The following is a 57,671-nucleotide window of genomic DNA, read 5'->3' as shown; positions in this document are numbered from 1 at the left end:
TCCATGGATAAATTATTGACGTTGTGGACGGGTAGTGGCCTGTTCAATCTTTCGGGCGGCCAGTTCTTTATGATCTGCGTCGGCCTGTTGCTGTTGTTCCTTGCTATTCGCAAGGGGTTTGAGCCATTGCTGCTGGTGCCGATTGGTTTTGGCGGCATTCTCGCGAATATTCCGGAAGCCGGCCTTGCGCTTTCGGCTGCTGAAAATGCGATCCACTTTGCCAAGCCCGAAGTGTTGGCAGCATTGGCCGGCATTCTGGATGTGTCGTATCAAGCGGGTCAGTCGGTTACGCCGGAAGTCCTGGACGCTTTCAAGCATGCCTACAAGCTGGGAAGCTACGATGTGGTTCAGCAAGTCAATGTGTTGGCCCAGACACTGGGTTACACCAATGGCATGCTGTACAACTTCTACAGCGTATCCATCGCCAGCGGGGTAGCGCCCCTGGTCATCTTTATGGGTGTGGGTGCGATGACCGACTTCGGACCATTGCTGTCAAATCCCAAGACTTTGCTTCTCGGCGCGGCTGCGCAGTTCGGTATCTTTGGCACCGTGATTGGTGCGGCCCTGCTCGATATGACCGGCGTGATGGATTTCACCATTATGGAAGCTGCAGCCATTGGTATTATTGGTGGTGCGGACGGTCCGACCTCAATCTATGTGTCCAGTATCCTGGCACCACACCTGCTGGGTGCGATTGCGGTGGCGGCTTATTCCTACATGGCCTTGGTGCCAATGATCCAGCCTCCGATTATGAAGGCACTGACCTCACAGAAAGAGCGGGCCATCAAGATGTCCCAGCTCCGCGCCGTCAGCAAGAAAGAGAAAATTGTCTTTCCGTTGGTGGTGTTGATGGCGGTTGTGTTGTTTCTACCCGATGCAGCGCCGCTGCTTGGTATGTTCTGCTTCGGTAATTTGATGCGTGAATGTGGTGTGGTTGAGCGTCTGAGTGATACCTCCCAGAATGCCCTGATCAACATTGTCACCATCTTCCTGGGGCTGTCCGTTGGCTCCAAGCTGGGGGCAGACAAGTTCCTGGACTTGCAAACGCTGGGTATCCTGCTCTTGGGTATGGCAGCGTTTTGTGTGGGTACGGCGTGCGGTGTTCTGATGGCGAAGTTGCTGAATGTTTTCAGCAAAGAGCAGATCAATCCATTGATTGGTTCGGCCGGTGTGTCAGCAGTGCCTATGGCAGCCCGAGTCTCCAACAAGGTCGGTCTGGACGCTAACCCCCAGAACTTCCTGCTGATGCACGCCATGGGGCCGAACGTAGCCGGTGTTATCGGCTCGGCGGTCGCCGCTGGTGTGATGATCAAACTGCTGGGTTAAGGCTGGGGCCATACCAGTAGCCCGTAGTACTGGCAGTGGTATTGATGAGTAGTGCTAACAGTACTGACGTGATTAGAAAAGCCCCCGTGGATTCGTCCACGGGGGCTTTTTTGTATATAGCGCCTGAGCGGAAAACACGGCTAGGTTCATCCGGAGTGTCGCCCTCTGCCGTCAAAGGGTTTTTTGTAGCAGCAATCTTCGGAGACAGCCCACAAAATCGATGCCTTAACACGCACCCGAGGTGCGCATTTATGGGTTAATGAAAGTCCCTTGAAGGCACTTTCAGGTTACGGATCAAGTGGCTTAAATCCGAAAGTTTGCCCGCCATCACATGGGCAATGCCGCCATCGCGTTCAAGAATGCCTTTCACATGCAGCAATTGCGCCGTTAGCAGTGGCTGTCGCTGACGGCGGGCGGTATCCAGCCAGACCACGACATTGATATTTCCGGTTTCATCTTCCAGGGTCACAAAGGTAACACCCGACGCCGACCCGGGTCGTTGTCTGCCGGTGACCAGGCCCACCACCTGAACCGGTCGGCCGGATTCGGCTTCAAGCAGATCCTGTGCGCTTACGCAGCGCTGAAAGTGGCCTTGGCTTCTCAATATGTCGACCGGGTGCCGGCCCAGCGTCAGGCCTTGGGAGGCATAATCTTCGAGGGCGCTTTGGCCTTCGGTGAGCGCCGGTAGTGGTACGCGAGGGTCAGTTTCATACTCGTGCGGGTGGTCGTTGATAAACAGAGCTGCAGGTGTCTGGTGGCCTAGCAGTTGCCAGTAGGCCTGGCGCCGGTCAAGGTCCAGGCAGTTCAGGGCGTTGGCGCCGGCTAAGATTTCAAGGTCGCGGGGGGGCAGGCCGGTGATTTGACGAAGTTCAGACAGACTGCGGTAACCTCCGCTGGGCCGCCGAGTAACAACTTGTTGGCCGGCCTGTTTTGACAAGCCTCGAAGCAGGCGAAGGCCCAGTCGCAATGCTCCACCCGGTTGCTCCAGGGTGTGATCCCAGTGACTGTGATTGATATCCGGTGCCAGCACAAAGACATGATGCCGTTTGGCGTCCTGCAGTAATTGGGAGGGCGAATAAAAACCCATGGGCTGACTGTTCAGTAGGGCGCAATAAAAAGCCGGGGCATGATGACGCTTGATCCATGCCGACACATAAACCAGTAAGGCAAAGCTGGCGGCATGGGATTCGGGAAACCCATAGCCACCGAAACCGCAGATTTGCTTGTAAAGTCGTTCCGCAAAGTCAGCATCATGACCCCTATCCAGCATGCCGTGAACCAGTTTGTCCCGAAAGGGCGACATGTCCCCATGAGCCTTCCAGGCCGCCATGGCACGGCGCAATTGGTCCGCTTCACCAGCACTGAACCCGGCCGCAACCATGGCCAGTTTGATGACCTGCTCCTGGAAAATCGGAACCCCGAGTGTCCGCTCAAGGACACCTCGGATGGCGTCGCTGGGATAGCTGACCGGCTCCAGACCATGCTTTCGGCGTAAATAGGGGTGCACCATATCGCCTTGGATCGGCCCTGGCCGCACAATAGCAACTTCAATCACCAGGTCGTAATAGGTCTCCGGTTTCAGGCGCGGCAGCATATTGATCTGAGCTCGGGATTCGACCTGAAATACCCCAACGCTGTCGCCCGCCTGCAACATTTTATAGACCAAGGGATCTTCTGTGGGTACATCCTGCATACTGAAGCGGTGGCCTTTTTCGGCACTGATCAGGTCTAGCGCTTTACGAATGGCGGACAACATGCCCAGGGCCAGCACATCCACTTTCATCAACCCCAGGCTCTCCAGGTCATCCTTGTCCCACTGGATGACGGTGCGGTCTTGCATGGCGGCGTTTTCCACCGGGACTAACTCGGCGAGCGGTCCGGCGCTGATGACGAAACCACCGACATGCTGGGACAGGTGTCTGGGAAACCCCAGTAAGGTATTGACCAGGGTAAAAAACTGATTCGCCACCCGGGCCTTGCGCGTCAGTTTTTTGTCGAGTATCTGCTGACGCCAGTCGGTCTCTCGGTCGCGCCAGTCAATGCCGTTCAATAGTTGCTCGATCAGCACAGGATCAAAGCCCAGGGCTTTACCAACGTCCCGGATAGCGCTGCGTGGACGGTAACGTATGACCGTCGCCGCCAACGCGGCACGTTCCCGGGAGTAGCGTCGATAAATGTATTGAATGACTTCTTCCCGGCGCTCATGTTCGAAATCCACGTCAATGTCGGGTGGCTCGTTCCGGTCTTTGGAGATAAACCGCTCAAACAGCAGTTCGACTTTGCGTGGGTCTACCTCGGTAATACCCAGGCAATAGCAAACCGCCGAGTTCGCGGCCGAACCGCGGCCCTGACAGAGGATGCCCTGTTGGCGTGCAAAATTGACGATGTCGTGGATCGTCAGGAAGTAATGTTCGTAATGCATCTCCGAAATCAGTGCCAGCTCTTTCTGTATGAGTGCTCGAATCGGTTTAGGGGTGCCATCGGGGAAGCGTCTTTGCTCGCCTGTTTGGGTCAGTTGTAGCAAATGGACGGCGGGACTCACGCCGTCGGGTACCAGATCCGGGGGGTATTCGTAGCGCAGTGAGCCGGGTTCAAAAGAGCAGAGGTCGGCTATGACAACAGATTCCGACAGCCAGCCCCTGGGGTATAGGCGTTCGAGTACGGGCAGGGGCCTGAGGTGCCGCTCGCCATTCTGAAACAGGTGCTTGCCTGCCATTTCCACGGAGCAGCCATGCCTGATGGCGGTCAGTACATCCTGCATGGGTTGACGGTCACGGCGATGGGTGTGGACATGACCGACCGCGGTAATCGGACAGTTGAGGCTGCTGGCCAGCGTTTGAAGCTGCTGGAGATGGTCTTCTTCGCGATCCTCCAGGGCGCGATGGGCAGCCAGCCATAACCGACCGTCAAAGTGATGTTTCAGCCACTGGCCGCAGGCATGAGCCGTTTCGCAAGCGTGTCGGTATAAACAGCGCGGAGCCCAGAGGCAGAGGCAGTGACTCAGGTCGTGAAGGCTCAGGTCTTCTGCCGTCAGCAGGTATTGCCCCTTGGGCGCGCGTCGCCTGGCAGTGGTGATCAACCGGCAAAGCTGCCCGTAACCGACGCGGTCACGGGCGAGCAGAACAATGTCGGCAGTCATGCTGTCAGGGTGCTGGCGAATCTGAAAGTGGCTGCCGGTAATCAGTTTTACTGAGCTGTCTTTCAGCGCCGCCCAGGCTCGGGGAATCCCCGCAACCGAACAGGTATCGGTGATGGCCAGAGCCCGGTAGCCTAACTCCATGGCCCGTTCAGCCAGCTCTTGCGGGTGTGAGGCGCCGGTCAGGAAGGTGAAGTTACTATGGCAATACAGTTCGGCGTAGGACATGTTGGTGCTAACCGAACCAGCCGTGGATAAACCAGCCACCGCCCGCATCTCGAAACAACCAGGCCAATTGACCCGATGGCAGTAGGGCAATGTAGTAATCGCGCTGTACCCGCTCACCATCCCACCAGCCTCCACTGATGCGCTCCGGTCCTGACAGCCAGACACGGGGAGGGCTATGAAGAGTCTGGGGCGAGCGAAGCAGCCAGAGCGGACGATGGGGCAGGTCAGAACCATTGATAACGTCAGGTTTGGCGGTTCTTTCGAGTGTCCGTGGTGCCCAGGCCTTTTCAGGGCGATGGTCTGGATAACACGTCAGGGTGCGGATGGCCTGTTCGCCGAGTCTTGCCTGGAGACGGCTGATGAGTGACTGCCAAGCCTCGTCAGGGCAGGGGCCAGAACCAAGAAGATCAACTGCTGTCGTGTGTTGGCGGGGTATAAAGCGGCTGACCGTCAGTGTCATTGCCTGAGTGGGGGCGTCCAGATTTAATTGCTCGAGCCGTATTCTGGCCAGCGCCAGAAACTCAGTGCTGCGGTGCTCAGGGCCTGCGGTGCGGAGAGCCAGGGAAGTATCCGCACGATTGCGGTGGTGGAAGGACAGGTTCAGGTGGTCGGTATCCTGTTGTCGCCATTGCAAGTCGGCTTCCAGCTCTGCCAGTGCCCGTTGAAGTGGAAATAACAGGCCAGTGCTGTGCTCTATATCGTAGGCAAAGTCTATGCGCTGATAAAAGCGATGGGGTGGCTGCCAGTAAGTTTGGAGGTCAGGGCGTGTTCCCTGTATTTGTTGCAGGCGATGAAGGGTTTCAGGTTCCAGTCGTCGGGCGATGTCATGGCTGGAGAGCTTGAAAACATCGCCGAGGGTGAGCAAGCCCAACTTGGCTAACCGGTTGGTGGCTTTTGCGGATAATCCGGCCATTTCAATGCCCAGGGCTTGCATGTTCCGGGTAAGAATGTCGGCGTCCTCCGTGCATGTGCCGGCATTGGTTTGAGCCAGGCACTGGGCCGCGCCCGGTGTAAGTCCCGTTGCGATCTGTCCCGTGAGCGCCCGGCGCCTGATTTCATGCTCCAGCCTTTGCCATAGGGGCCGGAGGCCGCCATGAAGTCGTTTTAGGCTAGTGACCTCGGCCAATAAACCACTGGGAGGATGCAGACTGATATGGGCGGCTTGCCGATATAGCCAGCGTGCCTGTGCCTCAAGCGCTTGTTGTTCAAACAAGGCATCCATCTCGATGATTGCCAGTTCTGGCACAAGGTTGACTGCGGTTTTAAGCCGCATACCCGGGCGCACGCCACCCTGCTGTGCTTTGGGGCTTGCCTGGTATACGTTACCTTGCCAGCCCTCTGATATCACCAGAGGACGCTGATCATTGGTATCGCGGCTAACGCATTCCAGCAACAGATTTGGAAAATGGATATAAAGCCAGAGCATGATCAGGGCGCGTGTTTGGGGATAGGGGGCTCAGGCCATGGGCCCTTCACCACACAGTTCAGGCTGGCCTCCTGGGTCGGCGCCCGATCAGCCAGGGGCAGCGTGCAGTCGCCCACGGACCCGCCGCCCCGGCACTTCAGAATCCGGATGCTCAACTGTCGGTCACGGGAGGGGGACAACTCCAACCGCAGCGCGGCGGCAGAGCTGTTGCGGGCGGCTTGTGGGTTACGGAACAGAACGCACAACCCACCGCCGGCCTCGGCGGCCAATTGAAGTTTGCGTATATCCCTTGGTTGAAGGTATCCGCACCACGCCATTACCAGTCCGGTGGCAGGTGACCGCAGGCAGTTTTCAAGTGCCCACAGGGTGTCAGCGGTCCGTTGGGTCTGCAGGGTGACGATTTGCGACAGTTGAACGCCTTCGCGAGCCAGAGCCGGGGCGTAAGGCGTGTGTGGCGGGTTTAGCCAAAATACGAACTTATCCTTCTTAGACTGGCGTCGAATCAGAGGCAGCAACAATTGCAGTTCACCGATACCCGCAGCCTCCAGGAAACATTCAGTCAACGCGCCGATCGGCCAGCCGATCCCCTTCAGTTGATGATCCAGGGGTGCATGTCCCGTTAACTCCATGTGTCCGCTGGCTGGGGTGTGGTGTCGAGCCTGCCAGACGCGGGCATCCTGTAGGAGAGTATCGAGTAGTTCTTTCATGGCATTGGCGCTCCCTTAATACTGTTTAAATATACAGTATATCGAGATCAATCGAATTTCAATGGCGGCAGTGGAGACTATTTTCCGGTAAGACTTGATTCGGTTTGTGGTGTGGTTCAGGCTGATTTGATCACTACATAAACGGAGATCTCTGAGGATGGACAAGCTATCAGAACTAGCCTGTGAAGCCTGCCGGGCTGGTGCGCCAAAAGTGTCAGACAGTGAGCAGAATGAATGGCTGCCACAACTACCTGGTTGGGCCATTACCGAGCATAAGGGTGAACAACAGCTGGAACGGGTGTACACCTTTAAAAATTTCGCCGTAGCTTTGGCGTTTGCCAATAAGGTGGGACAACTCGCTGAATCGGAAGGCCACCACCCGGCCATACTGGTGGAGTATGGCAAAGTGACCGTCAACTGGTGGACTCATAAAATTGGAGGGTTGCACAAAAACGATTTCGTGATGGCGGCTCGGACAGATCAGCTATATGAGTGATGGTGTGGGTTCACCGATGCCTTCATGTCGTCGAATAAGATCGCACTGAACATCAGTATTTTCCTCTGCAGCTTCGACAGGCTGAATGATTTGGCTTAGTCTTGTACATGCTGCAATGCGTAGCAGAATTAAATAATTTGGTGAAAAGTGTTGTGTGTGTTTTTCAAAATAAAGACACTCTAATTGACGTTTCACTCTACAGAGGAAAGCAATGTCCTATTTCACGATAGCAGGGGTGCAGATGCATGCCCTGCATCACGGCGACAACACTGAGTCCATGCGTCATCGTATCGAACTTTTGATGTCCCGTTTTCCACAGGTACAGATGGTGATGTTCAGTGAGTTGGTAGCCACTGGCTCGTCTCCCCACCATGCTGAACCAATGCCTAGCAGCAAAGAGAATCTGTTCTGTGAATTGGCACTGCAGCATGGGATCTGGCTGATTCCCGGTTCCATGTTTGAGCGTATTGACGACAAGATCTACAACACGTTGAGTGTGATAAACCCTCAGGGTCATGTGGTTTGCCGTTACCGCAAAATGTTTCCCTTCCGGCCTTATGAGCAGGGGGTTGAAGGTGGCTCTGAGTTTGTAGTTTTCGATGTGCCTGAAATCGGACGTTTTGGCGTGTCCATCTGTTACGACATGTGGTTCCCTGAAACGACGCGCACACTGGCGGCCATGGGAGCAGAAGTGATTTTGCATCCCACAATGACGGATACCATTGACCGGGATATTGAACTGTCCATCGCGCGAACCAACGCGGCGATCAATCAGTGCTATTTCTTTGACATCAATGGTGCCGGTGCCATGGGAAATGGCCGCTCGATAGTGGTCGGACCTTCCGGGGACGTCTTGCACCAATCGGGTATTGGTGATGAGGTGGTGCCCATTGAAATTGATATGCAGCGGGTGCGCCGCGAAAGGGAACGCGGTTTGCGCGGCCTGGGACAACCGCTGAAGAGTTTCCGGGATCGTGATGTGGATTTCTCGTTGTATCGCAGCGAGAACGGCTCAAGTCCTTTCCTTGACAGCCTGGGTCCGTTGGCTAAACCGATAAGGTATGACACCACGGAATCCCAACAGTAACAATCGCCAGGCAATTCCATTGTCGCGGGCAAAGCGGAGTAGAGCATGATGCGCAATCTGCTACAAATACTGCGGCAGCGAATTGCCGATTGGCTTATGCCTGATGCCGGGCAACACCCGGCAGCAGGTAAATCAGAACCCGAGAATGAAGCTGGGCAGGATAGCCGCACTAAAGGAGTGAATGAGATGAGCACAATAAAAAGCATTTCCGATATTCGTCGTTACTTTCACAACAACAAAGAACCGGTTTACTTCATCTCGGCAACAAACTTCAATTTGCTAGGGATAGGCGACTGGGTGGGCAACTTTCGCCACATTAACTACATCAACTGCTTTGATGGCAAACAGAAGAACGTGTTTGTCCCGAAAGAGAAGTTTCCTCGCGATTTCGAAAGCATTGAGGACATCAATAATTACCTGCTTGAACACAAGGAAGTCATTGATTATCTGCAGTCCCGGGGCGGCAAGGGCACTGCGGCGTTCCTGATGTTTGACGAACACACGGAAGAGATCTGTGAGCAGCTTGGTCTGCGCGTGGCTTTTCCGCCCGCCAAGTTGCGCTCGAGAATGGATAACAAGATTGAAACGGTGCGGATCGGTAACAAGGTGGGTGTGCCGAGTGTGCCGAATGTACTGTCCAAAGTGGACAATTACGATCACCTGGTTGAAGTCAGTAAGCCGCTGGGAACAAACGATCTGGTGATCCAGTCGGCCTTTGGTGACTCGGGACACACCACATACTTTGTCTCCAACGAAGACGAATACTACAAATACGCCGAAGAAATTGAAGCCGAGCCTGAAGTCAAGATCATGAAGCGCATCAATTGCCGTGGTTCTGCCATTGAGGCCTGCACCACTCGCTGTGGCACAGTGGTGGGGCCGTTAATGACGGAGTTGGTGGGTTTCAAGACATTAACCCCCTACAAGGGCGGCTGGTGTGGCAATGAGATGTTTGCGGGCGCCTTTACGCAAGAAGTTCGGGACAAGGCCCGGGAATATACCTTCAAGTACGGTGAGGCGTTACGAGAAGAGGGCTATCGAGGCTATTTCGAACTCGACTTCCTGATCGATACCGATTCCGACGAAGTCTATCTTGGGGAACTGAACCCCCGCGTAACGGGTGCCAGCTCACTGACCAACGTGGCGGCGTTCGCACATGCCGATGTGCCTTTGTTCCTGTTCCACTTGCTGGAATTCTCGGATCAGGATTTTGACATTGATATTGAAGAGCTGAACAAGCGCTGGTCTCACCCCGAAAGTATTGATAGCTGGAGCCAGCTTGTTATCAAACACACCGATGAGTCGGTGGATTTACTTACCCAGGCGCCACAGTCGGGGGTTTGGAAAATGGCCAGCGATGGCAGCATCAGTTATGACCATTACAGTTATCACCCCCATGCCGCCGAGAGTGAACAAGAAGCTTTCTTTATGCGCATCAGTGGGGTGGGTGATTTCAGGTATGAAGGAGCCGATCTGGGCATTCTGATTACCCGTGGTCGCCTGATGGACGACGATTTCAACCTTACGCCAAGAGCCAAGGCATGGATTGATGGCATTCGCGGCCAGTTCAGCGGTCAGACTTTGCAGGATCCAGCCGTGGAGGCAGTGGCGGTTAATCACGCCATTGGCGGCGGCAACTTCAAGATCTTGTGAGCAATGGCTTTGTGATGGGTGCTGCGGCGGAGGCCGCACCCCAGGCGAGGCCTGAAGAGGCCGTTGGCATGCAAAAACAAAAACGTCTTGTATTTCAGACGGTCCATGAGCCGGAACCGGGTGAGAAGTGGCGTGGCCTGTTCGATTTGCACTGGTCTGCCTACGAGCGTTGGTACCTGTCGGAAACTGAGCGCGAGCGGCCTAGCTATCTGGCCTGCTACAACGCGCTGCGCACGCACATGCCGGAGTTGGTTCCAACCTATCAGCGGTTGTGTGGCCTGGCCGGTGGTGGTGATATCGCCTCACGCATGCTCAGTCTGTACCGGCCGCCTCCTTACATTACCGGGTGTTCCCAGGCCGTTATGGCCAACGCGCGGAGCAATGTGTTGGTGCGCAACTACGATTATCCGCCGGAACTGTGCGAGGGCACCATTCTGTCGACTTGCTGGAATGGCCGCCGGGTTATTGCGATGTCTGACTGTCTTTGGGGCGTGCTTGATGGCATCAACGACGTCGGTCTGTCCGTGTCACTCGCCTTTGGTGGCCGTAAAGCCGTGGGTGATGGCTTTGGTGCGCCCATTATCCTGCGCTACATTCTTGAGTTCTGTGAAACCACTCACGAGGCCTCCGAGGTGCTGGCGCGAGTGCCAACGCATATGGCCTACAACATCACTGTCAACGACTCCCTGGGTCGTTATGTGACAGCAATGATTGGGCCGGACCGGCCCGCCACGATCAAGCGCATTCCTGTTGCAACCAATCATCAGAAGAAAATTGAATGGTACGCTCACGCCTTGGCATCGGAGACCATTATTCGGGAACGACAGCTGTCGATCCTGATTGATGACGAAGAAACCACGGAGGATCGGCTGGTCTCGGCATTTTTCTCGCCCCCCCTGTTTCGAAGCGATTACAAGCGTGGATTGGGCACGATTTACACAGCGGTCTATCATCCTAATGAAGGTCGGGCTCAGTACCATTGGGCGGATCATACACTGGATGTGTCTTTTGACCATTTTGAAGAGACCGCGATGGATATTCGTTACACCAGCTATGCTGACAAAGTGAAATGACCTTGGCCGCTGGATAGAACTACTACTTCGCTGGGATCATTGCCTGCGTGTCAGTCTTGGTCACCGGCTCCGTCAAAGATTTCGGAATGGTGGGTAATAAAACAATGAGCGAAATTACGGAATCAGATACGGCATACACCGCGCTGGGTTTTTACCACAAAATTTCCCAGCTGCGAGCGGATACCTGGAACGCTTTGAAGCGTGATTTGGGGCGCCTGGTTAAGACCACGGATGAAAGTAAAATCCGTACCCTGGTCAAATCCGTGGATATCAAGCTGACACGCCTTGAAATCATAGAGGACTACCACGCTTTCCCTTCGAAAGAGGATTTTCATCACGTCTGGGCCTTGTTTGATGGTGGTGAATATTTGCTCCTCGAGAAGGTGGTTAAGCGCCTTGTCCGAGCGTTAATCAGTGAGTCCTACCGTCGCCGTCACGTCGACCTGAGCGGTAACGACACAGAATCTGAAGACATGGAGGCGCTGGATGCCTTGGCTCAGTTGCGACGCGGCCACCCGGCGTCCAACAGTTCCTCTCAGCCTTACTTTGAACTGCTGATCGTTGATGCTATGTCGTTGCAGGAAGAAGAGGTGGTTCGGGAAGCCTTCCACAGTTTGCGACGCCCGGAAGACAAATTTATTTATGACGTGGTGACGGTCCGGAGTTTTGAGGACGCCCTGATCGCCATTCTGGTGAACCCCAATATTCAGGCCTGCCTGATTCGTTACGAGTTTCCCTACAAGTCAAAATACAACTTAAGCGCCCTCCGTAACTATCTGGAGGGCCTGTCCGAAATTGAGATGGGAGACAAAAGCGAGGCGGAGCGGAGTTTGCTGCTGGGCTCCATGATTCGCGAAATCCGTCCTGAAATCGACCAGTTCCTGGTCACCAGCGGTGATGTTGAGGTGACGGCGAGCCGTGACATCCGCCACTTCAATCGTATTTTTTACCGGGAAACGGATTATATCGAGCAACACCACACGATTATGCGGGCCATCGAGAACCGCTATCGGACCCCGTTTTTTGATGCCCTCCGCGAATACAGTCGTAAGCCGACGGGTGTGTTCCATGCCATGCCTATTTCCAGAGGTAAGTCAGTCACGCGCTCCCATTGGGCGGGTCACATGATTGATTTTTACGGCATCAACATATTTCTGGCTGAAACCTCGGCAACCTCCGGTGGTCTGGACTCCTTGTTGCAGCCCTATGGGCCCATCAAGAAAGCTCAGGAATACGCGGCGCGGGCGTTTGGCTCAAGGCAGAGCTTTTTTGTGACGAACGGGACCTCGACGGCCAATAAAATCGTCTTGCAGGCGCTGGTTAAGCCTCACGACATCGTGCTCGTCGACCGTGACTGCCATAAATCCCATCACTACGGCATGGTCTTGGCGGGCGCCCATGTGGTCTATCTGGATTCTTACCCGCTCAATGACTACTCCATGTATGGCGCGGTGCCGCTGCGGGAGATCAAGAAAGCACTGCTCAAGCTGAAGCGAAGCGGGCAGCTTGATAAAGTGAAAATGCTGCTGCTGACCAATTGCACGTTCGATGGCGTGGTCTATAACGTTCGTCGAGTTATGGAAGAGTGCCTCGCGATTAAACCAGACCTGGTGTTTTTGTGGGATGAGGCCTGGTTTGCCTTTGCGACCTTTAACCCGACCTATCGACCGCGCACGGCCATGCATGCGGCCCGCACCTTACGGGATCGCTACCGGACAGAGGCTTACCAGAAAGAGTACGCAGCCTGGAAAGAGGCATTTGATCAACTGGACCCGGATGACGACGCCACCTGGCTGGATAATCCGTTGTTGCCCGATCCGGAAACCCAGCGTGTGCGCGTTTACGCCACTCATTCCACCCACAAGACGCTGACATCGCTGCGGCAGGGGTCGATGATCCATGTCTATGATCAGGATTTCCGTCAGAAGGTTGAGGCGCCTTTCCACGAAGCCTATATGACCCACACCTCAACATCGCCAAATTATCAGATTGTGGCGTCCCTGGACGTGGGGCGTATGCAGGCCGAGATGGAAGGTTTCGAGTTGGTCCATGCGCAAGTCGAGGCTGCCTTGTCGCTTCGGGAACAGCTCTACACCAACCCGCTTTTGATGAAATATTTTGAGGTATTGGTCAATAAGGACATGATTCCGATTGAATATCGGCAATCCGGAGTGGACACTTTTTACGATCCGGTCAGTGGCTGGAATAAAATGGAGGAGGCCTGGGCCCATGATGAATTCGTCATTGACCCAAGCCGAATCACCATGGCGATCGGTAAAACCGGGATTGATGGCGATACTTTCAAGAACGAATATCTGATGAATCAGTATGGCATTCAGATCAACAAGACTTCGCGCAATACTGTTTTGTTCATGACCAATATTGGCACCACCCGAGGGTCCATCGCGTATTTGCTGGACGTTCTGATCAAGCTTGCTAAAAGCTTTGACCGCCGCTGGGAGGAAAGCAGTCGACCGGAGCGTAAGATTATCGAACACCATGTTAAGTCGCTTACTCAGGATTTACCGCCGCTGCCAGACTTTAGCCGGTTTCATGAAGCTTTCCGGCCGCATCCGAACTCCATGGCAGGCGATATTCGCCGGGCGTACTTTTTGAGCTACGACGAGGACAACACCGAATACCTGAGGTTTGATAACGAGGAGCTGCAAGGGCAAATGGAGCAAGGCCGTGATGCGGTTTCGGCCAGCTTTGTTATTCCTTACCCTCCAGGCTTTCCGGTGCTGGTGCCTGGCCAGGTGGTGAGTGACGAAATCCTTGATTTCCTGCAAGCACTCGACGTAACCGAAATTCATGGTTACCGCCCCGAGTTGGGCCTGCTGGTCTTTACAGAGGACGCCCTGAAGGCAACCGGCGAATGTATCGACTGAGGGGCTAAGCCCGACCTCTGTAAAACGCGGGCGAGTGGCTCTGTGAAGTCACTCGCCACGTCGTAACGGGTATCAAGATACGCTATTATGTCCGCCGTTTTCGGCGCCGGCATCAAACAGGCTGGGCCTTTTTTCAGTGCAAGAGGGCAAAGTCTCCATGGAGCATACCTATCGGCTGGTTATTTCCTGCCCTGACCGGGTCGGAATCGTCGCCAAAGTCAGTAATTTCCTGACCACCTATAACGGCTGGATTACTGAGGCAAGTCATCACTCGGACAGCCCCGCAGGCTGGTTCTTCATGCGTCATGAAATCAAAGCCAGCTCAATCCCGTTCGGGCTTGACCAGTTTCGGGCCGCGTTTGAACCTATTGCCCGTGAGTTCGATATGAGCTGGCATGTGGCGGACTCGGCCAAACCGAAGCGCGTGGTGTTGATGTGCAGCAAGGAATCCCACTGCGTCGCGGACTTGCTGCATCGCTGGCACAGCAAAGAACTTAATACTGAAATTGTCGCGGTCATCTCGAATCATGATGATCTACGGCGCATGGTAGATTGGCACCATATTCCCTACCACCACGTTCCAGTGTCGAAAGACACTCGCGAAGCCGCGTTTGCTGAAATTGGCGCCCTGATCGATGGCTATGACACGGATGTCATCGTACTGGCCCGGTATATGCAGATACTGCCGCCAGAACTGTGTGAGCGCTACTCTGGAAGGGTCATTAATATTCATCACAGCTTTTTGCCCTCGTTTGCCGGCGCCCGGCCTTACCATCAGGCTTACAGCCGTGGTGTAAAGCTGATCGGGGCAACCTGTCACTATGTGACGCAGGATCTGGACGAAGGCCCGATTATTGAACAGGACGTTATCCGGGTAAATCACAGCGATTCCATCGAAGACATGGTTCGACTGGGTAAGGACGTTGAAAAAAATGTGCTGGCACGTGGACTGCGGGCCCACATCGAAGACCGGGTTATCACCTATGAAAATAAGACGGTGGTATTCGGGTGATTCCCGTGCATTGTTTGCCGTTTCCAAAGCCACACTTTACTGCTCCGATTGTGGTAGTATTGTCCACTTGTTAATGGCCGGCGTAAGAGGTCGTGCCGGAACTCTTTTTACCTGAATTCAGGAAGCGTTCCGACACCGCTTGTCCCGCCTGTACAGTAAGTGAGCGGCCTGACTGCTCGATAAAAACGACGACTTCCAGCAAACGCAAAGGAACCTTTCTCGATGGGTGAATTAGCCAAAGAGATCCTGCCGGTAAATATTGAAGACGAGCTTAAACAGTCCTACCTCGACTACGCCATGAGCGTTATCGTCGGGCGGGCACTGCCGGATGTGCGGGACGGCCTTAAGCCGGTTCACCGTCGCGTCCTGTTTGCAATGTCCGAGCTCAATAATGACTGGAACAAAGCCTACAAAAAATCCGCGCGTGTCGTAGGCGACGTTATCGGTAAATATCACCCACACGGCGACTCGGCTGTCTACGACACCATTGTCCGTATGGCTCAGCCATTTTCACTGCGCTACCCGCTGGTGGATGGCCAGGGTAACTTCGGTTCCATCGACGGCGATAACGCCGCCGCCATGCGATACACCGAAATTCGCATGAAGAAGATCGCGCATTCCCTGTTGGCGGATCTGGAAAAAGAAACCGTCGATTTTGTGCCTAACTACGACGGCACAGAACAGATTCCGGAAGTGATGCCAACGCGCGTACCCAACCTGCTGGTTAACGGCTCGTCCGGTATCGCGGTGGGGATGGCAACGAATATTCCGCCCCATAACCTGACCGAGATCGTGAGCGGCTGTCTGGCGTTGATCGACAATCCCGACATGACAATCGACGAGCTGATGGAATATATCCCGGGGCCGGATTTCCCAACCGAGGGCATCATTAACGGTCGCGCGGGCATTGTTGAAGCCTATCGTACGGGTCGGGGCCGTATCTATATTCGTGCCCGTCATGAAATTGAGCACGACAATAAGACCGGCCGTGATGCCATCATCATTACCGAGCTGCCTTATCAGCTGAATAAATCCCGGTTGATCGAAAAAATTGCCGAGTTGGTAAAAGAAAAGCGGCTTGAGGGCATCACCGAGCTCCGCGACGAGTCTAACAAAGAAGGTATCCGGGTAGTCATTGAGCTGCGTCGGGGTGAAAACCCGGACGTCATCATCAACAACATGTTTGCCCATACCCAGCTGCAGACGGTATTTGGTATCAACATGGTCGCCCTGATCGATGGCGAGCCCCGGATACTGAACCTGAAGGAAATGTTGGATGCCTTTGTCCGTCACCGTCGGGAAGTAGTGACGCGCAGAACCATTTTTGAACTGCGAAAGGCGCGCGAGCGGGGCCATATCCTTGAAGGTTTGTCCGTTGCGCTGGCGAACATTGATGAAATTATTGACCTGATCAAACAGTCGCCGTCGTCTGCCGAAGCGAAAGAGAAATTAATCGCTCAAGGCTGGTCCTCCGGTGGCGTGATGGCCATGCTGGAAAAAGCGGGTGAAGACGCCTGTCGTCCCGATGACCTGCCTGAAATTTACGGTCTTCGTGATGGTCTTTACTATCTGTCCCCCGAGCAGGCGCAAGCGATTCTGGATCTGCGTTTGCACCGTCTGACCGGCCTGGAGACAGAAAAGCTTCAAAACGAATACCGGGATATTGTTGAGAAAATTGCAGATCTTCTCGACATTCTGGGCGATCCAGAGCGACTGCTTCAGGTAATTCGTGATGAACTGCAAGCCGTCGTCGAAGAATATGGCGATGAGCGTCGTACGGAGATTACCAGCTCCAAGCGCGATTTGACGATTGCCGACCTTATCGACGAAGAAGATCTGGTGGTGACCATATCTCACGGTGGGTATGCTAAAACCCAGGCTATCGAGGACTATCAGTCTCAGCGCCGGGGTGGCCGGGGTAAGGCCTCAACGTCGATGAAAGAAGAAGACTTCATTGAAAAACTGTTGGTAGCCAATTCGCACGACACCATTTTGTGTTTTACCAGCCGTGGCAAGGTCTATTGGTTGCGGGTATTTGAAATCCCCAGGGCCAGCAGAGCTTCCCGCGGACGTCCAATGGTCAATATCCTGCCATTGGAAGAAGGCGAGCGCGTGACAACGTTCCTGCCGGTTCGAGATTATCCGGAAGGTCATTTTGTATTGATGGCCACGTCAGCCGGTATTGTTAAGAAAACACCGTTGCCCAACTTCTCACGTCCAAGAAGTAGTGGTTTGATTGCCTTGTCGCTTGATGAGGGCGACACCCTGATCGGTGCCGCCATCACCGAGGGTGATGCCGAGGTTATGCTGTTCTCCACCGCCGGCAAAGCCGTACGCTTTAGCGAAGATGCTATCCGCCCCCTCAGCCGGACGGCTCGTGGTGTTCGGGGCATTCGGATGCCGGAAGGGCATCGGGTGGTGTCGCTTATCATCCCGCAAGAAGAGGGTGTGCTGTTGGTCGCCAGTGAAAATGGTTATGGCAAACGAACCCAGTTTGATGAGTTTCCGACCTACGGCCGTGGCAGTCAGGGTGTTATTGCCATGCAGTGCTCCGACCGGAACGGGAATCTGGTGACTGCGCTGCAAATGTTTGATGGCGATGAGATGATGCTGATCTCGGACAAGGGTACGCTGGTTCGTACCCGGACCGATGAGGTATCGATATTGAGCCGCAACACGCAGGGCGTGCGACTGATTAAACTGAGCCAGGAAGATGAACGTCTGGTCGGTGTCGAGCGCATCGCGGACTCCGGTGACTCGGATGAAGACGTCGATGTTGGTGATGTCGATGTTGCCGGGCTGGACGCTGCCGATGAAGGTCGGGGCGAAGGCGACGGCAGTAGCGACGTGGCCGGAGACACTGGCGAAGAATAAGCCAGTCATCGGCGTTCGGTATTCCTCTGCCCCTCGCGAGTGGCGGGCAGAGTGGGTGCCAGATAGAAGGGCAATCACAAGAGATCAGGTGGAATGACCAGGGCGTATAATTTTTGTGCAGGTCCGGCAATTCTGCCGGAGAGCGTACTTCAGCAGGCACGTGATGAAATGCTGGATTGGCGTGGGACAGGCATGTCGGTGATGGAAATGAGTCACCGTAGCGACGAGTTTGTTGAAATCGCCGAAACGGCTGAGCAAGATTTCCGTGAGCTTGCGGGCGTGCCAGACGACTACGCCGTGCTCTTCATGCAGGGCGGTGCCAGCAGTCAATTTGCGACCATACCGCTGAACCTGTTGGGCGATAGATCCTCAGCGGATTATGTTAATACCGGTATATGGTCAAAAAAAGCCATTGCAGAGGCGAGCCGATACGCCAATGTAAATGTTGTCGCCAGTAGCGAAGGCAATGGCTTTACCACAATTCCTGACCCCTCCGACTGGCAGTGCGACCCGACCGCGGCCTACCTGCATTACACCCCGAATGAAACCATCGGTGGTCTGGAATTTGATTTCGTGCCTGATGCCGGCTCCGTGCCGTTGGTAGCGGACATGTCATCGACGATCCTGTCGCGTCCGCTGGATGTGTCCAGGTTTGGCGTCATTTACGCCGGTGCCCAGAAAAATATCGGGCCGTCAGGTTTGGTTGTGGTGGTGGTCCGCAAAGATTTGCTGGGTCATGCCCGCAAAGACATTCCAACCATGATGGATTACAAAGTCACCGCCGATAATGGTTCGATGTATAACACGCCGTCCACATACTCATGGTATCTGGCCGGATTGGTTTTTCAGTGGCTTAAAAGCCAGGGTGGCGTGGAATCGATTGGCAGGATCAATGCGCGTAAGGCCGAAAAGCTTTACGGCTATATTGATCAAAGCGCCTTTTACGCCAACCCCATTACTCCGAGATTCCGGTCCTGGATGAACGTGCCGTTCACGCTGGCGGACGAGGGGTTGAATCGTGCCTTCCTGGATGGCGCCGAGCAGCGGCAGTTACTGAACCTGAAGGGCCATCGATCGGTTGGCGGTATGAGAGCCAGCATCTACAACGCGATGCCCGAGGCGGGTGTGGACGCATTGATTGATTATATGACCGTGTTCGAGAGGGAGCGGGCTTGACCATGACTGATGAGCAGACTCGGCTAAGCGAGTTGCGAGAGGAAATCGACCAACTCGATCGCCAGATTATGGATCTTATCAGCGCCCGGGCCCGGTGCGCTCAGGAAGTGGCCGCCGTGAAAACGGCTGCACACCCAGGCGAAGACGTATTTTTCTATCGTCCCGAGCGTGAAGCCCAGGTGTTGCGCCGTATCAAGGAGCAGAACCCGGGACCGCTTTCCGGTGAAGAGATGGCACGGTTGTTTCGGGAAGTGATGTCGGCCTGCCTGTCGTTGGAAAAGCCCATGCACATTGCATTTTTGGGCCCGGCAGGCACCTTTACCCAGTCTGCAGCACTGAAGCACTTTGGTCACTCCGTGGTGAGCGTGCCACTGCCGGCTATTGACGCCGTTTTTCGAGAAGTTGAATCAGGCGCCGCGCACTACGGTGTGGTGCCGGTGGAGAACTCGACCGAAGGTATGATCAACCATACCCTGGATATGTTCATGTCCTCCCCGTTGAAAATCTGCGGTGAAGTCCAGTTGCGTATTCACCATCATCTGTTGTGCGCACCCGGTACGGATGAACAGGCTATTTCCCGCATTTATTCGCACCAGCAGTCGTTTGCGCAGTGCCGTCAATGGCTGGACGCCCATCGCTATGGCATTGAGCGGGTTGCTGTCAGCAGTAATGCCGAAGCTGCACGCCGTGCGGCGGAAGAGCCTGGTACTGCCGCCATCGCAGGTGACATGGCCGAAGAACTGTATGGTCTGCAGAAGCTGGCCAACAGTATCGAGGATCGGCCCGACAACACCACGCGCTTTCTCATTATTGGCCGTGAGGCGGTCAGTGTCAGCGGGCACGACAAATCGTCCATTCTTGTGTCCATGCGCAACAAACCTGGCGCTTTGTACCAACTGCTTGAGCCGTTTCACCGCCATGGCCTGAGCCTGACCCGGATCGAAACCCGGCCATCGCCAAGTGGTACGTGGGCGTATGTTTTTTACATCGATTTCGAGGGACACATGGATGATCCGAAAGTGAGTAAGGTGCTTGCTGAAATTGATGAAGAGGCTGTTGAGTTAAAACGGCTGGGTTCCTACCCCGTTGGCGTGCTCTAACGGGTCATAATTCTCAGGTCAAACTCTTAGAACGGTTGGTGGACCAACGACGGGGATGCACTCTATGTCGATCGATTATCAGACCCTGGCGGTAGAGGGCGTGCAGGGTTTAATGCCTTACCAACCCGGAAAGCCCATTGATGAGCTGGCCCGGGAGCTGGGGCTGGATCCGGCCGGAATCGTAAAGCTGGCGAGCAATGAAAATCCCTTGGGCCCCAGCTCTTTGGCGCTGAGCGCGGCGCAAAAAGCGCTGGGTGATCTGTGTCGTTACCCCGATGGCAACGGCTTTGCTCTCAAGGCAAAGCTGTCTCAAAAGCTGGGCCTGAAACCGGCGCAAGTGACACTGGGGAATGGCTCCAACGATATTCTGGAAATCATTGCCCGCAGTTTCGCAGACAATACAGCCGAGATTATTTACTCCCAGTACGCCTTTGCTGTTTATCCGCTGGTGACCCGTGCCATCGGTGCGAAGGGTGTTGAGGTACCGGCTCGTGACTGGGGCCACGACCTGAGCGCCATGGCTTCGGCGGTCACTGACAAAACGCGACTGATTTTCGTTGCGAACCCCAATAATCCGACAGGAACTGCTCACAGTCTTGAGGCAGTGGAGCGGTTTCTGGCCAGCGTGCCGGAGCGCGTCATCGTGGTGCTTGATGAGGCCTATTGCGAATACCTTGATGTAAGCGATTACTACACCAGTATCCAGTGGTTGAATCATTATCCCAACCTGATCGTGTCGCGAACTTTTTCAAAGGCCTGGGGCCTAGCCGGATTGCGCGTGGGGTATTGCCTCGCTTCGGCTGCGGTCACCGATATTCTGAACCGTGTTCGTCAGCCATTTAATGTTGATTCCATTGCTTTGGCGGCGGCAACGGCGGTGTTGGATGATGAGGACTACCTGGCTCGGTCACGGCAGGTCAATGCGAGCGGCCTGAAGCAGCTGGCCGCCGGCTTGGAGGCACTGGGCTTACGCTACATTCCATCGTCCGGTAATTTTATCGCGGTGGAAGTGGGCCCAGAAGCGCCGGCTGTGTTTGAGCGTTTGTTGGCCCAGGGCGTGATTGTGAGGCCCATTGCCGGCTATGGCATGCCAGAGCACCTGCGTGTATCGGTGGGTCTGCCGGCGGAAAATCAGCGGTTTCTGGATGCGCTGAGCAAAGCACTGCACGGCAGTCGCCAGGACTCCGCTAATGGTTGACCAGGAGCCCTTATTCGAGCGAGTGGCCATCATTGGGCTGGGGTTGATCGGCGGTTCTTTGGCCAGCGCCATTAAAAAAAACGGGCTTGCCCGTGTTGTCGTTGGCGCCGATCAGCATCCTGAGGAGTTGTCCCAGGGTTTGAAGGCCGGGGTCGTGGATGAGGCTGCGGGTTCGGTCGCAGAAGCTGTTCGTGGCGCCGATCTTGTGGTGATGGCGGTGCCGGTGCGGGCGACGGAGTCGGTACTTCGTGAGGTCCAGCCCTGGCTTGAGAAAAGCGCCTTGTTGACGGACGTGGGCAGCACCAAAGCGAGTTTCGTGACGGCTGTTGAAGCGGTGTTCGGCGAACACTTACCGGCGGTCATCCCCGGTCACCCAATTGCCGGTTCCGAGAAAAGCGGTATTGCCGCAGCAGACCCAGATTTGTTCGCCAATCATAAGGTGATCCTGACGCCGCCCGAAGATGTGAATCCAGACCATCTTCAAAAACTCAGTGCGCTGTGGGAAGGCTGTGGAGCTCGTGTTCTTACAATGCCGGTGGCTTACCATGACGAAGTGCTGGCGGCCACCAGTCACTTGCCGCATCTGATCGCTTTTTCGCTGGTGGATACATTGGCGGGCGAAGACGAAAATCTGGACATTTTTCGCTATGCGGCGGGCGGATTTAGGGACTTTACCCGCATCGCTGCCAGCGATCCTGTCATGTGGCACGATATCTTTTTGTCCAATCAACAGGCAGTTCTGCGGGTAATCGACCACTTTACCCATGATCTGGACCAGCTTAGAACGGCGATCGCCGAACAGGATGGGGCAACCTTGCTCCGTGTTTTCAGCCGTGCCAAAGCGGCGCGGGAACATTTCTCAAAAATGCTTTCAGGGCAGGCCTTCGTGACGAACACAAACCAGACTCAGGTAACCTTTAAACTCCAGCCAGGCGGCCAAGTAACCGGTGATATCCGCGTGCCGGGTGACAAGTCCATTTCCCATCGTTCGATCATGCTGGGAGCGCTGGCAGACGGGATCACCGAAGTTAAGGGATTTCTCGAAGGCGAGGACAGTCTCGCGACGCTTCAGGCATTTCGGGATATGGGTGTTGCAATTGAGGGGCCCGATAACGGTTTTGTCCGTATCCATGGGGTTGGCATCGATGGCTTGCAGGCACCCCGGGGGCCGTTGTACCTGGGTAATTCAGGCACTGCCATGCGCCTGTTTACGGGGCTGCTGGCCGCGCAGGCCTTTGACTCCGAGTTGACGGGTGACGAGAGTTTGTCAAAGCGACCGATGGGGCGGGTGGCTGACCCTTTGCGCACCATGGGTGCGCTCATCGATACCGCCGACGGTGGCCGGCCACCCCTGAAAATTCGCGGCGGTCAGGCATTGAAGGCTATTCATTATGACATGCCAGTTGCCAGTGCACAGGTGAAATCCTGCCTGTTATTGGCGGGGCTGTATGCCGAAGGGGTGACCTCAGTCACCGAGCCGGCACCAACCCGGGATCATACTGAACGCATGCTCGCGGGCTTTGGCTATCCGGTGACCAGGAAGGGTGCCACGGCATCGTTAACCGGCGGGGCTCGCCTGTCTGCCAGCACCATTGATGTACCCGCTGACATTTCGTCCGCGGCCTTTTTCCTGGTGGCCGCCAGTATTGCGGAAGGATCGGACCTGACATTAAGACATGTGGGTATGAATCCAACGCGTGTTGGCGTGATCAACATTCTGCGTTTGATGGGCGCCCGGATTGATGTGAGCAATGAGCGTGAGGTCGGTGGTGAGCCCGTTGCAGATTTGCGGGTTCGGTCAGCGACCTTGCGGGGCATCGACATTCCGGAGAGTGAGGTGCCGTTGGCGATTGACGAGTTTCCGGTGCTGTTTATTGCAGCGACCTGCGCCAAGGGCGAGACCGTTCTGCGGGGAGCCGAAGAATTACGGGTCAAAGAGAGCGACCGTATTCAGGTGATGGCGGATGGTTTGAGCCAGTTGGGTGTTCAGACAACCGTAACCCCCGATGGCATTGTCATCCCGGGAGGCCAAACGCTCGGCGGCGGTAAAGTTGATAGCCATGGTGACCACCGCATTGCGATGGCTTTTGCCGTGGCATCGCTTCGGGCCAGCGGACCCATTGAAATCAGTGACTGCGCCAATGTGGCAACGTCTTTTCCCGGGTTTGTGGCGTTGGCTCAGGAAACCGGGTTCCAGATATCGGTCGAGGGAGCGTGAGGATGGTGGCTGACGCACCGGTTATTGCCGTAGATGGGCCTGGTGGATCGGGCAAGGGGACGATTACGCAGATGCTGGCGCGCAGATTGGGTTGGCATTTGTTGGACAGTGGCGCACTCTACCGTCTGACAGCCCTGGCTGCCGAACAACAGCGGGTCGCCTTTGACGACGAAGCCGGGTTGGTTCGGGTGGCCTCGAGCCTCGACGTGGCGTTCGAACCCACGCCGGCCGGTGAGCCGGTGAAGGTCCTTTTGAATGGTAAAGATGTGACTGCCGCCATTCGCACCGAAACCTGTGGTGATAATGCCTCCAAAATTGCCGTTATTCAGCCCGTCCGAGACGCTTTGTTGCAGCGTCAGAGAGATTTTCAGCAGTCTCCGGGGCTGGTGGCCGATGGCCGTGATATGGGGACGGTGGTTTTCCCCAATGCCCCAGTGAAAGTGTTTTTGACGGCGAGTGTTGAAGAACGTGCGCAGAGACGTTATCGCCAGTTGAAGGACGCAGGTGTCAGTGTTAACATTGACGCCCTTTTAGAAGAGATCAGGGCGCGTGATGAGCGGGATACAAACCGTTCAGCCGCCCCGCTTAAGCCTGCAGAAGATGCGCAAGTCATTGACTCGACAGGATTAAGCATAGAAGAGGTGTTGGACAGGGTAATGGCCTTAGCGGGCCAGGCCTGACCACACCTTTTTGTTGTTGGAAACCGGGTATTGCGTTAACAGCCAGCCCTGGCCGTATCCGGATCACGATTCACAGACCGTGTCGCTGGCAGCACGGAGTAAACTTGCGTTGATCATAGGACACATAATGAGCGAGAGCTTTGCGGATCTATTTGAAGAAAGCCTAAAAGAAATTGACATGCAACCGGGTTCCATCGTCCAGGGAACCGTGGTTGATATCGACAGTGATTGGGTGACGGTTAACGCCGGCCTCAAGTCCGAAGGTGTTATTCCAGCCTCACAGTTCCTTAATGATAAGGGTGAGATGGAAGTACAGATCGGTGACACTGTGGATGTGGCTCTCGATGCGGTCGAAGACGGTTTCGGTGAAACCCGCCTGTCACGTGAAAAAGCCAAGCGTGCAGAAGCGTGGAAGGTTCTCGAAAAGTCCTTCGAAGCAGAAGAAGTCGTCAAAGGTGTGATCAACGGCAAGGTCAAAGGTGGCTTCACGGTCGATCTGGCCGGTATCCGTGCGTTCCTGCCAGGCTCACTGGTGGACGTTCGTCCGGTTCGCGACACTGCGCACCTGGAAAACAAAGAACTTGAGTTCAAGGTCATCAAGCTGGACCAGAAGCGCAACAACGTCGTGGTTTCACGTCGTGCGGTTCTGGAAGCTGAGAACAGTGCTGAGCGTGATGCACTGCTTGAGACCCTGACTGAAGGTATGGAAATCAAGGGTATCGTCAAGAACCTGACCGACTACGGCGCATTCGTGGATCTGGGCGGTGTTGACGGTCTGTTGCACATCACTGATATGGCTTGGAAGCGCATCAAGCATCCGAGCGAAATTGTGAACGTCGGCGACGAGATCAGCGTTAAGGTCCTTAAGTTCGACCGCGAGCGTAATCGTGTGTCTCTGGGTCTGAAGCAGCTGGGTGAAGATCCATGGGTTGATATCAAGGGACGTTATCCCGAGAACGCCAGGGTAACTGCTCGTGTTACCAACCTGACAGACTACGGCTGTTTTGCCGAGCTGGAAGAGGGTGTTGAAGGTCTTGTCCACGTCTCCGAAATGGATTGGACCAACAAGAACATCCACCCGTCCAAAGTGGTTCAGGTCGGTGATGAAGTTGGCGTCATGATCCTGGATATCGACGAAGAGCGTCGTCGTATCTCCCTGGGTATCAAACAGTGCGTTTCCAATCCATGGGAAGATTTCTCCAGCAACTTCAACAAGGGCGATCGTATTTCCGGCAAGATCAAGTCGATTACCGATTTCGGTATCTTCATTGGTCTGGATGGCGGCATCGACGGCCTGGTGCACTTGTCTGACATCAGCTGGAACGAAACCGGAGAAGAAGCGGTTCGTGAATACAAGAAGGGTGACGAGGTTGAAACCGTTATCCTGTCTGTTGATCCTGAGCGTGAGCGTATCTCCCTGGGCATCAAGCAGCTTGAAAGCGATCCGTTCGCCGAGTTTGTTCAGTTAAACGACAAGGGCTCCATCGTTAAAGGTACTGTTTCCGCCATCGACGCCAAGGCAGCAACCATTGCCCTGAATGACGAAGTTGAAGCCGTACTGAAAGCCTCTGAAATCAGTCGTGACCGTGTTGAAGACGCGCGCAACGTTCTGAACGAAGGCGACGAAGTTGAAGCGAAGATCATCAGCATTGATCGCAAGAACCGTGTGATCAACCTGTCTGTTAAGTCCAAAGATGTTGAGGACGACAAGCAGGCGCTGCAAAGTGTTCGCGAGAAAACTGCAGAAAGCTCAGGCGCCACCACTATCGGTGATCTGATCAAAGAGCAAATGCAGCAGCAAAACGCTAACAAGGATTAAAATTTCCGGTTAGTTATAAAAAAACGGGCTGTAACAGCCCGTTTTTTTTGTGTTTTTTTGGGGTTTAGCTAAACTACGTTCTAGGCGGTGGCATCAGCTTCGCAATAAGAACGAAAAAGGGATGAGCCTCATGACAAAGTCCGAACTGGTCGAATTGATTGCATCGAAACAGACTCAGTTGTCTGTCAAAGATGTCGAACTGGCCGTAAAAACCATTATTGAACACATGTCCCAATCGCTGGCGGAAGGTCAGCGCATTGAGATTCGCGGGTTTGGCAGTTTTTCGCTTCATCATCGTGCGGCCCGCACAGGACGCAATCCGAAAACCGGAGAGGCCGTCAAGTTGCCCGCAAAATTTGTACCTCACTTCAAGCCGGGCAAAGAGTTGCGCGAGCAGGTTAATGACAGTATGAAAAAAGGATATTGAGCACTTTTTTCAATTGATAAGCTGTTGCACAATGATGACTTAACACCATTATCAATTGCCGGATGATTCAGGGAGCGTATTGGCTTATGGCCGGGTTACAGAAAATACTGATCATTCTATTGGTGTTGTTTTTGGTGCTGCTGGCATTGGTGTTTTCGCTGAATAACCAAATGGCAGTGTCTTTGAACTTTCTCCTGTTCGAAACTGCTCCTCATGGTGTCGCCATCTGGATCATAATGTCGTTTGTTATCGGTGCACTGATAGGTGTATTGCTGACGATGCTGGCCACGATTCGGACCTCCGTATCCCGGCGACAGTTACAAAAGCGTTTGACTCGAGCTGAGCAAGCGTTGGAGACGACCAGGAATCCCACCGACCGGACCACCTGATGGATATTGTTTTTCAGTGGCTGCTGTTAACGGTAGCGGTAGCTGCTGGCTGGTTCGCTGGTCGTGCCGGGCGTTCTGCGGGTGGCTCGGCTTCGGTCATATCAGATGAGGCTTCGGTCAAAGACAGGCTTCAGTTCCTGTTCACCAATTATTCTGACCAAGCGGTTGAGAATTTCGTCCAGTCACTGGCTGTCAGTCGAGACACCGTCAGTCTGCATCTTTCAATCGGTGCGCATTTTCGCCTGAAAGGTGAGTCGGACCGTGCCATTGTAATCCATCAGAATCTTTTGGCTCGCCCCGAATTACCCTCTCGCTTTTCCCCCCAAGTGACGTTTGAGCTGGCACTGGATTATCTGGCTGCCGGCTTGTTGGATCGGGCCGAAGCATTGTTCCATGAGTTGATGGGTGACCGCGACTATGGGCGTAAGGCTTCCGCCCAATTGATAGAGCTGTATCAGCAAGAAAAAGAATGGGAGAAGGCGGGGCAGGTGGCTGTCACCTTGATGACAGCCGCGTTGGACCCGGTGCTCAATAAGCAGTTGGCGTACATCACCTGTGAATTGGCCGAAGTGGCGATGCGTAATGATGATCGCTGGTCCGCTCAGAAATTAGCGAGGGAAGCGCTGGGGCACGATCGTTCCTGCATCCGGGCGACTTTCATTCTGGTCAGTCTTCAGAGGCTCCACGGCAACTATCGGGAGGCGGCGGCGACCTTATTGAAAGTCTTTGACCAGAACTCGGATTTTGGTTCGGAGGCGGTTGACCGCTTGATGAAGCTGGAAAAGGAGCATGGAGATGTTGCCCGTCTCGAGAGGAAGCTGAAAAAGTTGTATCAGGTTTGGCCCAGCACGAGTCTGCTTCTGGCTCTGGTGGAATCCACGGAGCGCTCATCAGGACGCCTGGCGGCGATAGAGCTGCTGCGCGCGGAGCTGGAAATACGCCCCAGCGTAAGAGGGTTGCTGCGGCTGGTCGAGATGGCGGGCTATGAAAAAGGCATGACGACGGACGAGGGCAGACTGGTGAGTCGTATTGGCCACTTGTTGTTGGTGAATCGCCCCGTCTACCGCTGTGTCAACTGCGGTTTTTCCGGGCGGCAGCTTCATTGGTTGTGCCCCAGCTGTAAACACTGGGAGACGGTTCGTCCGATCCAGGGCGTGGAAGCGGAATAGGTGGTGGTCACGCCCCGTCAGCAATTAGGCAGGCAGACTTCAACCGTCAGTGTAAACGTGAATTAACAGAACGCTCAGGAATGTAACCGTGCAAAACCCGATTGACCCAAAAATCATTATTGCCCTGGATTTTCCCTCAGACGAGGCAGCGCTGGCGCTGGTTGACCAACTAGATCCCAGCCTGTGTCGCCTTAAAGTAGGCAAGGAACTATTTACCCGCTGCGGTCCGGGTTTGGTGGGGGCATTGCACCAGCGGGGGTTTGAAGTGTTTCTCGATCTCAAATTCCACGATATTCCCAATACCACGTCTGCCGCCGTGGCGGTGGCCGCCGATCTTGGGGTCTGGATGGTCAATGTTCATGCCTCGGGTGGTGAGCGCATGATGGTAGCCTGTCGAGAGCGATTGGCAACCTACGGGGAAGGTCGCCCACTGTTGATCGCCGTGACGGTCCTGACCAGTATGAGCGCGACTGATTTGGCCGGCATTGGCATTCAAGACAGCCCCGAGCAGCAGGTGTCGAGGCTGGCGACCTTGACGCGCAACTGTGGTTTGGACGGCGTCGTTTGCTCCGCGCAGGAGGCGTCATTACTGAAGCGTGAGCAAGGCGTGGATTTCCGGTTGGTGACACCCGGCATACGACCCCTGACGGCCGCCAGGGGCGACCAGCAACGGGTCATGACGCCGTCAGAGGCCATTCACGCTGGCAGTGACTACCTGGTGATCGGAAGACCCATCACTCTGGCGGCGGACCCGCTGGCAGCGCTAATGGCGATAGACGACGAACTGCGTGCGAGCTGAGATAGCCTGAGTACATCATGGTGACTGGCCCGGCGTGTGGGGGCTTCGGTGGGCGTCTCCAGAGGTTTCAGTTGCGAACGGGCAGATGATCATAGTGATTCAGACATCAATCCCGCCACGGTCCTTCAGGTGCGGCTTTGGCCACGATCGAGGTACCGGTTGATCGCAGCATGTTTCGGCGAAAGCTACGGCGTTGGCGTCGGGCAGGCATAAAAAAACCGCTGACTCCGGAAAGGAGTAGCGGTTTTTTTTGAATAGTGGCTCCCCGAGCTGGGCTCGAACCAGCGACAAACGGATTAACAGTCCGTTGCTCTACCAACTGAGCTATCGGGGAACGTCGTCGGTCTTAACGAGGCGCGTATGTTACGGTGGCCACCGCGCCTCGTCAACCCTGAATCGGGGATTAACCCAAGACTTTTTGAAGTCGGCTGATGGCGTCTCTGAGAACATCCATGCTAGTGGCGAAACTCAATCGCATGTATCCGGGCGCGCCGAATGCGGATCCTGGCACCAGCGCAACGCCAGCATCTTTAAGCAGCATTTCTGCCATCTCCACGTCGTCGTTGATGCCCGCCTGTGCTTCGATTGCCCCCTGGAAACTGGGGAAAGCGTAAAACGTGCCATCTCCCTCCAGGCATTCAACTCCGGGTAGCGCATTGAGTGCCTCAACCAGGTAGTCATGGCGTTCCTTAAAGGCCTTGACCATGGGGGCAATGCAGTCCTGAGAGCCTTCCAGTGCGGCCTGCGCGGCCGCCTGTGAGATTGATGCCGGGTTGGACGTGCTCTGGGACTGAATCTTCTTCATGGCGCCAATGACTTTAGTGGGGCCGGCGGCATAACCGATACGCCAGCCTGTCATTGAGTAGGCCTTGGATACGCCGTTGAGCACGAAGGTACGATCGTACAGTTCAGGGTTGGCGGTCAGGATGTTGTTGAAGGGCTCGCCGGTCCACAAAATGGGCTCGTACATGTCGTCCGTGGCAATCATGATTCCCGGATGGCGCTTCAGCACCTCACCAATGGCTTTGAGCTCGTCCAGGGTGTAAGCCATGCCACTGGGGTTGGAGGGACTGTTGATGACAAACAGCTTGGTGCGGTCGGTGATCGCACTCTCCAACTGATCGGGTGTGATCTTGAAGCGGCTGTCGGCAGACGTCTTGATAACCACTGGCTTGCCTTCGGCGACCAGCACCATGTCGGGGTATGAGACCCAGTAGGGCGCAGGAATAATGACTTCGTCACCGGCATCCAGGGTCGCCAGCGCGAGGTTGAAAAAGCTTTGTTTGCCACCGCTGGACACCAGGATCTGCGACGGCTCATAGTCCAGACCGTTGTCCCGTTTGAATTTGGCAATGATTGCTTTTTTCAGACCGGGGGTGCCATCAACTGCCGTATACTTGGTCTGGCCTGCTTTGATTGCCGCAATAGCCGCTTCCTTGATGTGATCCGGGGTATCAAAATCAGGCTCGCCTGCACCAAGGCCGACGATATCCTGTCCGGCGGCACGAAGTTCTGCCGCTTTGTTGGTAATAGCAAGGGTGGGAGAGGGCTTGATTGCCTGTACACGGCTGGAAAGTTGAAGGTCCAAACTTGCGCTCCTTAAAGATGCGTCTGAAGTAGGCTCCGGTGCTGTCGGCAATCCCGCTGTGAGGGGGTCCGATGGCCACCGTTAAACGTACAGATGGTACCATGAAGCTAGTATAAGGATAAGGTTACGCTCCCGGGAGTGTTATTATTCCGCCACCTTTTTTGTTGCTCTCATTGTCTCGGAGGACGTCACGTCACTATGTTCAAAGTTGATTCGCCTTTCCAGCCAGCAGGCGACCAGCCCAAGGCAATTGCGAGCCTGGTGGACGGGATTCAGTCGGGCCTGGCGCACCAGACCTTGCTGGGTGTTACCGGTTCTGGCAAAACGTTCACCATCGCAAACGTGATCGAAGAGATTCAGCGTCCCACCATTGTCATGGCCCACAACAAGACTCTGGCGGCCCAGCTTTACGGCGAGTTCAAAGAATTCTTTCCAGATAACGCGGTAGAATATTTTGTCTCTTACTACGATTACTACCAGCCCGAAGCTTATGTTCCGTCTTCCGATACGTTTATCGAAAAAGACGCATCGATTAACGAGCACATTGAGCAAATGCGTTTGTCCGCGACCAAGGCGCTGCTGGAACGGCCCGACGCCATCATTGTCGCCACGGTGTCTTCCATCTACGGTTTGGGTGACCCAAAATCCTATCTGAAAATGATGTTGCATCTGGATCGTGGCGATAAGATCGACCAGCGTTACATCCTGCGGCGCCTGGCGGAATTGCAATACACCCGCAATGACATCGAGTTCCACCGCGCTAATTACCGGGTACGCGGGGACGTCATCGACGTATTTCCGGCAGAATCCGAGAAGGAAGCTATCCGCATCGAGTTATTCGACGACGAAGTGGAAAATCTCAGCTTCTTCGATCCGCTCACCGGCGAGGTATTCCGGCGTGTTCCCCGGGTCACAATTTACCCTAAGTCTCACTACGTGACGCCGCGCGAAAAAGTGCTCGACGCCATTGAGCACATCAAGGTGGAACTGGAAGAGCGGCTGACGTTGCTGCGAGACAATAATCGTCTGGTGGAGGCCCAGCGTCTCGAAGAGCGCACCCGCTACGACATCGAAATGATGCTTGAGCTGGGTTACTGCAACGGCATTGAAAACTATTCCCGCTATCTGTTCGGTCGTCAGCCTGGCGAAGCCCCGCCCACCCTGTTTGATTACCTGCCACCGAATGCGTTGCTGGTGGTGGATGAATCCCACGTGACCGTGTCGCAGATCGGTGCCATGTACAAGGGAGACCGATCCCGCAAGGAAACGTTGGTGGAGTATGGTTTCCGATTGCCCTCGGCGCTCGATAACCGTCCCATGCGATTCGATGAGTGGGAACGGATTGCGCCGCAAATGATTTTCGTCTCGGCCACGCCCGGCAACTACGAAGCCGAACATGCCGGGCAAGTTGTGGAGCAAGTGGTGCGTCCGACCGGCCTTATCGATCCTGAAATCGAGGTGAGGCCGGCCTCGACCCAGGTGGATGACCTGATATCGGAGATTCGCAAACGGGTCGAGCTAAACGAGAGAGTCCTGGTCACCACGCTGACCAAGCGTATGTCCGAGGATCTGACGGACTTCCTGATGGAGCACGACGTTCGTGTGCGTTATCTGCATTCGGATATTGATACCGTGGAGCGGGTCGAGATCATAAGAGATTTGCGTCGTGGTGAGTTCGATGTGCTGGTGGGCATCAACCTGTTGCGGGAAGGCCTGGATATGCCGGAAGTCTCCCTCGTCTGCATTCTGGATGCGGATAAGGAAGGCTTTCTGCGTTCCGAACGTTCACTGATACAGACCATGGGCCGCGCCGCCCGAAACCTCAATGGCAAAGCCATTCTTTATGGTGACCGGATTACCGGTTCGATGCAGCGCGCCATGGATGAAACCGAGCGTCGTCGGGCCAAACAAGTGGCTCATAACCTGGAGCATGGCATTACCCCGGTTGGCCTGACCAAAAAAGTGGCGGATGTGATGGAAGGCGCTTCCGGGGGTGGTTCAGGCCGTCGTCGTGCAGAGCGGCCGGGGCAGAAAGCCGCAGAAGAGGCTGAGCAGTACCGCCTGCGAGCGGCTGGGCGCTCACCGGAGCAAATACTGAAAGACATCGCCAAACTTGAAGACGACATGTACAAGGCCGCCTCGGACCTCGATTTTGAAACCGCCGCCCGGCTGAGAGATGATATAGCGGCTTTGAAGGAGACCGCCATTCGTATGGGGTAAGCCGGTTAGGTTTTACGTTTTGGGCCCACAATCACCGCGGCCTGCAGCGGCTGGTTTTTGCCATAGCGAGACATCTGGTCAAATACCTTGCGGTCGACCGGAAGGTGCTGTTTATCGGCGACGGTTTCACCGGCCTCGGCATCGATTTCCGGGTCGTGGAGGTACACAAACTGGTTGTCGATGGCGCAAACTGTGACCCAGTGGGGGACACGGCTGCGATTAAGCTGCCAGGTACTGATCAGAATGATCGGCACCTGGCCGGCTTTCAGCGATTGCTCGAGGTTCTCCAGGGTCAAAGGGTCATGGTGGAGTTCAATGCCTGTTTTCCCCAGGTCGTGCATAAAGCCTTCATGCACCAGTTCGAGTACCCGCTTTTTGTTGTCGTTTCTGACCGTGTCCTTGAACAGCGCACCCTCCTTGCTGACATAAGCGGTGGCTTCAAAGCCCCGATTCCAGGCCGCCAGAGCCAGCCCGTGGGGGCCACACCCGCCGTGACCGGCAAGCATGAAAATGGTGGTGGCCTCGCGCCATATCCGCAGCTCTTCCAGGGTGGTTAAGGACAGATCGTCATCCTGTGCGGCCATGGCCATAATCAGTGCCGCCGGTCCGCAAGAAAAATCAGTAGTCTGAGGGTAGTAGGGCACCGCACGGAATTGCTTTGAGGGTTCGTAGAACAGAATGCGCCGTTCAAAACGCAGCGCAGTGCCATGGTCCTCGTAATAGTCCCGATAGCAGCCAAACTGGCGGTAGCCGAGCCGGCGATAGAGTGCAATTGCGCTGGTGTTGTCTTCCCGGACCTCCAGCCGCATGATGATGCGGTCCGCCTCGACGGCATACTGCTCCGCTTGCCGAATCAGCTGCTCGCCCAGGCCACGCCCCCGTGTTTCTGGAGAAACCGCAATGGAATAAATGCGCGCCAGCCGGGTGGTGGCATGCATCAGGACAAGGCAATAACCCAGCAGGACACCCTCTTTGAGTGCCACCACGACACGGTCGCGGGGCATTTCAACAAACCGGCGAAAACTTCGGCGGGATATCCGGTCATCGACAAAGCACTGGTTTTCGAGCGCAACCAGTGCGTTGATGTCGTCACTCTCGGCCAATCGAAAACAAAATTCAGCCATACGGTTTAATGCTCGGGAGAAGGTTGGAGGCAGGCCATAGTATGAGAGACTACTGACCCGGTGAACAGCGGGAAATCATGCGTAAAATCACGCATTTCCGGATGATTGTGCAAAAGCTTCGGTGGGGGTATTGTCGGCTTCTCGGTGGACTCGCGATGGTGCGATGTGCAACCGTTGGCATTGACCTCAAGGAGGATTGCCCCGCATGTCACGATTACTGATCGTTGTCGATCGCGCCAAAGACTGGGCGCCGTATTACCCCAGCGAAGATGTTCTAACCTTTGACCAGTATCTTCAGTTTACCGCCCCGGCCTCCAGTCGTGTAAGGGTCATCAATCTTTGTCAAAGTGCCCGCTACCTGAGCCGCGGCTATTACTGCTCGCTGTTGGCGGAAGCGCGCGGGCACCATGTGGTGCCGTCGGTCATCACGCTCAATGACCTGAGTCGTAAGGGATTGTTTTCATTAGAGCTGGAGGAATTGGATGCCAGCGTATTGCAGTGGCTGGAAGCGTCCGGTGCGGCCGTAAAACCCGGTGATGATGATCGCGATGCGACGCATCAGGTGCGGATTCGCACCTATTTTGGCCAGGCTGAACACGATGACTTAAAGCCGGTGGCACGCGCGTTGTTTGAGCGTTTTCCCTGCCCGATACTGGAAATCGTTTTCAAGAAGCGTAAGGGTTGGCAAATTGAGTCGATGAAGCCGGCCTCGCCTGCGGATCTGCATGGCAAAGAACAGGATGTGTTTGCTGCCGCACTGGACAAATTCAGCAGCATTGTCTGGCGCAAACCCCGCTCCCGTCGTCGTTATCGTTTCGACCTTGCCATGCTGGTGAACCCTGACGAGCAATTGCCTCCCAGTGACAATGAGGCGCTGGCTTGCTTTGAAAAAGCCGGCAAGAAGCTGGGTATTAATGTTGAAACGATCACCAAACGGGATTATCTGAGGCTGCCGGAATACGACGGCTTGTTCATTCGAGAAACCACCGCCATTGACCATCATACTTACCGGTTTGCCCGTAAGGCAGAAGCCCAGGGGCTGGTGGTAATCGATGACCCGGTCTCCATTCTTCGGTGCACCAACAAGGTGTATCTGGCGGATTTGTTGAAAAACAACAAAGTGCCGACACCCAAAACGCTGATTCTGTCGAAGGATCAGAAAGGTTCGGTGGAGCAGGCGATAATGCACCTTGGTTTTCCGATGGTGGTCAAGATACCGGATGGTGCCTTTTCGAGGGGCGTTATGCGGGCTGAGGATGAAAAGGGCCTGAAAGAGGCGCTGAAAATTCTGTTCAAGCAGTCGGCGCTGGTGCTGGCTCAGGAATATTTTTATACCGAATACGACTGGCGAATCGGCGTACTCGGCGGGCGCGCCATTTTTGCGTGCAAGTATTTCATGGTGAAAGGGCACTGGCAGATATACCAGCACGGTGGTAACCAGCAGGTGGATAGCGGCGATTTTGATACCATGCCAACTTATGAAGTGCCGCGCAATGTGATTCAGGCGGCGCTGAATGCGACGCGGCTGATTGGTAACGGCCTTTACGGTGTGGATATCAAGCAGGCCGGCAACCGGGTGGCCGTCATCGAGGTGAACGACAATCCGAACGTGGACGCAGGCGTGGAGGATCGCTTTCTTGGTGGTGAGCTTTACACACTTATCATGCAGGAGTTCCTGTCACGCATGGAAGCCAAACGGAGTCGTTAAAGCGGGCTTACCGGCGATGGGGGGAGGTGCGGCCAGGCCTTCCCGGAGGGGATCGGACGCTTACTCCTCGCCGGGAAACCAGATACGGAGGCTGCCAAACCAGGGCAAGGCCTCGAGCTGACGGGTCAGGTGTTGCTTGGAAAAGGCCGGGTCGTCTCGGTACGCCTTGTCCAGAAACAGTTCGAGGTGAATATGATTGCCAAGGTAATGCAACCGTAGGTGGCACTTATCTGGAAACTCGCCGACGCACTGGGCCAATGTCTCGCGGACTTCCCGACGGCTGGGCAGACGGACGGTGGTTGGTAGGCCTTCCTCGTCATTTTCCGCGTCAATGTGGAAATTAATGTTCTTCAGGTTCTCGAATGCTGTGCGCATGCCTTGAACCACTTGCATGCCTATTTGGTGGCCCTCTGACACGCTGATCTCGGGCTTCACCTGCAGATGCACATCCAGCATGATGTCGTGGCCCATGCGCCGGCTGCGAAGTTCATGGACATTTCGCACGCCTTCCGTGGCCATGGCAATTCTGGTGAGCTCCCGGGTATCCTCTTCGGGCAGGGCGGTATCCACCAGCTCCCTGACGCTGTCCCAGGTAAAGCGCCAGCCCACCCGGGCAATAATGATGGCAATCACCACAGCAGCAATAATATCCAGCCACACGTACCCCAGCATCGCGCCGATCGTTGAGAACACCACCACCACCGAGGACATCGCATCGGTGCGGCTGTGCCAGGCATTGGCAATGATCAGGTCTGAGCGTATGGCCATGCCAACGCGTCGCGTATACCGATAAATCCATTCTTTGCCAGCCACTGATACCAGTGCGGCAATCAGTACCGGCCACTCGGGAAGCTGATTGGCGGCGGGTGCCAGCAAGCGCAAAACGTTATCCCACGCCAACGCGGCGCCGACGGCGATCAGAATGCTGCCCAACAGCATTGTACCGAGCGTTTCAATGCGTTGGTGGCCATAGGGGTGCGATTGGTCGGGCGCCTGCCTGGAGGCCTTCATAACGGCCAGAACCACAAGGTCTGATGCAACATCGGTGAATGAGTGAATGCCATCAACGATCAGTGCCTGGGAGTGGAACAGTACCCCGCCCACGCATTTGATCCCGCCCAGTGCGGCATCAAGCACCATTCCAATGATGGTTACGCTGGTGGCCGCTTTCAGCTCTGTGGCATGAGAAGTGTCGGCGTGATTTTGAACAGATGTCGTTTGGCTCAAGGCAAATTTCCTGAATACAGATTCAGCGGATAATATCAACTCATTCTAGTGGTACGTTCATTCATCTTATGCACACATTCAGAGCATTTAATAAAAATGATTAACGCTTGCTTTTTTCGAGAATGACGAGAATGTGGCTTTATATTCTTCAGGTTTTCAATTAGTTATAAACTGGTTAAAAATTGATCAATTTGTAGGTGGGCTTGTTTCCCAAGGGTTAGCAAAATGTAATCGGGCATTTTCAACAGAGTTATCCACAGAATCCGTGGAAAAGGTCACAAGACCTTAACGGGACAGTCATTTACCCGTCATCGACTGGGGGTAAGAGCGTCTGTGGACAACTTTCTATATACTGCGTTTCCAGCCATTGTGATCAGAAATCACAGCCTAATCATAGCAAGGAGTTGTGAAATGTACGGCCTTATCAGAAATCTGCTGTTCAGGCTTCCGCCCGAGCAGGCGCATGCCGTCGCATTGACGAGCCTGGATGTGGCCGAAAAACTGGGGCTGTCAGGTTTGCTGTCATCCCCTGTAACCGCAACGCCGGTGAACGTTATGGGGCTTACTTTCCCCAATGCCGTGGGTTTGGCGGCGGGACTGGATAAAGATGGCGATCATGTGGACGCGCTTGGCGCCTTGGGATTTGGTTTTATTGAGATCGGCACCGTCACACCGTTACCTCAGCCGGGTAACCCCAAGCCTCGGATGTTTCGTTTGCCCGAGCATCAGGCGATTATCAATCGTATGGGCTTCAATAATAAGGGCCTGGATCACCTGCTCAACCGCGTTGATCGCATGCGTTACCGTGGCATTCTCGGCATTAATGTGGGCAAGAATGCGCTCACGCCGGTGGAAAATGCGGAATCGGATTACCGTAAGGGGATTGCCGCCGTCTACAGTCGGGCGGACTACATCACCGTGAATGTGTCCTCACCCAATACTCCGGGGCTGCGAGATCTTCAGTTCGGCGACTCCCTGGTGCGATTGCTCGAGGCCATTAAAGACGAGCAGCTCTCACAACAGTCCACTCAAGGCGTCTACGTCCCCATTGCCGTCAAGATAGCGCCGGATATGGATGACGAGGGCATTCGGTTTGTCGCACGGGTTTTAACAGATACCGGTATGGATGGAGTGATTGCAACGAATACGACGGTGTCCCGAGAGGCGGTGGCCAATCACCCGCTGGCGTCGGAGTCAGGTGGGCTCAGCGGCTTGCCGGTTCGGCAACCCTCGGTTCGGGTCATACAGGCGTTAAGCGCTGAGCTAGGCTCCCGGATACCGATCATTGGTGTCGGCGGGATAATGGATGGTGCCAGCGCGGTGGAAAAAATCGAGGCGGGCGCCAAGCTGGTTCAAATATACACCGGGTTCATCTACCGGGGCCCTGGGCTTATTCGCGAGGCGATTACGGCAATTGAGCAGCTTAAGCTCAACAGCTAAAGGCAAGCGAAAGGGCTGGCGGTAGGTCTTGACCGTTCAAATGAGGAAGTGAAAAAAGAATGGGCCCGCTAAGCGGGCCCGTGCGGGGAATAAACCCCGTGGCGCATCATCGCATGGTACGAGTCGTGAGGACTCGTTTGGTTGCTTTGTTGCTGCTTCCAGTTGGGGAACTTAGAGAAACTTTATTCTGTTTCCCGCCCAGGTGCTGGCGATTGCTTCGGGCACCTCTTGCTTATGGTTGGTAACGATTATGCCGTTACATCCGCCAGTCTATGAATTCCTGAAACGCCGGTCATGCCGTCCCAGTTATCTGTGCGGCCTTCACGCCACCCATTCAACCATTCTTGTCTGACTTCCACTTGGTCCAGTGGGCAGCTGTCTTTTGATTTTCCGGACACGCCGGCCAAATATCCTCGCTTGAATGCGCGAGCGTACATATCTCTTTTCTGTCTCTTCATGCCGTTCCTCACATCATGGATTTAACAGAACAAGCGTGTACACACTTGCCTTGACCAGATATGACTCGCGTAACCCCTCCAGGGCCTACGCAACTGTTGCCAATCATAGTCATGGCAATTCAGGATCCTAGTATGGGAAACGAAGGTTTCCCTAATTCGACGCGTCACCTACAAGGTAAGACGAAAAGTCGTTCCCTGTACACTATTTATTTCATATAGATGACCCACTGCTTATGTTTGTGTGAAATAACACCGGGTCGGTTATCATAGTAATCCAGTCGTAATGCACCTTTAGCGCAACCTCCGGGTTGCAGGAGTCAGTCTTGCCGATGTTGATGTTTTTTGTAACTTGCCCCAAAGGCCTCGAATACCTGTTGGCAGATGAGCTTCAGAGCTTTGGGTTTGAGCCCGTTCGCAATGCACCGGCGGGCGTTTGGGTGCAAGGGACGCTAGAGGCAGGGTATCGGGCTTGCCTGTGGTCACGACTGGCTAACCGGGTGATTCTGCACTTGGCGGAAGTCAGCGCGATCAGCGGCGACGAATTGTACGAAGGCGTGAGGGCCATTGCCTGGGAAAATCACCTACCGGTCGATGGCCGGTTCAAAGTTGCCTTTGTGGGCCAGAATGATGCGATACGCAACACTCAATACGGCGCCCAGAGGGTCAAAGACGGTGTCGTGGACAATCTCCGCACCGACAGCGGCGAGCGACCGTCAATTGATACCGTCGCGCCGGACCTGATTGTATCGGCACGATTGCACCGTGGCCTGCTGCAGGTTGGGATCGATTTGAGCGGTGAGAGTCTGCACAAGCGTGGCTACCGGACGGAAAAGGGTGTCGCGCCGTTGAAGGAAAATCTGGCAGCGGCTTTGCTGTTGCGTTCTGGCTGGCCCGAGTTGTCGGCTGCCGGGGGTGGCTTTGTCGATCCGATGTGTGGCTCGGGAACACTGGCCATTGAGGCTGCCTTGATGGCAATGGACCATGCCCCAGGATTACTGCGAGCGCAATTTGGCTTTACTCACTGGCTGGGGCACCAGGCCGAGCTCTGGGACAGGCTGGTTGGGGAGGCCAAAGCGAGGGCGGAGCAGGGGCGCTCAGTCAACACCCAGCCAATGGTGGGTTTCGATCAGGACGCGGCTGTGGTCGCTACTGGCCTGCGAAACGTCGAACGCGCAGGATTAAAAGGCGTTGTGCGCCTGGAATGCCGCGCCCTGGGTGCATTCGCGCGTGATGCACAGTGGCCGGATACCGGGTTGGTGCTGACCAATCCGCCCTACGGCGAACGCTTGAGCGAACGTAATGCGCTGAGCGGGCTTTATCAGTCATTGGGTGAAGCGGTCAAGCAGGCTCTGCCGGGCTGGCGACTTGGTGTCTTTACCGGGGCGCCGGAAGTTGGCCATGCCATTGGTTTACGGAGTTATAAACAGTACAAGTTGTTCAATGGCAAACTGCCGGCGCAGTTGTTGTTGTTTGAGATCAGCAAAGACAATGAAACCATCGCCCGGGAGCGCACCGCCACGGGCGAACTGTTTCCCAAAATCAGTCACCCTGAGCGAGCCGAGATGCTACGCAACCGGCTCCGTAAAAACCGGAAGGCGATGGGGCAGTGGGTGCGCAAACAGGGCATTGAATGTTATCGGCTATACGATGCGGACATGCCTGAGTTTGCCCTGGCCATTGACGTCTATGGCGAGCGGCTCCATGTTCAGGAATATGCCCCGCCCAAGTCGGTCGATGCCCGGCTGGCGAGAGAACGGCTGGCAGAAGCCCTGGCGGTGATTCCGGACGCCCTGGAGATTGACCCGTCTTTGATGGTGTGCAAGCAGCGTCAGCGTCAGACCGGCATTAACCAGTATGAGAAACAGGCGGCGACCAGCGAGTTTTTCACCGTTCATGAGCATGGCTGTGCATTGAAGGTAAATCTCAAAGATTATCTCGATACCGGGTTGTTTCTCGACCACCGCCCCGTCCGGCATTGGATTCAGCAGCATGCTGACGGCAAGCGGTTTCTGAACCTGTTTTGTTATACCGGAGCGGCCACGGTGCATGCAGCCGTCGGCGGCGCAGTAAGCTCGCTCAGCCTTGATATGTCCAATACTTATGTGAACTGGGCGCGTGACAATCTGGAGCTGAATCGCGTGCCAGCCTCTCAGCATGTTGTGAAAAAGGCGGATTGCCTGGACTGGCTGGCCGCAAAACCGAATGCGGGCGACCTGTACGATCTGATATTTATGGATCCGCCGACATTCTCCAATTCCGCAAAAATGGACGGCGTGCTGGACATACAGCGCGATCATGCCCTGCTCATCAGTCAGGCCATGGCTCGTTTAGCGCCAGACGGACTGCTGATATTTTCCAATAACTTCAGACGCTTCAAGCTGGCGAACTCAGTCGAGGCCCAATATCGGGTGGACGAGGTCAGTAAGGACACAATCGATAAGGACTTCCTGAGAAACGCGCGGATTCACCGATGCTGGCACATTCGGCACGGACGCTGATTGCGCCCGACGGTGCGGGCAGCGCAAGTTGCCCTGACCCAATCCGTGCCGGGACGGGATCAGAATTCGTAACGCAAGCCGCTGGAAAACTGATAGCCCGCGACGTCGGTTTCGGTATCTTTGAATAAGCGCCCGCCTTCAAACACCAGATAAGTGTTATCAAGCACCTCAAAATCCAGCCCGGCCAGCCAGCTGACGCTGAACGAGCTTTCCGGAAAATCCCCCTGAAGGGCCCGGAATTTGTTATTGCGGGCCTCGTCGGGTGACGTCAGCTCGGCGCTGCCCTTGATGTGCGAGAACCCGAACTGGGCGTATACATTGGCGTAATCGGTGAGCGGGTAGTGGATACCCATGTACCAGCTGAGGTAGTAGTCGACAGTCAGCGTCAGGTCGTTGCGTACTTTGGCGTCAGTAAAGCCCCCGCCGGCGCGAACTTCGGCATGAAACAGCTCCGATATGTGACCACCAACCACCAGGGTGGCGGTGGAGAGCCGGGCGCTGTCCTTAACGATGGCGCTAATGAAATCTTCGCCATCCAGGTTCTTTGAGACAATCGCGGATTCCAGGCTGCGCACTTGCAGCACACCGGCCACCAGTCCCACGTAGTGCATATCTTCCCGGAAGGTGGTCGGCTGGTGTTCAGGGGCTTGCTGGGCCATGGCCGGTGAGGTGCCAAAAATCGCCGAAACAAGCGCGGCGGAACAGAGTCGCTTCAATACCTTGGACATTGTGGTTGTGGTTCCCAGCTGTCGACGGACCATCCCGCGTGTTAGGTGCGGGTAAATTCAGCCGAATTCTGCCCTTTGTTACCGATTGTTGCGTCGACCTGGGTCACAAATCATCGGGTTGCTCATCAGGTTGCTCATCGGGTTGATCAACGGTCTCGATCAATCCTTCCTGTTCGGCAAGCATCAGCAGTGCATATACCCCGTTTTCCGGCAGTTGAGGGTCGAGACCATGTTGAAACATAATGCTGCGCCGCCAGTCATCAATGGCAGAGCGGTCCAGTGTGGTGATCAGCTCTTCCACGGGGGCCAGTTCGAAGGGGGCGTCCATGTTGACTGCGTCAAAAATCAGATCGACCAGGGACTCATCCGGATCCAGCCCGTCGACATAGATGGTTTGGTCCGGCAGATCCTCGTGCAGTACCTGGGCAAGCTCAATCAGTGGTACACCCTGTTCCCGGAGGTAGCGCACATCAATGTCTGGTGGGTCGCCGTCATCCGGCAGCCAACTTTCATCTGGCTCAATAACCACGGTTTTCATGCGGCCATCGGCGAGCGACCAGGCGATGGCAACCGGGAAGAAACAATCGTCGGACTGGCAGTACTCGATGTCCATAAAACGGGGGGCGGATGTGGTGAGGGGCAAGGCTGGCTCCTAAGATGGTCTATCTGCGTAGATGGTCGATGCCGTTCCATCTCTGGCGGCTTATCTAAACTGTGGCATCATGCCATACTGTTAACCATATTATCAGCCCAGTAAGGACACCATGGAACACGTGCAATTCACCCAGGATTTGCTTGATTTTCTGACCCACTCGCCAACGCCTTGGCATGCCGTCCGGCAGATGACAAAACGGCTGGATGACGCCGGATTCACTGCCTTGGATGAGCGCGATGAATGGCAACTTAAAAAAGGCCGGCGCTATTACGTGGTTCGTAATGGCTCGTCTCTGGTCGCTTTTCAGGCTGGCCAGGGGGACCCGCTCGAGTCCGGTATTCGCATGGTCGGTGCCCACACCGACAGCCCATGCCTGAAGATCAAACCCAACCCCGAGATTCGGCGTAAAGGCTTTTTCCAGCTCGGCGTTGAGGTCTACGGGGGCGCCTTGCTCAACCCTTGGTTTGATCGGGATTTGTCCCTGGCGGGCCGTGTGAGCTATCTGGACAGGCAGGGTCAGGTCCGCGATACGCTGGTGGATTTTCACAAGCCCGTGGCCTTCATTCCCAGCCTGGCCATTCATCTGGACCGGGAGGCCAACAGCAACCGCTCGGTGAATGCCCAGACCGACCTGCCACCGGTATTGATGCAGGCACCTGAAGAGGATCCGATCAGCTTTGCCGAACTGCTCGGCAAGCAGATTGCCGCTGACCAGGGCATCGAGGTAACCAAGGTATTGGGCTACGAGCTCAGCCTTTACGACACGCAGCCACCTGGTCTGGTTGGCTTAAATGATGAATTTATTGCAGCGGCGAGACTGGATAACCTGCTTAGCTGTCACATTGGCCTGCAGGCGCTGATTGACACCTCGAATGACCAGCCTGCACTGCTGGTCTGCAACGACCATGAAGAAGTCGGCAGCATGTCGGCCGAGGGGGCTCAAGGGCCCTTTTTATCATCTGTTCTGGATCGTTGGTGCGGTGCTGAGCACCGGGGGCGTATTATTGCCCGCTCCATGATGGTATCGGCGGACAATGCCCACGGTGTGCATCCCAACTTTATCGACAAGCACGATGAAAACCACGGCCCACTGCTGAATCAGGGTCCGGTGATTAAGGTGAACCATAACCAGCGGTATGCCACCAACAGTCGCTCAGCGTCTTTGTACCGTTACATCAGCGACGAACTGGGGCTGCCCAGTCAGACCTTTGTGGTCCGCAGTGACATGGGGTGTGGCAGCACCATTGGGCCATTAACGGCTGGAAATCTGGGCGTGACCACGCTGGACATCGGCGTGCCTCAGTTCGGGATGCACTCCATTCGGGAGATGGTCGGGGTGGAAGATGGCTTTACGTTGTATCAGGTTTTAAAAGCGTTTATGCAACGCCCGGAGGTCAACTAAGTTGGCCATAAAAAAAGCCGCTGATGGCAGCGGCTTTTTAGAATTAGTGGCTCCCCGAGCTGGGCTCGAACCAGCGACAAACGGATTAACAGTCCGTTGCTCTACCAACTGAGCTATCGGGGAACAGCGTCATGGAGGCGCGCATATTAAGGGCTTTAATGGCGTCGGTCAAGGCCCTGAATTAAATGATTAAAGGTAGACCAGTTAGATGAATCGGGTTCGATCTGCACGTGGCAATAGAGCAGGGAGCTGGGCGACATGAGTGGATACGCGTCTGAGCCTCATCCCATCCCAGTCGGTATCGGCGACCGTGTCAAGCATTACCGGCCACCTCGCTGGCTGCGCAATGGCCATGTCCAGTCTGTGTGGCCGACTTTGTTTCGTCGCGTCAATCTGGCGGAGCCTGAGCAGGAAATTGTACGCACTGCCGATGACGATGAGCTTTATCTGGACTGGTACCGGCAAGGCAATAATCGTCTGGCGATCATCTGCCATGGCCTTGAGGGCAACAGCCGCCGGCCCTATGTGCGAGGTCTGGCGCGCGCACTACTGCGCACCGGCTGGGACGTGCTGGCGTGGAATTTCCGTTCCTGTGGCGGGGTTATGAACCAGCAGCCGCGCTTTTACCACAGCGGTGCGACGGGAGACCTCGACCGGGTGATCGGACACGCGCTCAAACAGGATTACCGAGCACTGACGTTGTCCGGGTTTAGCATGGGGGGGAATCTGAGTTTGTTGTACCTGGGGCAAAAATCATCCAGCCTGGATTCCCGTATCCGGGGCGCAGTGACGTTTTCGGTGCCTTGTGATCTTGCCGGCAGCGCCGGCATGTTGGCATTGCCCAGCCGCCGTATCTATATGCAGCGATTTCTGAAAGACCTGTACCCCAAAATGGCCGAAAAGGCCCTGCGATTTCCGGATTTGATAGATGTCAGCGGTTTTGACTCCATCCATAATTTTCACGATTTCGACGATCGTTACACGGCGCCCCTGCACGGTTTCAGGGATGCACAGGATTACTGGGCCCAGTGTTCGGCGCTTGGCCACCTCAAGGATGTTCAAGTACCAGCGCTGATCGTCAATGCGCTCGACGATCCGTTTCTGTCCAGAGCATGCTACCCGGAAGACCGCGACATTCTGGGTCACTACGTCACGCTGGAATCGCCAAAGTGGGGAGGGCACGTAGGGTTTGTTGAACATGCCCGTGATGGGTATTACTGGTCGGAGCGCCGGGCAGTGGCATTCATGGATTCTGTCATGAGATAACAGCCCACGCCCTGGTTTACGGGCTGCCAGACCTGGCGCCATCATTCCGCATGAATCATGGTTTTCAGTGTGGGCCAGACGTTATCGAGCAGAATCGGCTGGGCGTCCTGGTTGGGGTGAATGCCGTCACTCTGGATCATGGTCTCGCCATTGAACAGCCCGTCGAGAAAAAACGGTACCAGGGCAGTGGCGTTGGCCTTCGCCAGCGTGGGATAAATCGCCGCAAAAGCCTCGGTGTATCTGGGGCCGTAATTGGGCGGCAGCTGCATGCCCAGCAACAGGACTTTCGCGCCTGCCTCTTGTGACTGGTCGATCATGGCGTTCAGATTGTTCTCGATTACGCCGGGTTGAAACCCCCTGAGTCCGTCGTTGCCGCCCAATTCAATAACAACGATGTCGGGGGTGTACCGGGCCAGTAACTCCGGTAAGCGGCGTAGGCCACCGTCGGTTGTTTCACCACTGATGCTGGCATTGATGACGGTCCAGTTGGCCAGTCCTTCGCTTCGCAGCCGGTTCCTGAGCAACTGAACCCAGCCCTGTTCGGTGGCCACTCCGTAGGCGGCACTCAAACTGTCGCCCACGATCATGACTGTGCCAGAACTGGCGAAGGCCTGCGATGTAAAGATAATGCAAAGCAGGAAAAGTATTGATCTCAGTTGTAATAATGCCGTATGGATAATCATCTAATGTTTCATCGCTTCGCGGGAGAATCTGTGATTGATCAATCGAATAGGGTGCCTGACGGCCCCATTATGCTGAAAGCAACAGACTTGGGTCATCAGGTAGACCTGGATAACGATACGTTGACGATCTTGCAAGGGGCCAATCTTGAAATCAAGCGCGGCGAATCGGTTGCGATCGTCGGCCGGTCCGGGTCGGGTAAAACTACCTTGCTGGGTCTGCTGGCGGGTCTTGATACGCCTTCCCACGGCACCGTTGAGCTTGATGGCGCCCAGATCAGCGCATTGAGTGAAGACGAACGGGCGCAACTCAGGGCCCAGCGTGTCGGTTTTGTTTTTCAGTCATTCCAATTATTACCGGCGTTGACCGCATTGGAAAATGTCATGTTACCGCTGGAATTGGGCGGGCATGAGGCACCGGAGACCAAGGCCCGGGAATTATTGACCCGGGTCGGGCTGGGCGAACGGTTGACGCACACACCGCGGCAGTTGTCGGGTGGAGAGCAACAGCGAGTGGCCATTGCCCGGGCGTTTGCGGCCGACCCGATTGTCCTGTTTGCCGACGAACCCACCGGCAATCTGGACAATCATACAGGCCAGGCCATTTCCGACCTGCTGATGGCGCTGAATCGGGAACAGGGCACGACGTTGGTGATGGTAACCCACGACGAACATTTGGCGGCACGTTGTGGCCGACAATTGAACATTGAAGCGGGGGAGTTGTCTGAGCCCGATGGGGTATCCGCTCCGACGCCGTTAAAGGAGTCGTCCGTCTGATGGGAGCTGCAAAAAAATTGTCGTCAGTACGCCGTGATTGGCGCGAGCGCGACGTTCGAGTCGTGCTGGCGGCCTTGATTGTCGCCGTCGCGACGGTGGCAACGATTGCCTTGTTCGCCAATCAATTGCAACGAACCCTGGTGTCCTCGGCCAGTGCATTTCTGGCTGCAGACCGTCAGCTGGAGGCGGAGAATGGCCGGCCAGTGCCCGCCGAGTGGGGGCTGGAAGCAGAGCGCCGGGGGCTGAAAACGGCCGCGATGGTGAAGTTTTCAACCATGGTGTTTGGCGGCGACAATTTCCAACTGGTGTCTGTCAAAGCGGTCAGCGACGCTTACCCACTGAGAGGCCAAGTAGAATTTCAGGCAACACCCGAGTCGGCACGGGTAACGATATCCTCCGGACCAAAGCGGGGTGACGTTTGGATCAACCCTCGCCTGCTTCGGTTGCTGGGTATTGATATCGGGCAAACTCTGGACGTGGGCGAACTGACGCTGACGGTGTCGGGGTTATTAATCCGGGAACCAGATGGTGGTTTCAGCATGTCCGCGCTGGCGCCGAAAATCATGATGCACTCAGACGATGTATCGGCGACCGGCGTCATCCGGGAAGGCAGTCGAGTTGAATACGTGAGCTTGTTTGCCGGCGAAGAAGCCGCACTCGAAGGCTACTACAGCTGGCTTGAACCCCAACTCGAACCCAGTCATGAATGGGAAAGTATTCGCGATGGCGAAGCGCTGTCGGAGTCCCTGCGCAAGGCGGAGCGGTTCCTGTTACTGGGGGGCAGCCTGGCCGTATTGCTGGCCGCGGTAGCGGTCGCTGTGGCGAGCCGGCAGTATGCCATGAACCAGCGCGATACGGTTGCACTGCTGAAAACCCTTGGCTTGAGCGGCCACCGTATCGGTCGGCTGTATCTGGGGCGTCTGGCGTTGTGGGGCATCGTTGGCATTGTGGGCGGTTTGCTGGTGGCACTGCCGATTGTCTGGCTGCTGAACAGTTTGGTCGGTGAAATGCTGGATCGGCCCGTGGCGTTTCATCTGAACGCACTGGCTTTGACGCCGGCCTTGCTAACGGCCGTAGTGTCCCTGTTCGCGTTTGCCTACCCACCGATTCGGCGGCTGAGGCATGTACCGGCCATGCGGGTGCTTCGAAGCCAGCCCGGAGAGTCGGGTCAGCAGGGCTGGCTCGATGTCGCTATTGCGGTGGCCGCCGTCTTCGGCCTGGTGTGGTTATACGCCCGAGAAGTGTCTCTGGTACTCGCGTTATTGGGTGGTTTGGTGGCATTGCTGGGGGTGCTCGCCATCGTTGGCTGGTTCATGGTGGTTGGGCTGCGACGCATATCCGGCGGTGGCAATGCCTGGCGACTGGCGCTGGTGGCGTTGTATCGACACCGACGTGCCAGCCTGTCGCAAATTGCGGTGTTCTCCATGACGTTGATGCTGGCCTGCACACTGATACTGGTGCGGTCTTCTTTGCTGGACGACTGGCAAGCCCAACTACCGGAAGATACGCCCAACCATTTCCTGATTAATATCGCGCCCGACGCGGTGGACGACGTGGAAGCGTTTCTGACCCAGCGATCTTTGCCACTCGATACGCTGTACCCGATGGTCCGTGGCCGGCTGACCGAACTTAACGGTCAACCGGTGCGTGAGGCCGTCAGCAAAGATCGCAAGGTCAACGCGCTGAACCGCGAACTGAACCTGACCTGGATGGATCGGCTGCCGGACGATAACCGGATTATTGCGGGTAAATGGTTTGCACCCGGCATGACGAAAGGCGTGTCGATTGAAGCCGAGCTGGCGGACAAGTTGGGCGTAACGGTCGGTGACACCCTGGGCTTTACCATAGGCTCGGAGACCGTGTCCGAGGCCGTCACCAGCATTCGGACTGTACAATGGGACAGTATGAAACCCAATTTTTATATGGCATTTCCACCCGGCGGTGCTCTCGAATCACTGCCGGCAACCTGGATCACCAGCTTCTACCTCCCGCAGGAGCAGAAAACAGCACTCAATACATTCTCGAGGCAATTTCCAACCATTTCGGTGCTGGAGGTGGACCATATCATTGAGCGTATCCAGGGCATTGTCCGCCAGGTTACGCAGGCGATCGAAGCCATTCTGATGATGATTCTGGCGGCGGCACTGGTGGTCATGGCGGCGGTGGTCAGCGCTACGTTGCAGGATCGCCAGCGGGAGGGCGCATTGTTGAGGACACTCGGCGGGCGTCAGTCACTGCTGGTGCGCAGCACAATGGTGGAGTTTGCGTTACTCGGATTCTTTGCCGGCCTGTTGGGTGTTATGGCGGCAGAGGCCGCCGTGTGGGCCTTGCAGTACCGGATGTTTGGTGGTGATTTCCGCTGGCACTGGCTGGTTGTTATTCCGATTCCGCTGATCAGTGCGCTCGTCCTGTCGATCTTCGGCCGCGTGCAGTTACGCCCTGTGTTGACGGTGTCGCCCATGTTGCTGTTGCGACGCCTGGAGTGAGCACTCAGCGATAACGGTCCAGAATCAGCTCTAACTGTCCGGAGGTTCTGAGCTGGGCCAGTTCGCGGTTAAAGGCGTCGGCAAACCCGGTCCAGTCTTCACGGAGCATCAGTCGGAATCCATAGTCGCTGATGCCCTTATCGGTATGGGCGAGTTGCCCTCGCCAGCCGTTCTGGCGAATGATCCACTGCCCAACGGACAGGTCAGCGATGGCCGCATCGAAGTGATCGGCGTTCAGCAAGAAGGTAAACAGATCCGTGTCTTGTGACACATCAAACCGTTCGGCGTCACCGCGTACGAACAATGGCTCAAGCTCCGGATATTGGTAGCCAAGGTGCGTGACAATGGTCATGTCCCGGATATCGTCCGGTACCTGATAGTCAAAACCGGATGCCGACCGGGTGAAGAACACTTCTTTGATTCGCACGATGGGTTGTGTGAATGTGAAGTTCTCTGGCTCATCGGTCCACTCCCTGGCTCTAAGTGTGCCGTCGATTAAGCCGTCGTTCAGCAAGTTGTCCACTCGCTTGCGGGGGATTTTTTTGGCCTCAATGCGGTAGCCCAGGCGTTCGGTGATGGTTTGCAGAACGTCCCAGGCGATGCCGGAATGCCGGCCATCGTCACCCAGGATGACGTAAGGCGGATAGCCATTGGGCGACACATTGAATACGAAAACCGGGATTTCCCCAGGCCTCTGCTCTGCCTGAGTCAACTCGGCGTTAACGGCCGGCACCATAAAGGTCAACAGAGTTAACGTTAGGAACAACAGGCCGGCATGTTGGGTCGGGCATCGGAACATAGACGACAAACTCTGGGGTTCGAATCAGATCAGTGTGCGGCCCAATTGCTTGAATTGCGCATCCTGTCAGCCGCTTGCTTAAAACGAGCCGGGCAGGGCAACACTGAGCGCGTCCGTGCGAGCCAGTATGAATAACAAAAGCGGAATAGAGATTAGAAATACCCGCTTTATACTTGTAAGTCATAAATACAAAGCAGGATTGTTGCGCTTTATTGCTGGCTTTTCAACGCCTCATTAACGATGGCGCGCTAATTTAGGGCAAACTCCTATAAGGCACCGATCGTGGGTGGTGATGGTCAGCCGATGCCGCGCGGTCATTCGGTCCGGTTTATCAAGCCCATGCGCGTTTCAGAACGGCTTTGGCATCGGCGAGGGTGACCTCTTTGGGGTTAAACATAATTGAGCCGTCATCCAGAGCCAGGGCAGCAATGCTGTCGAGCTGGCTTTCGGATATTTTGCCGGTTTCCTTCAATGTGCGCGGCAATTTGCAGTGCTTGTACAGAGCATCCCGAAGTCGACGGATGGCAGAAATGGAGGCTTCTGCCCGGCGCGCGGCCGGTGTGGCCGCATAAGCGTCCGGGCCGTCCAGGTACAGCAACAGCTCGCCCAACGGGCCGCGTATGGTCTCAAGGTTGTATTCCAGCACATAGGGCAAGTACACGCTCATGCACAACCCGTGCGGAAGGTGACACAGCGCGCCGGTCGCGTGACCGAGGGCGTGAACCAGCCCAACCATGGAATTGGAAAACGCAATGCCGGCCATGGTGGAGGCTTGGGCCAGTTCCAGTCGGGCGTCGGCGTCCTTGGGGGTGTTCATCACCGTGAGCAAAGACGTGCTCACCTTTTTGATGGCCGATGTCGCGTAGGCGTCGCTGAGCGGATTTTTTGCCATGCAGGTGAACGCTTCCGTGGCATGGGTCAATGCGTCCATTGCCGTGGCGGCCGTGATGTGGGGCGGGAGTGTCAGCGTCATGCGCGGGTCAATGATGGCCGCATTTGGAAGCAGGAAGGACGATGTAAAGGGCAGCTTGACCGATTTCTGAGGGTCAGAAATGACCGCCACCGCCGTGACTTCCGAGCCTGTTCCAGCGGTGGTGGGAACCACGAAAAATGGCTTGAGTGGGCGTTTGAGCACACCGGCACCGACGTACACACTGATGTCGTCGCCGCCTTCAGAGACCAGAATGTTGACGGCTTTAGCCGTATCGATGGCCGAGCCGCCACCGACCGCGATGATGGAGTCACACTTCGCCGACCGATAGATGCCGGCAATGTCCCGAACCACCGCCACGGAAGAGTCGGGAGGCACATCGTCGTAGATGGTCACGATGTCGAGTCCGCTCTCCTCACACGCTGAAATGACGGGCTCCAGCAAGCCTGCCGCGCGCACCCCTTTGTCAGTGACAATCATCGGGCGCTTGGCTGCCAGCCCAGTCAATTCGTAAGGGATATGCTCAAGGGCCGCTTTACCGGCAATGACCTTGACCGGGCAGAAAAATTCGTAGTAGCTGTTCTTCATTATGCTCTCACCGTATCAACAAAATGATTGGCAACCTTCAGGTAGATGCGGGCTGCACTGAGGACTTTTTCCGGCAGGTTCAAATTGGCCGGGTATTCCTTGACCGCCCGGGATGCGATCAGCCGTGGCAAAATAAATGCCTCAAGCCGATTCAGAATACGCGTCATACGGATGGCGTAACTGATGTCGCCGTCCACCAGCATGCGGTCATTGGCAAAGGCAACCGATGTCTTTTCCTGAAACGACAGCACCAGAAAGGCATGAGCAACGTGCTTGAACTGAATGGAAAGGTCGATCGGGCGGGGCGCCGAGTCGCCATGATATTCGAAGCGACCGTCACCAAGGTGCTCGATGATCAGTTTTGAGCCATTGGGCATGACCATCATTTCAAATAGAAAACCCAGCGGCAGAGACTGCGCCTCGGCTTGAACGTCACTGTCCACTTCACTGACGGCCTGCAGGGCCCGGCCCATTACCTGAAACATCAGTTCAACGTAAAGGCGGCGGGCCTGAAGTGCCATCGGCTTGATACGTCTGGCTAACATGGGACTGTCCGATTGTTGTTGAGATATTGCTATTTTTAGAGTTATTGCTCTAAAAAGTCAATGCAATTGATGACGGGGCATGAGCGTCACGGGAGCCAACCGCACGAATCGAAACGCTCAGCAATCACGTTCGGATATACAGGTAGTAAAGCTAATTGTATGCAGGCTTTGTTTGTTGGAGGATAACGAGCCCAACACCCACAAAGAGAATGCCTTTTTGAGTCATCCGACCAACAGCGCCCTGAGCCTTCAAAGCCATCTCAAACCCTGGGCCTATGAGACCTCTGGCGGATTCACGGTCCGCGGCCTCAGAAGCCAACCGAGCGGACGCCCCCTGATTCATTTTGTCCACGGCAACGGCTATTCAGGGTTGGTGTACGAACAGATGCTGGCGCAGCTGTTACCCTACGCCGATCTGTTTATCAGTGACGTGCAAGGCCATGGTGACAGTGACCATGGCGGGGCTTTCAGAGGCTGGAATTCAACGGCACACCTCTGTGAGGCGGCGTTGCACCAGTTTGCCGATGACTACCAGGACAGGTCTGGGCAGCGAGTACCCATACTGGGGGTCGGACACAGCTTTGGCGGCGTAATGACCACACTGATGATGGCGAATTCGCCGTCACTCTTTCAGCGGTCAGTATTGTTGGACCCGGTGATATTTTCGCCCGCCATGGCTCGTATGATGGCAATTTCCGATGCCTTCGGGCGGTGGAAGAACAACGCCATGGCCCGTCGCGCCCGGAAACGCCGAACCCAGTGGTCAAGCCGCGAAGAGGCCTTTGATTACTTTCACCAACGGGGCATATTCCGGGGCTGGGACGACCTCTGTCTAACCAGTTACGTGGCTCACGGGCTGACACCGGTGACCGGCGGTGGCGTGACCCTGAAATGCCACCCGGAGCGCGAAGCCGAGTTGTTTGGCTCATTTCCCCGGAAGCTCTGGCGGTCCATCGAACGTATTGAAACACCGACCCACCTTATCTATGGCGAGCGCACCTATCCATTTGTGGGGAAATCAGCGCTGCGGTGGCAAGCGATAAACCCTGGCGTGACCACCGAAACCGCTCCCGGTGGGCACTGCTTCATGCTGGAGCAGCCCCGGGACACGGCAGGGCGGATCCTCCGTCACCTGCCTTAGTGAACGTCTGTGCTTGATACGCCGTGGAATTAGCCCTGGGTTAACGCCACCAGCTTACGCTGGGCCTCCTGGGCAATGGCACCCTCGGATTTAGCGGCGGTGGCGTAGTATTGGATGGCCTCATCGCGTCGGTTCTGCTGAACGGCAATGTCGCCGAGCCGGAGAAACGCTATCGACGTCGGCACCGTGCGATTGGCTTCGATCAAGTCCGCACGGGCCTGATCCCAGCGGTTCAGGTCAAACGCGTTGAGGCCACGTTGCAGGCGGTACGAGAACATTTCCGGGTACAACGACACGGCTTTGTCGTAATCGGCCTGGGCTTTGCGGTCGTCGCCCTCGGCTTTGTAGAGTCGGCCGCGCAGGGCGTAAAAAGCGGCTTCGTCAGGTTCGATCTTGATCGCTTCGTTGATTTTTGCGATCGCTTGCTGGGTTTTGCCGTCTTTTTGCAGTTTGATTGCCTCACTCTGAGCGTCGTAAGCCGGCTGAATCCGCTTTAGGTAGGCGATTTTTTTCTGATACTCGTCCCGGCCCCGGTACCCACCGACGCCGAGCTGTTGGGCGGCCTGCCGGTTTTCTTCCACGCGTTGTCGGGACGGCGGGTGTGAGGCGAACAAACCATCAATGAAACTGCTTTGCTGGCCTTCTGACAATTTCAGGAAAATCTCCTGCAATTCCACCGCCGCCAGAGGGTCGTAGCCGGCTTTGGCCATGTAACGAATGCCATAGTGGTCGGATTCAAGTTCGTTGCTTTGGCTGTAACGGGCCAGGGCAATCTGACTGCCAACGGCCGCGCCGCCCATGATCATTCCGGCAAACTCGTTGTCGGACAGTGCCAAGCCAAGGCCAGCAACACCAGCGCTTAATATCATGCCTTGCTGCATTCGTTGCACGCTGTGCCTTGCTGCCGCGTGAACAATCTCATGGCCCAACACCGACGCCAGTTGGGCTTCATCTTCAAACTGGACAAGCAGACCCCGGTTGATCGCAATTTTGCCAGCCGGCAACGCCCAGGCATTGGGCACGCTGCTGTTCAACACAACAAACTCATAGGGCAGGTCGGGTCGGTCACTGACCGATGCCAGCTTCTGGCCCACTTCGCTGACATAAAGCGTCAGTTCAGGGTCCAGATAAAACTTGCCACCCTGCATCTGTTGAGTCGGAACGTACTGCTCTGCGCCCATTGAGCGCTCCTGACTTTCCGGTATCAGTGACAGTTGCCGTTCTCCGGTGACCGGATTGACGGAACAGCCCGCCACGGCTGTCAGTACTATTAGTAATACAAGGCCGTGCACACCGAGTCTGGTAATCACGCTTCACTCCCACCCTGGTTCCATGTGTTGTCGATACGGCGCCGGCTGATAGCGGCCAGGCGTTCGGTCCAATGATATATCATACACCCGGTCAAACGGGCCGGATTGCAAAGACGTCAGAAAAAATTCATTACTGACCACCATTTGGAGCGGTCGCCTGCAATCGGTTATGATCTCAACCATCATTTGATCGCCCCGGAACCACCTCATGACCGCTTACCTGGATATATTCGCCCTGATCTGGTTCCTGATCTGTTGGGTCGGCTACAGCGTTTATTCCCGCCAGAGAGCGGGCACCCGTCCATGCCTTTCCAATACCCTGGATTTATATCGGGAAGACTGGATGCGCGTGATGATGAAGCGCGAAAACCGAATCTCGGACGCCTCCGTGGTGGGCAACCTCGAGCGGAATGGCGCCTTTTTTGCTTCCAGCTGCCTGCTGATCCTGGCCGGTGTGATCACGGCGTTGGGGTACACCCAGGAGGTCATGGAAGTCTTCCGCACACTGCCATTTGGATACTTGCCGAGCCGAGAAGTCTGGGAGATTCGGATGGTGACGCTGCTGCTGGTATTCGTTTACGCTTTCTTCAAATTCACCTGGTCCATGCGGATGTATAATTTTGTCGCCGTGATGATCGGAAGTGCGCCTATGCCGGACGACTCCAAAGCCAGCCCGGCCGCCCGGGAAGCGTTCGCCATCAACGCCGCCTCGGTCTGCAACTTGGCGGGCGACGCCTTCAACCTTGGACTCCGGTCGTATTATTACGCAATGGCGGTGGTGACCTGGTTTATTCACCCACTGGTCTTTCTCATTGCCTCGACCATCGTGGTGCTGGTGCTTTACCGGCGGGAATTTCGTTCCGACGCGTTGCTGGCGTTGCGGGCGGGCAAGGTGTTTGAGGATCCGCCCAGCAAAGCGGCCAAGCCAGACAAAACCGCAAAATCCGACCCAACCCAAGGGTAGGTTCCCCATGAATAATGAAACACGACTGCGCCGCGTCAAACGGTTTATCGCCACCCTGAATCAGGCCCGGGAGTTGGGCTTGACCGTGACCGAGGCGCAGGAAGGCAGCCTGACGCTGTGTTTGCCCTACAGCGAACGAATCATTGGCTACCCGGATACCCGGGTGATCCACGGTGGGGCCATCACCACCTTGATGGATACCGCGTCTGGTTCGGTGATGATCTGCGTCCTGCCCGAGTTTGAGCTGTGCCCGACCCTGGACTTGCGCATGGACTACATGCGCCCGGCCGTGCCGGACAAGCCCGTGTATGCGCGGGCACAGGCGTACCGGGTCACGCGCAATATTATCTTTACCCGCTGCGAGGCGTTTCAGGACGACGGTGAAACCGTCGCCCAATGCGTAGGCACGTTCATGCGTATCGGACAGGCTGCGACACCGAAATCCTACCGCGACCTCATTGTAGGCAATGACCCGGCAACGGGAGACGACTCATGACCACCCCCGAAGTATTAAAATACACCCAGGAAACGGGCGATTTTGCCCGCATGCTGGACGGCATTCCCTACGCCAGCTTTATTGGTCTGCAATGCGACCGATTCGGCGATGACCTGATTTTCCGGTTGCCGCCCAAGGACGCCAACCTGGGTAACCCGATTCTGCCGGCGGTCCATGGCGGCGTCATTGGTGGGTTTATGGAAATGGCCGCTGCCATCTATTTGATGATGTCCCAGGAAACCCTGCGGATGCCGAAGATTGTCGACTTCTCCCTCGATTACCTGCGGGCAGGGCTGAATCGGGAGATCTTTGCTGAATGCCATCTGACCCGTCAGGGCAACCGCGTTGCTAACGTGATGATCACCGCCTGGCAAAAATCCCGCAGCCAACCAATCGCCACAGCGCGGGCCCACTTCCTGTTAGATGATAAAGAGACTTGAAAAGCCGTACTTGACCCCCATTTCTCCTGACAGTTAACCCATTCGGTCCGAGCAGTTCAGCGGCGGACCGGACAACAACTGACACCCAGCCAGGAGAACCCATACCCATGACGGTTGAATCGCAGAAAGAAACCTTAGGTTTTCAAACCGAAGTGAAGCAGTTGCTTCACCTGATGATCCACTCGCTCTATTCCAATAAGGAAATTTTCCTGCGCGAGCTGATCTCCAACGCTTCCGATGCGGAAGACAAACTTCGTTTTGCTGCGCTCAAAGATGACAGCCTGTTTGAGAATGATCCTGAGCTGAAGATTCGCCTCGACTACGACAAAGAGGCCAACACAGTCACCCTGACCGACAATGGCATTGGCATGAGCCGCGACGAAGTGGTGCAGAACCTGGGCACCATCGCACGGTCTGGCACCGCCGAGTTTCTGGGTCAACTGACCGGCGACGAGAAAAAAGACAGCAAGCTGATTGGTCAGTTTGGTGTGGGCTTTTATTCATCGTTTATCGTGGCCGACCGGGTTGACGTTTTTACCCGTAAAGCTGGCACGTCGGTGGAAGAGGGTGTGCATTGGGAATCCAGTGGTGACGGCGAGTTTTCCATTGAGCCGATGAGCCTCGAACACCGTGGCACCAAGATCACCCTGCACCTGAAAAAAGATCAGGCTGAATTCGCGGATGGATTCCGGCTGCGCAACCTGGTCAAAAAATATTCCGATCACATTTCGTTCCCCGTGGTGATGAAGGTCGAATCGGAAGCAGAAGACAAGAATGACACCGACGAAACCGTCAACGAAGCCACAGCGCTTTGGACTCTGCCACGTACTGAAATCAAGGACGAAGAGTACAAGGAATTCTACAAGCTGATCGGTCACGACTTTGAAGATCCACTGAGCTGGTCTCACAATAAAGTAGAAGGCAAGCTGGACTACACCAGCCTGTTATACGTGCCAGCCCGCGCACCGTTTGATCTGTATAACCGGGAAGCACCCAGAGGCTTGAAACTTTACGTGCAGCGCGTCTTCATCATGGACGACGCCGAGCAGTTTCTGCCACTGTACCTGCGCTTCACCAAGGGCGTTATCGACTCCAATGATCTGTCGCTGAACGTTTCCCGCGAGATTCTCCAGAACGACAGCACTGTGGAAAGCATTCGTTCGGCCGTGACCAAGCGGGTACTGGACATGCTGACCAAGCTGGCTAAGAAAGAACCCGAGCAATACCAGAAGTTCTGGACTGAATTCGGCAGTGTGTTGAAAGAAGGCCCGGCTGAAGACTTCGGCAACCGTGAGAAAATCGCCAAATTACTGCGCTTT

General features: G+C 55.5%; 45 protein-coding genes and 2 tRNA genes (1 of these 47 running past the window's edge). 31 read left to right on the top strand and 16 right to left on the bottom strand.

What is annotated here, in order from left to right; all coding sequences use genetic code 11:
- Positions 1-3 precede the first annotated feature (3 nt).
- Complete coding sequence (locus tag GRX64_RS03530; protein ID WP_166263801.1) at positions 4-1,326, top strand: sodium ion-translocating decarboxylase subunit beta; 1,323 nt, start codon at positions 4-6, stop codon at positions 1,324-1,326.
- Positions 1,327-1,582: 256 nt separating this feature from the next.
- Here GRX64_RS03530 and GRX64_RS03525 read toward each other — a convergent pair whose 3' ends face one another.
- Genes GRX64_RS03525 through imuA form a run of 3 tightly spaced genes read right to left on the bottom strand, consistent with a single transcriptional unit; the run spans position 1,583 to position 6,823 of the window.
- The gene (locus GRX64_RS03525; protein WP_166263800.1) at positions 1,583-4,690 is read right to left on the bottom strand and encodes an error-prone DNA polymerase; all 3,108 of its coding nucleotides are present in this window, start codon (positions 4,688-4,690) and stop codon (positions 1,583-1,585) included.
- Positions 4,691-4,697: 7 nt separating this feature from the next.
- Entirely contained in the window at positions 4,698-6,116 is a 1,419-nt protein-coding gene (locus GRX64_RS03520) for a Y-family DNA polymerase (RefSeq protein ID WP_166263799.1), read from the bottom strand.
- A gap of 2 nt (positions 6,117-6,118) precedes the next feature.
- Complete coding sequence (gene imuA, locus GRX64_RS03515; RefSeq protein WP_166263798.1) at positions 6,119-6,823, bottom strand: translesion DNA synthesis-associated protein ImuA; 705 nt, start codon at positions 6,821-6,823, stop codon at positions 6,119-6,121.
- 157 nt (positions 6,824-6,980) lie between these two features.
- Between imuA and GRX64_RS03510 the strand changes: the two genes are divergently transcribed.
- From GRX64_RS03510 to pyrF, 17 genes are all read left to right on the top strand, one after another.
- Positions 6,981-7,319, top strand: a complete 339-nt coding sequence (locus GRX64_RS03510) for a 4a-hydroxytetrahydrobiopterin dehydratase (RefSeq protein WP_166263797.1) — start codon at positions 6,981-6,983, stop codon at positions 7,317-7,319.
- A gap of 211 nt (positions 7,320-7,530) precedes the next feature.
- A complete protein-coding gene (locus tag GRX64_RS03505; RefSeq protein WP_166263796.1) occupies positions 7,531-8,406 on the top strand; it encodes a carbon-nitrogen hydrolase family protein in 876 nt (291 codons plus the stop codon).
- 186 nt (positions 8,407-8,592) lie between these two features.
- On the top strand, positions 8,593-10,059 hold the full coding sequence (locus tag GRX64_RS03500) for a biotin carboxylase (RefSeq protein WP_166263795.1): 1,467 nt from the start codon (positions 8,593-8,595) through the stop codon (positions 10,057-10,059).
- 68 nt (positions 10,060-10,127) lie between these two features.
- Positions 10,128-11,132: a C45 family autoproteolytic acyltransferase/hydrolase gene (locus GRX64_RS03495; protein ID WP_166263794.1), complete on the top strand. Its 1,005-nt coding sequence runs from the start codon at positions 10,128-10,130 to the stop codon at positions 11,130-11,132.
- Positions 11,133-11,236: 104 nt separating this feature from the next.
- A complete protein-coding gene (locus GRX64_RS03490; protein WP_166263793.1) occupies positions 11,237-14,020 on the top strand; it encodes an aminotransferase class I/II-fold pyridoxal phosphate-dependent enzyme in 2,784 nt (927 codons plus the stop codon).
- 157 nt (positions 14,021-14,177) lie between these two features.
- Complete coding sequence (gene purU, locus GRX64_RS03485) at positions 14,178-15,032, top strand: formyltetrahydrofolate deformylase (protein WP_166263792.1); 855 nt, start codon at positions 14,178-14,180, stop codon at positions 15,030-15,032.
- Between the two features lie 222 nt (positions 15,033-15,254).
- Positions 15,255-17,906: a DNA gyrase subunit A gene (gene gyrA / locus GRX64_RS03480; protein ID WP_166263791.1), complete on the top strand. Its 2,652-nt coding sequence runs from the start codon at positions 15,255-15,257 to the stop codon at positions 17,904-17,906.
- Positions 17,907-17,999: 93 nt separating this feature from the next.
- Positions 18,000-19,082 carry a 3-phosphoserine/phosphohydroxythreonine transaminase gene (gene serC / locus GRX64_RS03475; protein ID WP_166263790.1) on the top strand — a complete coding sequence of 361 codons (1,083 nt, stop codon included), beginning with the start codon at positions 18,000-18,002 and terminating at the stop codon, positions 19,080-19,082.
- A gap of 2 nt (positions 19,083-19,084) precedes the next feature.
- Positions 19,085-20,182, top strand: a complete 1,098-nt coding sequence (gene pheA / locus GRX64_RS03470) for a prephenate dehydratase (RefSeq protein ID WP_166263789.1) — start codon at positions 19,085-19,087, stop codon at positions 20,180-20,182.
- A gap of 64 nt (positions 20,183-20,246) precedes the next feature.
- On the top strand, positions 20,247-21,380 hold the full coding sequence (gene hisC, locus GRX64_RS03465; protein ID WP_166263788.1) for a histidinol-phosphate transaminase: 1,134 nt from the start codon (positions 20,247-20,249) through the stop codon (positions 21,378-21,380).
- Positions 21,373-23,598 carry a bifunctional prephenate dehydrogenase/3-phosphoshikimate 1-carboxyvinyltransferase gene (locus GRX64_RS03460; RefSeq protein ID WP_166263787.1) on the top strand — a complete coding sequence of 742 codons (2,226 nt, stop codon included), beginning with the start codon at positions 21,373-21,375 and terminating at the stop codon, positions 23,596-23,598. Before hisC ends, GRX64_RS03460 begins: the two co-directional genes overlap by 8 nt.
- A 2-nt stretch (positions 23,599-23,600) precedes the next feature.
- On the top strand, positions 23,601-24,278 hold the full coding sequence (gene cmk, locus GRX64_RS03455) for a (d)CMP kinase (protein WP_166263786.1): 678 nt from the start codon (positions 23,601-23,603) through the stop codon (positions 24,276-24,278).
- Between the two features lie 127 nt (positions 24,279-24,405).
- Positions 24,406-26,097 carry a 30S ribosomal protein S1 gene (rpsA, locus tag GRX64_RS03450; RefSeq protein WP_166263785.1) on the top strand — a complete coding sequence of 564 codons (1,692 nt, stop codon included), beginning with the start codon at positions 24,406-24,408 and terminating at the stop codon, positions 26,095-26,097.
- Positions 26,098-26,227: 130 nt separating this feature from the next.
- Entirely contained in the window at positions 26,228-26,524 is a 297-nt protein-coding gene (locus GRX64_RS03445) for an integration host factor subunit beta (RefSeq protein ID WP_166263784.1), read from the top strand.
- 86 nt (positions 26,525-26,610) lie between these two features.
- Positions 26,611-26,913: a LapA family protein gene (locus tag GRX64_RS03440; RefSeq protein ID WP_166263783.1), complete on the top strand. Its 303-nt coding sequence runs from the start codon at positions 26,611-26,613 to the stop codon at positions 26,911-26,913.
- The gene (lapB, locus tag GRX64_RS03435) at positions 26,913-28,082 is read left to right on the top strand and encodes a lipopolysaccharide assembly protein LapB (RefSeq protein WP_166263782.1); all 1,170 of its coding nucleotides are present in this window, start codon (positions 26,913-26,915) and stop codon (positions 28,080-28,082) included. The genes GRX64_RS03440 and lapB overlap by 1 nt, the downstream gene beginning before the upstream one ends.
- Positions 28,083-28,170: 88 nt before the next feature.
- Positions 28,171-28,881, top strand: a complete 711-nt coding sequence (gene pyrF, locus GRX64_RS03430; RefSeq protein WP_166263781.1) for an orotidine-5'-phosphate decarboxylase — start codon at positions 28,171-28,173, stop codon at positions 28,879-28,881.
- Positions 28,882-29,139: 258 nt separating this feature from the next.
- Here pyrF and GRX64_RS03425 read toward each other — a convergent pair.
- Positions 29,140-29,215: transfer RNA gene (locus GRX64_RS03425), tRNA-Asn, on the bottom strand.
- Between the two features lie 69 nt (positions 29,216-29,284).
- Positions 29,285-30,469 carry a pyridoxal phosphate-dependent aminotransferase gene (locus GRX64_RS03420; protein ID WP_166263780.1) on the bottom strand — a complete coding sequence of 395 codons (1,185 nt, stop codon included), beginning with the start codon at positions 30,467-30,469 and terminating at the stop codon, positions 29,285-29,287.
- Between the two features lie 198 nt (positions 30,470-30,667).
- Between GRX64_RS03420 and uvrB the strand changes: the two genes are divergently transcribed.
- The gene (uvrB, locus tag GRX64_RS03415) at positions 30,668-32,689 is read left to right on the top strand and encodes an excinuclease ABC subunit UvrB (RefSeq protein WP_166263779.1); all 2,022 of its coding nucleotides are present in this window, start codon (positions 30,668-30,670) and stop codon (positions 32,687-32,689) included.
- Positions 32,690-32,694: 5 nt separating this feature from the next.
- Here uvrB and rimI read toward each other — a convergent pair whose 3' ends face one another.
- A complete protein-coding gene (rimI, locus tag GRX64_RS03410) occupies positions 32,695-33,813 on the bottom strand; it encodes a ribosomal protein S18-alanine N-acetyltransferase (RefSeq protein WP_166263778.1) in 1,119 nt (372 codons plus the stop codon).
- A gap of 205 nt (positions 33,814-34,018) precedes the next feature.
- Between rimI and GRX64_RS03405 the strand changes: the two genes are divergently transcribed.
- Complete coding sequence (locus GRX64_RS03405; protein WP_166263777.1) at positions 34,019-35,521, top strand: RimK family protein; 1,503 nt, start codon at positions 34,019-34,021, stop codon at positions 35,519-35,521.
- 60 nt (positions 35,522-35,581) lie between these two features.
- Here GRX64_RS03405 and GRX64_RS03400 read toward each other — a convergent pair whose 3' ends face one another.
- Positions 35,582-36,748 carry a cation diffusion facilitator family transporter gene (locus GRX64_RS03400; protein ID WP_282433923.1) on the bottom strand — a complete coding sequence of 389 codons (1,167 nt, stop codon included), beginning with the start codon at positions 36,746-36,748 and terminating at the stop codon, positions 35,582-35,584.
- A gap of 411 nt (positions 36,749-37,159) precedes the next feature.
- Between GRX64_RS03400 and GRX64_RS03395 the strand changes: the two genes are divergently transcribed.
- On the top strand, positions 37,160-38,188 hold the full coding sequence (locus GRX64_RS03395) for a quinone-dependent dihydroorotate dehydrogenase (RefSeq protein ID WP_166263776.1): 1,029 nt from the start codon (positions 37,160-37,162) through the stop codon (positions 38,186-38,188).
- Between the two features lie 248 nt (positions 38,189-38,436).
- On the opposite strand, the gene rmf is transcribed toward GRX64_RS03395, so the two are convergent.
- Positions 38,437-38,646, bottom strand: a complete 210-nt coding sequence (gene rmf / locus GRX64_RS03390) for a ribosome modulation factor (RefSeq protein WP_166263775.1) — start codon at positions 38,644-38,646, stop codon at positions 38,437-38,439.
- A gap of 329 nt (positions 38,647-38,975) precedes the next feature.
- On the opposite strand from rmf, the gene rlmKL reads away from it, so the two are divergent.
- Positions 38,976-41,144 carry a bifunctional 23S rRNA (guanine(2069)-N(7))-methyltransferase RlmK/23S rRNA (guanine(2445)-N(2))-methyltransferase RlmL gene (gene rlmKL, locus GRX64_RS03385; RefSeq protein ID WP_235937499.1) on the top strand — a complete coding sequence of 723 codons (2,169 nt, stop codon included), beginning with the start codon at positions 38,976-38,978 and terminating at the stop codon, positions 41,142-41,144.
- Between the two features lie 59 nt (positions 41,145-41,203).
- Here rlmKL and GRX64_RS03380 read toward each other — a convergent pair whose 3' ends face one another.
- Both GRX64_RS03380 and GRX64_RS03375 read right to left on the bottom strand, forming a co-directional pair.
- Positions 41,204-41,872 (bottom strand): outer membrane beta-barrel protein, encoded by a 669-nt coding sequence (locus GRX64_RS03380; RefSeq protein ID WP_166263773.1) that lies wholly within the window; start codon positions 41,870-41,872, stop codon positions 41,204-41,206.
- Positions 41,873-41,975: 103 nt separating this feature from the next.
- Complete coding sequence (locus tag GRX64_RS03375; RefSeq protein ID WP_166263821.1) at positions 41,976-42,485, bottom strand: hypothetical protein; 510 nt, start codon at positions 42,483-42,485, stop codon at positions 41,976-41,978.
- A 151-nt stretch (positions 42,486-42,636) separates the two neighbouring features.
- Between GRX64_RS03375 and GRX64_RS03370 the strand changes: the two genes are divergently transcribed.
- Complete coding sequence (locus tag GRX64_RS03370) at positions 42,637-43,929, top strand: M18 family aminopeptidase (protein ID WP_166263772.1); 1,293 nt, start codon at positions 42,637-42,639, stop codon at positions 43,927-43,929.
- A 47-nt stretch (positions 43,930-43,976) separates the two neighbouring features.
- Here the strand turns inward: GRX64_RS03370 and GRX64_RS03365 are convergent.
- A tRNA-Asn gene (locus GRX64_RS03365) sits at positions 43,977-44,052 on the bottom strand.
- Positions 44,053-44,187: 135 nt separating this feature from the next.
- Between GRX64_RS03365 and GRX64_RS03360 the strand changes: the two genes are divergently transcribed.
- Positions 44,188-45,195: a YheT family hydrolase gene (locus GRX64_RS03360; RefSeq protein WP_166263771.1), complete on the top strand. Its 1,008-nt coding sequence runs from the start codon at positions 44,188-44,190 to the stop codon at positions 45,193-45,195.
- Between the two features lie 41 nt (positions 45,196-45,236).
- Here GRX64_RS03360 and GRX64_RS03355 read toward each other — a convergent pair whose 3' ends face one another.
- On the bottom strand, positions 45,237-45,878 hold the full coding sequence (locus GRX64_RS03355) for an arylesterase (RefSeq protein WP_166263770.1): 642 nt from the start codon (positions 45,876-45,878) through the stop codon (positions 45,237-45,239).
- Positions 45,879-45,947: 69 nt separating this feature from the next.
- On the opposite strand from GRX64_RS03355, the gene GRX64_RS03350 reads away from it, so the two are divergent.
- The gene (locus GRX64_RS03350; protein WP_166263820.1) at positions 45,948-46,652 is read left to right on the top strand and encodes an ABC transporter ATP-binding protein; all 705 of its coding nucleotides are present in this window, start codon (positions 45,948-45,950) and stop codon (positions 46,650-46,652) included.
- Positions 46,652-49,138: an ABC transporter permease gene (locus GRX64_RS03345; protein WP_166263769.1), complete on the top strand. Its 2,487-nt coding sequence runs from the start codon at positions 46,652-46,654 to the stop codon at positions 49,136-49,138. The genes GRX64_RS03350 and GRX64_RS03345 overlap by 1 nt, the downstream gene beginning before the upstream one ends.
- 4 nt (positions 49,139-49,142) lie before the next feature.
- On the opposite strand, the gene GRX64_RS03340 is transcribed toward GRX64_RS03345, so the two are convergent.
- The 3 genes from GRX64_RS03340 to GRX64_RS03330 form a co-directional block, all read right to left on the bottom strand.
- Positions 49,143-49,937 (bottom strand): substrate-binding periplasmic protein, encoded by a 795-nt coding sequence (locus GRX64_RS03340; protein ID WP_166263768.1) that lies wholly within the window; start codon positions 49,935-49,937, stop codon positions 49,143-49,145.
- Between the two features lie 331 nt (positions 49,938-50,268).
- A complete protein-coding gene (locus GRX64_RS03335) occupies positions 50,269-51,456 on the bottom strand; it encodes an iron-containing alcohol dehydrogenase (protein WP_166263767.1) in 1,188 nt (395 codons plus the stop codon).
- Positions 51,456-52,001: a hypothetical protein gene (locus tag GRX64_RS03330; RefSeq protein WP_166263766.1), complete on the bottom strand. Its 546-nt coding sequence runs from the start codon at positions 51,999-52,001 to the stop codon at positions 51,456-51,458. Before GRX64_RS03330 ends, GRX64_RS03335 begins: the two co-directional genes overlap by 1 nt.
- 241 nt (positions 52,002-52,242) lie before the next feature.
- Here GRX64_RS03330 and GRX64_RS03325 point away from each other — a divergent pair, with 241 nt between their 5' ends.
- Positions 52,243-53,142, top strand: a complete 900-nt coding sequence (locus tag GRX64_RS03325; protein WP_235937504.1) for an alpha/beta fold hydrolase — start codon at positions 52,243-52,245, stop codon at positions 53,140-53,142.
- A 29-nt stretch (positions 53,143-53,171) separates the two neighbouring features.
- Here GRX64_RS03325 and GRX64_RS03320 read toward each other — a convergent pair whose 3' ends face one another.
- Positions 53,172-54,449, bottom strand: a complete 1,278-nt coding sequence (locus GRX64_RS03320; protein ID WP_427901640.1) for a M48 family metalloprotease — start codon at positions 54,447-54,449, stop codon at positions 53,172-53,174.
- Positions 54,450-54,660: 211 nt separating this feature from the next.
- Here GRX64_RS03320 and GRX64_RS03315 point away from each other — a divergent pair, with 211 nt between their 5' ends.
- The 4 genes from GRX64_RS03315 to htpG form a co-directional block, all read left to right on the top strand.
- Entirely contained in the window at positions 54,661-55,416 is a 756-nt protein-coding gene (locus GRX64_RS03315; RefSeq protein ID WP_166263764.1) for a DUF599 domain-containing protein, read from the top strand.
- Positions 55,417-55,423: 7 nt separating this feature from the next.
- Positions 55,424-55,912, top strand: coding sequence for a PaaI family thioesterase (locus GRX64_RS03310; protein WP_166263763.1), 489 nt, complete (start codon positions 55,424-55,426; stop codon positions 55,910-55,912).
- A complete protein-coding gene (locus GRX64_RS03305) occupies positions 55,909-56,352 on the top strand; it encodes a PaaI family thioesterase (protein WP_166263762.1) in 444 nt (147 codons plus the stop codon). Before GRX64_RS03310 ends, GRX64_RS03305 begins: the two co-directional genes overlap by 4 nt.
- 107 nt (positions 56,353-56,459) lie before the next feature.
- Positions 56,460-57,671: the 5' portion of a molecular chaperone HtpG gene (htpG, locus tag GRX64_RS03300; RefSeq protein WP_166263761.1), read on the top strand. 681 nt of this gene lie beyond the right edge of the window; 1,212 of the gene's 1,893 nt are visible here — the first part of the coding sequence; the start codon lies at positions 56,460-56,462; the stop codon falls past the right edge of the window.

The organism is Marinobacter caseinilyticus, assembly GCF_011074955.1.
Classification (GTDB): Bacteria; Pseudomonadota; Gammaproteobacteria; order Pseudomonadales; family Oleiphilaceae; genus Marinobacter; species Marinobacter caseinilyticus.
Note: the sequence above shows the minus strand (reverse complement) of the source record. Positions and strands in the feature narration are given on the sequence as shown.

Coding starts and splice junctions, on each gene's coding strand:
- GRX64_RS03530 (WP_166263801.1), top strand. CDS start 4: ATGGATAAATTATTGACGTTGTGGACGGGTAGTGGCCTGTTCAATCTT.
- GRX64_RS03525 (WP_166263800.1), bottom strand. CDS start 4,690: ATGTCCTACGCCGAACTGTATTGCCATAGTAACTTCACCTTCCTGACC.
- GRX64_RS03520 (WP_166263799.1), bottom strand. CDS start 6,116: ATGCTCTGGCTTTATATCCATTTTCCAAATCTGTTGCTGGAATGCGTT.
- imuA (WP_166263798.1), bottom strand. CDS start 6,823: ATGAAAGAACTACTCGATACTCTCCTACAGGATGCCCGCGTCTGGCAG.
- GRX64_RS03510 (WP_166263797.1), top strand. CDS start 6,981: ATGGACAAGCTATCAGAACTAGCCTGTGAAGCCTGCCGGGCTGGTGCG.
- GRX64_RS03505 (WP_166263796.1), top strand. CDS start 7,531: ATGTCCTATTTCACGATAGCAGGGGTGCAGATGCATGCCCTGCATCAC.
- GRX64_RS03500 (WP_166263795.1), top strand. CDS start 8,593: ATGAGCACAATAAAAAGCATTTCCGATATTCGTCGTTACTTTCACAAC.
- GRX64_RS03495 (WP_166263794.1), top strand. CDS start 10,128: ATGCAAAAACAAAAACGTCTTGTATTTCAGACGGTCCATGAGCCGGAA.
- GRX64_RS03490 (WP_166263793.1), top strand. CDS start 11,237: ATGAGCGAAATTACGGAATCAGATACGGCATACACCGCGCTGGGTTTT.
- purU (WP_166263792.1), top strand. CDS start 14,178: ATGGAGCATACCTATCGGCTGGTTATTTCCTGCCCTGACCGGGTCGGA.
- gyrA (WP_166263791.1), top strand. CDS start 15,255: ATGGGTGAATTAGCCAAAGAGATCCTGCCGGTAAATATTGAAGACGAG.
- serC (WP_166263790.1), top strand. CDS start 18,000: ATGACCAGGGCGTATAATTTTTGTGCAGGTCCGGCAATTCTGCCGGAG.
- pheA (WP_166263789.1), top strand. CDS start 19,085: ATGACTGATGAGCAGACTCGGCTAAGCGAGTTGCGAGAGGAAATCGAC.
- hisC (WP_166263788.1), top strand. CDS start 20,247: ATGTCGATCGATTATCAGACCCTGGCGGTAGAGGGCGTGCAGGGTTTA.
- GRX64_RS03460 (WP_166263787.1), top strand. CDS start 21,373: ATGGTTGACCAGGAGCCCTTATTCGAGCGAGTGGCCATCATTGGGCTG.
- cmk (WP_166263786.1), top strand. CDS start 23,601: ATGGTGGCTGACGCACCGGTTATTGCCGTAGATGGGCCTGGTGGATCG.
- rpsA (WP_166263785.1), top strand. CDS start 24,406: ATGAGCGAGAGCTTTGCGGATCTATTTGAAGAAAGCCTAAAAGAAATT.
- GRX64_RS03445 (WP_166263784.1), top strand. CDS start 26,228: ATGACAAAGTCCGAACTGGTCGAATTGATTGCATCGAAACAGACTCAG.
- GRX64_RS03440 (WP_166263783.1), top strand. CDS start 26,611: ATGGCCGGGTTACAGAAAATACTGATCATTCTATTGGTGTTGTTTTTG.
- lapB (WP_166263782.1), top strand. CDS start 26,913: ATGGATATTGTTTTTCAGTGGCTGCTGTTAACGGTAGCGGTAGCTGCT.
- uvrB (WP_166263779.1), top strand. CDS start 30,668: ATGTTCAAAGTTGATTCGCCTTTCCAGCCAGCAGGCGACCAGCCCAAG.
- rimI (WP_166263778.1), bottom strand. CDS start 33,813: ATGGCTGAATTTTGTTTTCGATTGGCCGAGAGTGACGACATCAACGCA.
- GRX64_RS03405 (WP_166263777.1), top strand. CDS start 34,019: ATGTCACGATTACTGATCGTTGTCGATCGCGCCAAAGACTGGGCGCCG.
- GRX64_RS03395 (WP_166263776.1), top strand. CDS start 37,160: ATGTACGGCCTTATCAGAAATCTGCTGTTCAGGCTTCCGCCCGAGCAG.
- rmf (WP_166263775.1), bottom strand. CDS start 38,646: ATGAAGAGACAGAAAAGAGATATGTACGCTCGCGCATTCAAGCGAGGA.
- rlmKL (WP_235937499.1), top strand. CDS start 38,976: ATGTTGATGTTTTTTGTAACTTGCCCCAAAGGCCTCGAATACCTGTTG.
- GRX64_RS03380 (WP_166263773.1), bottom strand. CDS start 41,872: ATGTCCAAGGTATTGAAGCGACTCTGTTCCGCCGCGCTTGTTTCGGCG.
- GRX64_RS03375 (WP_166263821.1), bottom strand. CDS start 42,485: ATGGACATCGAGTACTGCCAGTCCGACGATTGTTTCTTCCCGGTTGCC.
- GRX64_RS03370 (WP_166263772.1), top strand. CDS start 42,637: ATGGAACACGTGCAATTCACCCAGGATTTGCTTGATTTTCTGACCCAC.
- GRX64_RS03360 (WP_166263771.1), top strand. CDS start 44,188: ATGAGTGGATACGCGTCTGAGCCTCATCCCATCCCAGTCGGTATCGGC.
- GRX64_RS03355 (WP_166263770.1), bottom strand. CDS start 45,878: ATGATTATCCATACGGCATTATTACAACTGAGATCAATACTTTTCCTG.
- GRX64_RS03350 (WP_166263820.1), top strand. CDS start 45,948: ATGCTGAAAGCAACAGACTTGGGTCATCAGGTAGACCTGGATAACGAT.
- GRX64_RS03345 (WP_166263769.1), top strand. CDS start 46,652: ATGGGAGCTGCAAAAAAATTGTCGTCAGTACGCCGTGATTGGCGCGAG.
- GRX64_RS03340 (WP_166263768.1), bottom strand. CDS start 49,937: ATGTTCCGATGCCCGACCCAACATGCCGGCCTGTTGTTCCTAACGTTA.
- GRX64_RS03335 (WP_166263767.1), bottom strand. CDS start 51,456: ATGAAGAACAGCTACTACGAATTTTTCTGCCCGGTCAAGGTCATTGCC.
- GRX64_RS03330 (WP_166263766.1), bottom strand. CDS start 52,001: ATGTTAGCCAGACGTATCAAGCCGATGGCACTTCAGGCCCGCCGCCTT.
- GRX64_RS03315 (WP_166263764.1), top strand. CDS start 54,661: ATGACCGCTTACCTGGATATATTCGCCCTGATCTGGTTCCTGATCTGT.
- GRX64_RS03310 (WP_166263763.1), top strand. CDS start 55,424: ATGAATAATGAAACACGACTGCGCCGCGTCAAACGGTTTATCGCCACC.
- GRX64_RS03305 (WP_166263762.1), top strand. CDS start 55,909: ATGACCACCCCCGAAGTATTAAAATACACCCAGGAAACGGGCGATTTT.